The organism is Streptomyces sp. M41, from assembly GCF_043673425.1.
In the GTDB taxonomy this organism is placed as follows: domain Bacteria; phylum Actinomycetota; class Actinomycetes; order Streptomycetales; family Streptomycetaceae; genus Streptomyces.
The window spans coordinates 1-57,671 of the sequence record NZ_JBIMKE010000008.1 but is presented as its reverse complement, the minus strand read 5'-3'; the positions used below and the strand labels follow the sequence as shown (position 1 = coordinate 57,671).

Genomic DNA, 57,671 nt, shown 5'->3' with positions numbered 1-57,671 from the left:
GGACCGGCAGCGCCATGTTCCCGGGGTGCCCGGGCCCGCTGCTGGCCTGGTTCGACCGCCATGAACCCGCCTCCCTCGACGCCGCGGCCACCGCCCTGTACTGCAAGGACATGGTGTTCCGCCGGCTGACCGGGGCCCCGGCGACGACGGATGTCTCGGACGCGTCGATGCCGTTCCTCGACCCGCGCACCCGGCGCTACGACGACCGGGTCGTGGAGCTGCTGGGCCTCACGCACCGCCGCGGCCTGCTCCCGCCTGTCGGCGATCCGGTCGCGACGGCCGAGGCGCGCGAGGGGCTGCCGCCGGGGACGCGGCTCGCGAACGGTCCGTACGACCTGCCGTCCTGCGCGCTGGGCGCCGGGGTGACCGGCCCCGGCGACGGGCTGCTGATCGTCGGCACCTGCCTGGCCTGCCTGGTCGCCACGACCGACCTGGACCTGAAGGGTGAGCCGGCGGGCCTGTACATCTCCACCGACCGTCCCGGTCACTGGCTGCGCGCCATGCCCGCGATGGTCGGAACGGCGGCCCTGGACTGGGTGCTCACCACGACCGGCGTCCGTCACGAGGAGGTCGACGCCCTGCTCGCCGAGACGCCGCCCGGCGCGCACGGTGTCCGTGTCCTGCCGTACTTCGCCCCTTCGGGCGAGCGCGCCCCGTTCGTCGAGCCGCGGATGCGTGCCGAACTCACCGGTGTGTCCCTGGAGTCCACGAAGGCCGACCTGATCCGCGCCACCTGCGAGGGCATCGGCTACGCGGCCCGGCACTGCCTGGCGGCGGCGGGGCTCACCGGCTCCCTGGCCGTGTGCGGCGGCGGCACCCGCAGCCCCGCCTGGATGCGGCTGCTCGCCGACGTGCTGGGACGTCCGCTGCGGGTCGTCGAGGGTGAGGTGGGCGCGCGGGGCGCGGTGCTGGCGGCGGCGGAGCGGTTCGGGGTCGCCCTGGACGCGGCGGCCTGGACGGAGCCGACGGCCATCGTGGAGCCGGACGCGGCCCGGGCGGCGTACTACGCGGACGCCTACGAGGACCATCTGGCCCGGCTGGCTCAGGCGCGGCACACGGCCCGCGCGTGAACGACCCGACGACACAAGGGAGTCCAAGTCAAATGCACCTCAGACGTCGTTCCCTGCTGCTCGCGGCTGCCGCCGCCCCGGCGGCCACGGCCCTGCCCGCACAGCCCGCGCACGCGGCCGGGCAGGCCCCCAGCGGCCGGCGGCCGGTGGTCATCGGCCACCGCGGCGCCGCCGGCTGGCGCCCCGAACACACCGCGGTCTCCTACACGTACGCCGTGCAGACCGGCGCCGACTGGATCGAACCGGACCTCGTCCCGACGAAGGACCACGTCCTGGTCGTCCGGCACGAGAACGAGATCTCGCAGACGACCGATGTGGCCTCGCACCCGGAGTTCACGGACCGCCGTACGACGAAGACGGTGGACGGGCGGTCGGTCACCGGCTGGTTCACCGAGGACTTCACGCTGGCGGAGCTGAAGACGCTGCGCGCGGTGGAGCGGCTGCCGCTGGTCCGCAACCGCAACACCGTGTTCGACGGCCGCGAGGAGGTGCTCACCTTCCAGGAGGTGGTGGACCTGGCGCGGCGGCTGTCGAAGGAGTACGGCCGTACGATCGCCGTCTTCCCGGAGACCAAGCATCCGACGTACTTCCGCTCGATCGGGCTGCCGCTGGAGCCGAAGCTGGCGTCCGTGATCCGCCGCAACCGGCTCCGGGCGCGCGAATGCGTCGTGCAGTCCTTCGAGCCGACGTCGCTGAAGCGGATCGCGGCGGAGCGGCTGAGGGTGCCGCTGTGGCAGGCGCTGGGGACGACGGGCGGGCCCTACGACCTGGTCTCGGCGGGTGATCCGACGACGTACAAGGACATGATGGCCCCGGCGGGGCTGACGCGGATCGCCGAGTACGCGGACTGGATCGGGCCGGACAAGTCGTCGGTCGCCGCCACGTCCCTCGTCGCGGACGCGCATGCGGCGGGGCTGCGGATCGGGCCGTACACCTTCCGGGCGGAGAACCAGTTCCTGCCGGCTCACCTGCGGCGGGGTACCGGACCGAACGATTTCGGGGACGCGTTCGCGGAGTACGCGCTGTACTACCGGCTGGGGGTCGACGCGGTGGTGACCGACTTCCCCGATCTGGCGGTGATGGCGAGGAGAGGCTGATGGCGACGCGCACTCTGGACTGCCCGACCTGCGGCACCATGCAGGCGTTCCGGCTTCTCGACCCGGCCGAGAAGGCCGCGGTGCGGGAGAAGGAAGGACCCGGCTTCTATGTCGGCAACCTGTGGCGGTGCACGGCCAAGGGCTGCCTGACGTACTACCCCCAGTTCCACAAGGCCGGTCACGGCCGCCTCCCCGAGAGGTTCGCCGAGGAGGAGGCCGCCGCCGAGTAGCGCTCAGCCGTTAGAGGTCGTCTTCTCCCGTCGTTTCATTCGTGATGCGTGGTCGGTCCGATGGTGTCGGGTCGCGCCAGGAGATGGTGTTCTCGCCGGTGAGGCGGCGGGCCATGAGGTCGGTGATGGCGAAGTGGACCATGGCTTCGGAGCGGGCCGGGAGGATCTCGCAGTCGCGGGCCAAGCGGCGGTGCAGCATGAACCGTCCAGCGCTTCGGGTTCGGTATGAAACCCCTGCTACCTGGGGCGCGTTGGGCGATTTCGAGGTCGATGCGCTTGCCGTGATCAAGGAGCTCCTCGGCCACGCCCACATCGGCGTCACCGCCGGCGTCTACGCTCACGTCCGGCTCCGCCTCCAGCGAGACGCCATCGACGCCCTCGGCAACGCCCTCGGCCCGGGCGACGATGCCCCCGACGACCCACCCACCGCGGCCGTCGTCCGTTGACGTTGCCGTCAGCGTTGCCGTCAAAAGACCCTGAAGGCCCGCCGGAACCATTCCGGCGGGCCTTCAGTACGTCCTCAGGCAGATCAGATCCCAGCAGGGATCAGTCGACCCATCCCTGAATATTCGACCTGGACTCGATCGAGAAATAGCCCTCGACGTTCATCCTGGAGGCGGTCTTCCTTTCGTAATGCTCCGACGCGAGGTAGAGCAACCCCTCAGCCTCCTGAGCAAACGGCGCAACGAAGCGATCGAATCCGACACCAGAACTCAGGACATCGCCGTACGCCCTTTCTCCCGCCAAGATGCACGCACAGCGGGCATAAAGGAAGTGGTCGCTCGTCTGCGGGAGTTGCAAACCATTGGCAAGCACCACTGGCACCTCCGCCAGATCCCTCCTGTCGATCCGATAGAGCGACTCCCGAAGTCGCTCAACAAATCGAGCCAAGGCCTCGGGCGCCATCACGCTGAGCTGCCCGGAGATCCGTTCCAGGGCAGAGTCGATCTCGCTCTCATCTTGGACGGAGCTTGAGCCGATGACCTTCCAGAAATCAGTCACTTCGAGCCGCCCCTACCAGAGTCCGAGTTGTTCGAATTTTTCGGCATCTTGCCTTTGCTCCAAGATTTTCTTGCCCGGCGACGCAATGTCGTTCGACAGATCGACTCCCTGACCGCGCAGTTCCTCCATCCGGAGATGTTCAGCAACGAACAAATCATCATTCGTTCCGCAAACGTGCGTACAGGTCGCATCTCCGCGGCTCTTCAGGCGCCCACTGTCGATGTGATCCTGCAAGCGGTTATTGAAGTTCTTCGTCTTGCCGACATACGTCTTTCCGGGATTCAGCTGATCCTCAAACTCGTAAATCCCTTGATTCTTGTTGCAGTTATGCACAAGAACCGGCGTGGCCCCCGCCAGCACATAGTACGCGTGGATATCCGTGACGGTCAGATCGTGCGTGCGCTGCCGCTTGTCGAAGTGACGGTTGGCCGCGATCTCTGCCGTATCGCCGGACGGGGTACGCAACTTCATGCCGGGCTTAAGGTCGCCGGCCTTGATCCACGCCTGATGAGACACGACCCAGAAGGGATGGGTCGTGGTGGCGATCAGCGCCTGCTTCTTACCCGGGGCGGTCTTCACCGTGAGGTCGGAGAAGTGCTTGTCGTCCTCGGTGACGATCGTGCCCGCGACTTCCCGGACCGTGGTCTTGCGGGTTTTCGGGTCGGTTGTGACGACCTTGTCGCCGAGCTTGATCTTCTCGATCGGCTTGGCTGTGCCGTCGGAGAGCAGGACCTTGGTGCCGGGCAGGAAGCTGTGGCACTGCGGTTCCTCGGTTTTTTTCTTCTTCTTGAGGGCCTCCGCTGCCTTCTTTCTTGCGTCTGCCAGTTTGTCCGTCGCCTGGGCGAGGCCGGCTCTCGCCTTGCCGACGGCCTTGTTGGCCTTCCACAGGTCCCGGGCTCCGCCGATCAGGTCGCCGACCAGGCCGGTGACCCGCTTGGCGAGTCTGATGCCCTTGGCCCAGTTCCACGGCGCGCCGTACTTGGCGAGGATCTTGCCCGCCAGGCCGCCGGCGAAGCTGCCGGCGATGTTGAGCAGGGTCTCGCCGCAGGCTCCGACGTCACCGCTGGAGATGCAGTCGAGGGCTGCGTCCACGCCCAGGATGTCCCGGGCGATCTTGACCAGGGCCTTGCCGGCGGATTTGATCCGCTGCTTGGCGGAGGACTGCTGGGCCTGCGCGCCCGCCAGATTCGCGGCAGCCGCGCTGACCTCGGACTGATGGTCTACGACGGCGTCCGGTGTATAGCCGACAACCTGGCCTCCGTGGCACTCGACCCGTGGGTCCTCACAGGCCGCGTTCTTCAAACCAGTGGGATCGGCGTTGGTGACCGGCGAGTTGGTCGCGTACGCGTAGCCGTTGATCTGCTGTGGCTGGGTGTAGTCGATGAGCGGGTCGACCGAGATGAACTTTCCGATCACCGGGTCGTACTCGCGCGCCCCCAGGTGTGTCAGTCCGGTCGACGCGTCGATGGTGCCGCCGACATAGCCCTTCTCACCCGGCCAGGTGCCGGTCTTCTCCCCGCGCGCGACGCCGTAGGGGTCGAAGCGGCGCTGACTGATCGCGCCGGTCGCGGCATCGATGGCCACCTCGCCCGTGCCGTGGTGATCCGAGGCGACATAGGACAGCTTGGCCGCGGTGCGGACCGCGACCGACTGTCCGGCGAACTCGTAGTAGCGGGTGGCTTCCGTCTTGGTGCCGTCGGCCGACAGCTTCAGCTCGGTGCCGGGCAGGTAGACGGTGGTACCGGTTGGGTCCTTGCGGACGAGGCGGTTGCCGGAGGCGTCGTAGAGATAGCTGGTCTTCGAGCCGTTCGCCTCGGTGACCTCTCTGACCTTGCCGGTGTCGGTCCACGCCAGTGACTGGGCGTCGCCCCCGATGGTGCGCTTGGTGGTGTTGCCCGCGTCGTCGTACTCGTACGTCGACTGCTTGTCGCCGGTCGGGGTCTGCTCGGTGACCTTGGTGAGCTGGTGCGGGCCATCGCCCTGCGCTCCGGCGGTGCCGTACTCGTAGCTGCGGGTGATGTTCTTCGCAGTGTCGAGGCCGGTGTCGTGCAGCGTCTCCGTGGTGCGGTTGCCGAGGGCGTCGGTCTCGTACGACTTCCAGTACGGGGCCGGGCCGCCGAGCGAGTTCGATCCGGGCGCCGCGTCACAGGCGGTCGGTCCCGTGCCGTTCACCGGGGTGGTGGAGCCACGCGTGCCCGTGCCGCCCGCCGTTGTCTCCGTTGCCGCCGGGGTCCAGGCATCCGCGAGGCGCTGGCGGCTGTCGTAGGCAAAGCACTGCACGTCCGGCGAGGCCGAGTTCGCAGTGTCCGCGATGGACAGGACATTGCCCGCCAGGTCGTAGGAGTACGTGGAGTCCTTCGCCGGTGCGGTGGCGCCGTAGACATCGACGACCGAGCGGGTCAGCCGGTCGGTGCCGGTCTCGTAGCTGAAGGTCTGCCAGACCTTCTTGCCGCTGCCCGAGTACAGCTCCAGCTGCTGAAGCCGGCTGGTGCGCGAGTAGACGGTGTTCGTGACGTACGACGTGGAGCCCGTCATCGTCTTGGGGCGCTGGAGGGCGTCGTAGGTGTAGGTCAGCGCTTCCGACGGCAGGTCGCCGATGGCGGGCAGGCCGGTGCTCCGAAGGGTGCCGTCACGGTTGTAGCCGGCGGTGAAGACGTAGGTGCCGGCCAGGGAGCCCTGAGACGCCGGGACCTGGTAAGCCGTCTTCAGGGGGCGGTAGAACTCGTCCATCGACTGGACCGCGGTGGTGAAGAACTCCGTGGGCGAGATGTAGCTCACGTGACCATAGGCCTGGCCGAGCCAGCCCGCCTTGTCGTACTTCGTCTCCGACAGCTTCGTGCCAGTGGTGGGTTCACCCTGCCAGGTCGTCGCCACGCGGCCGAGGCTGTCGTAGACCGTGGAGAGCTTCTTGTTCCGGCCGTCGTACGCGGCGACCGGCCGGTCCAGCTCGTCGTACTCCGTGCGCGAGGTGCCCGCGTCCGGGTCGATCGACTTGGTTTTGCGACCCAGTTGGTCGTACTCGTGACGCCACACGTTGCCCTTGGCGTCGGTGACCGTCTCCAGCGAACCGCGGGTGGTGTACGTGTACTTCGTGACGTCGTACGGCACGCCTGCGCCCGGGGACGCGCCCCGGTAGTGGCGGAGCTCCGAGACGTTGCCCTGGCCGTCGGTGATCGTCGTCGTGGGCACGCCGCCGGTGGGCGGATTGACGTGGGTCAGCTCGCCGTCGTAGGTGGTCGTTGTGCGCCACTGCTCGGCGCCGCTGACCGCGAAGATCTGTGCCGTGGTGCGGCCCAGGCCGTCGTACTCCAGCAGGCTCTGCTGGCCGACCTGGCTGTTGCTCACCAGCAGCAGTTCGTCGGAGGGGGCGCCGGCGGCGTTGTATGTCGAGTTGGTCTTCTTGATGCTGCCGGTGCCGTTGTAGAACGTGTCGGCGACCATGCGGGTGCTGTCCGGGCCCTCGGTCTGGATCTGCCGGGGCCGCAGCAGGCTGTCGTAGAGCTGGTACTCGCTGCCGTATGAGCCGTCGTTCTCGATCTTCTCGGTCTTGATCGAGGTGACCTTGTCCTTACGGGCGTTGTAGGAGTACTTGATGCTCGGTGTCTGCGTCGACGCCCGGTCCGCCAGCCACACCGAGGTCAGGCGGCCCAGTGCGTCGTAAGCGAGGTCCGTCCGTCTGCCGTTTGGGTCCGTCTGCCCCTTGGACATGCCCCAGGCGGGGGCGTAGTCGGTGGTGGTGGCGTGGTTGAGGGCGTTGTGGACGACCGTCTTGGTCAGCAGGCCGTTGGTCTCCGTGTACGCCGTCTTCGTCAGGTTCTGCTTGGCGTCCTTCTGGGTCAGCGGGCGGCCGTAGCTGTCGTACGTCGTGGTGCCGGTGACCTGGTACGTCGCAGTGGTGCCGTTGTGCGACGTCAGGCGCTCGGTCTTCGTCGCGTCACCCTTGGTCGGCGCCGCGCCGTACGCACCGCCGTCGTAGGACGTGCGCTCGTCCGCCAGGACCTGCGTCTTGTAGTCCGGGGTGGCGGAGCACTTCACCGACAGCGACTCGCTGCGGGAGGGCAGCGACAGGATGTTCTGTGTGGTGTTGTCCGCGTACCAGGTGCGGGTGCAGGTGTCGTCCTTGGTGGTTGAGACGTCGCCCAGGTCGTCGACCTGGGTGACCCGGCCGCCCTTCGCGGTGTCGTAGGCCGTCGTGGACTTTGTCTCGCGCCAGGTGCCGTCGGACTTCAGCTCGAAGCCGCGGCCGGTCTGGGTGCGCACGATCGACGCGCGGGTGGTGCCCCAGCTGCGGGTCTGGGTGGCGGTGTAGTGCCGGTACGGAGTCGCGATGGTCTTCGAGACCAGCTTGTCGCCGTCGTAGGTCGCGGCCTCCAGCTGGTGGCCGGTGAACTCCTCGTCGTCCGTGTAAGTGGCGCCCGTGGAGTCCTTGACCGTCACCGAGCGGGTGCCGCCCGCCGGGTCCGCGTCGCCGTTCATGCCCCGCATGTAGCTGTAGTCGATGCGGGTGGTCTGCTTGTCGGCGGTGCCGCTGGTGACGGTGACCTTGCCGTAGCCCTGCCAGCCGCCCCAGGTGAGGTACTTGGCGTCGGTGATGCCGTCCGGCTTCGCCTTACGCCAGGCCGCGTCGCCCTCGTATCGGTAGCGGGTGACCATGCTGTCGCTGCCGCCGGTGCGGTCCGTCTCGATGACCGACGACACGACGTACTTGTGGAACCAGTCCGTGATCGGATCGGTGTAGCCCGGTGGGGCCCACTTCACCGGGTAGCAGCGCTTGGTCGACTCGCCCGGCTTGGGCAGTGCGTCCTTGGTGCAGTTGGACGCTGCGTAGGTGACGTCGAGCTGAGCGCCGGTCTCACCGAGGACCATCGACAGACGGAAACGGTGGAACGGCGCGATGTTGTCGCCGACCGCGTCGACACGGTTGGCCAGCTGCTCACCGACGAGGTCGACGGACGGCAGTTTCACCGCTGTACCGGCGCGGCCCTCGTGCTCGATCTTCGACAGCCACAGCGTCTTGGAGTCGTCGCCGTTGTCGGTGAACAGGTGCGTCAGGGTCCAGGCGTCCACGTCCTGGTAGGTCGTGGCGTCCTTGCGCATCTGCGTGACGATCGAATCGAGGCGCTTGGTCGTCCAGAACGTCTGGACCGGCGAGGTGCACTTGGTGTCGACCTTGCACTCCTGGTCGACCGGGACGTCCGGCCAGTGACCGGCGTTGGCCTTGGTGCGCTTGCTCACGGCGCAGTCGAAGTCGGCGGTGGGCAGGCAGCGCTCGGCGGTGTTGAAGGCGATCCGGGCGGGGGCCTTCGCCGCGTACACCTGACCGTCGCGCTGGCCGTAGTCGATCCGCTTGAGGTAGCCGCCGCGGTGGTACGCCGTGCCGTTGACGTCCGTCTTCCCGTTGAGCGCGTAGTAGTTGGTCTCGCGCCCGTAGAAGTAGGACATCACGTTGCCGTGCGTGTCCTTGACGTAGTCCAGGCTCCAACGCCAGGCCTGCTTGCAGTGGGCGCTGGTGAAGGTGGCGTTGTAGCAGGGCTCACCGGAGTCGTCGCCGAAAACCGGGGCGGTGAAGACCGAGTTGGTCTCCTCGTTGCCCGTGGCCCAGCCCGGCAGGCGGTTCTGGCCGAAGTAGTACTCGGTGCCGTCCGAGGTGGTGATGCGCCAGTACTCGCCGTCGTTGTCGCCGTTGGTGGCGCCGGTCAGCTTCTCGACCTTGCTGCCGTCGTCGGAGGACAGGTGCCACTTGCCGGTGGTGTCGTCCTTGACCAGCTCGCCGGCGCTGCCGTTGAGCATGACGGTCGCGTTGTCGAACGCCCAGCACTGCTCGCCGGAGTTGGTGTGACCGTCATCGGAGCAGGGCTTGTAGCGACGCTCGATGTAGCCGGGGTCGTAGGAGAAGCCCTCACCGATCCAGGAGCCCTGGTTGTTGGTGGCCGAGGTGCGGCCGTCCGCGGACTGGGAGGAGTAGCCGAGGCCCACAGTGGGGACCTGGCCGCCCGGAGTCGGGACGGAGCGCAGCGGGTAGTTCCAGTTGAACGCGCCGGAGGAGGTGGCGACGTTCCAGCCGGCCGACGGGGACAGGGCCGTCGCCTTGTAGGTGCCCTGCGCGCTGGACGGGCCTGCCGCCACCGCCAGCAGGGACGCCGTCGTGCCCGCCATCGTGGAAACGCCCTCAGCCGCGGCCGGGGCGGCCGTCACGTCCGCGGAGACCGTACCGGCGCGGACGTCGTTCACGGTGGGCAGCACCTTGGGCTGCTGCCGGCAGTCCTTGCTGCCGGGCGCGGCATACGCGGCGCATGCGGGCAACTGCACCAGGCGCAGCCGGGAGGCGTACGAACCGCCGAAGCCCTCGGCGAAGTCGGAGTAGTCGACGCTCAGGCGGACCTTGGCGGCCTTGTCGCCGCCGTCGGACCGCTCGACCCCGAGGAGGACGCCGGCACCGAGCTTCGCGGCGCGGGCCGGATCGAGGACGTCGACCTGCACCTCGCTCGGTGCCGCCTTGGCCGCCTTGGCACTCTTGGGCTTGACCACCTTCAGCGGCAGGCCGCCCGCTTCCGCGGTGGCCCCCAGCTTCACCTCGGCGCCGCCCCGCTTGGGCCATACTGCCCTGTCGAGGCCCTTGACCGCGGCCTTGCGGGCCGGGTCCGAGGGCCGGGACTTGGATTTGGCGTCGCGCCCCTTGGCGGGATCGCCGTCATCCTGGACGCCGGGGCGGCTGGTGCGGCCCCGGGCGTTCTCGTCGAGCGCCACTGCCTGGACGGTCGACGCGGACAGCGCCAGGGAAAGCCCCAGCACTGTCGCGACGACCGTCTGTCTCGGCATGCGGCGGCTCAGTGAGCGGCCACGAAACATGCGGTCGGATCCCCTTTCGGAGGAGAACGTCATGGATTGGAGGGGGAAGCGGCATGGGACGGGTGTGCCGGGCCCCCGAGGACCCGGCACACCGCAGAAAGTGACGGCCTGTCACATGTCGGGCACGGCCGTCAGTTCGGCCATCTGCTGCACCGCGACTCTGTCGGCGGCACCGCTGTAGACGCGGACCTCGTCCAGGGCCCCGGCGAAGTACTCGCTTGGCCCGCGCAGCGAACGGCCCACCTGCAGACTGCCAGTGGCGGGCCACAGGGTGTCGTCCTTGCCGTAGGCGCCGGCCGCGAGCTGGCCCTCGACATACAGCCGGATCGAATTGGCGAAGGCGTCGTAGACGACCGCCAGGTGCTGACCGGAGCCGACGGTGTCGGGCCGTTCCTGATCGTCGGTGAAGGTGACGACTTCGGCGGTCGCCGAGTCCGACTTCGCCACCGCCAGCTCCCACTGCCGGGTGGCAGCCTGGTAACGGACCTGGACACGGTTGGCGTTGGCACCCGGCAGGGACAGCACCGTCTGCGACTTGACCGGGTCCAGCGAGGTGAGCAGGGCGCGGGCAGAGATCGTGAAGCTGCCGCTGCCGGTCACCGGGGCGGTCGCGGTCGACGCATAGTCCCCCTCCCCGTCCAGCACCAGGTTGCCGTCGCCGACCAGGGGGGCGGTGGCAAACAGGTCGTCCGGATCGGGGCGGTAGATGGAGGCGTTGCCCACGAGAGTCAGCGCCTGACCGCCGCCGGTCTCGGCGGAGGCACCGCCGGCGGCAGCGTCGAGCTGCCAATAGCCCTTACGCACCGGCTTGATCGTCATCAACTCGGCGACCTGGGCCCCAGGCAGAACCCGGTCGAACACACGGACCTCGGCGAGGTCGCCGACGAAGTGGTCGCGATAGCCGCTCTTGGCCGTCGCACGACCGATCTGCAGTGGACCGTACGACTTCCAGGTCGAGCGCCGGCCGGCCGAGGCCTTGAGGTCCTTGTTGACGTAGAGCTGGAGCTGGGGGCCGCCGCTTCGCTGGGCGTCGTACACACCCGTCAGCAGCACCCACTGGTTTTTGACCACGGATATTCCGGAGGAGACGGCCTTCCACTCTCCGAGCGAGTCGACGTCGTTGACCGGGACGGCGAACTTCCAGGCCTGCGCCCCAGCGTCGTAGCCCAGGGTGAAGCCGGGCTCGCCGGTGCCGTTCTGGCTGATCACCGTCATGTTCCGGTCCAGGGCGGTGGGCCGCACCCAGGCGCTCACGCTGAAACTCTTGGAGGTGTCCAGCACCGTCTGGCTGGTGTCCAGCCAGGCATCGGCGCTGCCGTCGAGGCGGGCCGCCTTGTCGATCTTGCCGCCGGGGCCGTCCACGCCGAAGGTGACGGCCGTGCCGGCCGTGGCCGAGAACTCCCCGCTCTCGTCGTGCGCCTCGGTGTTGCCAACATCATCGGCGAGACTCCACTGGGCGACAACGGGCTTACCCTCGCTGACCAGGAAGTGATACGGGGTGCTGCTCGCGTGGTTGGCCTTGTCGACGGCGATCACCTCGAGCACGTGCCGTCCCGGCCGGGTCGGCATCCAGTCAACGGAGACCGAGCCGCCCGGCGTGGCCGGGGGGAGGTCCTTCAGCGCGGCACCGTCGAAGGAGTACCGGTACTTGACGACATCGGTGTCCGGGATGGTGTCGTTCGGGTTGGGCGAGAAGGTGAAGGTGCCGTAGGTGCCCACTCCGTCGTGGTACTCGGTCCCCGGCGGGTACTGCGGGGAGTTCACCAGCGGCTTGCCCGGCCAGCTCCCGTCGTAGGTGAACTCACAGCGCTGGGCGGTGTTGCCCTCCGAGCTCCAGGGTCCGTACGAGTCGTCGCCGTCGGTGGCCCGGGCGCTCCAGTAGATGACGGTGTTCTGCGGGATCGTCGACCTGACGGTGTGCTCGAACTTGGTGCCGGAAGTCGGCGACAGCCATTCCTTGGTCAGGTACGTGTAGGACTTGGCTGTGCCGTTCTCGGTCCACTCGACCTTGAACTGGACCTTGACCTTGTCGGTCTGGCCATTGCCGTGGTCGGGGTCGCTGGCGATGGCCTGCAGCTTCGGCGGCTTGTCGACGTATGCGCGGGTCGAACCCCAACGGCACAGGCCACCGGGGTCGGTGTACATGTCCGACGTCTTGATCTGCCGCGGCAGGGTGTTGTACTTGATCGACAGGTACGCGTTGCCGCAGATCCGCTTCCACTCGGCGAACCGGGACTCGTCGGCGGCGCGCAGGCCCAGCGTCATCGCGTTCCAGCCGCCCGCGGCTGCCGTCTTGATCTCGTTGGTCAGCTCGCCGCTCTTACCACTCTCGAAGTGCAGGTTGGCCTGACTGGAGCAGGAGGTCGGGGAGATCGCCTTGTCAACGGTCTGCAGGTGGTTCACCCAGTCGCCGGAGGTGTTGGACCAGTTGCTGGACGAAGTGAGCGAGTAGTCCTTGCCGCCGACCCGGTAAAGCCGGATGGGCTCGGCGGTCGGGGTGGCGCTGTAGATGTGCTCCACCCGGGCGGAGAAGGTCGCTCCGATGATCTGCTTCCCCTTGTAGTAGGAGAGCGGCATCGTGAACATCGTGCGGCGCACGCCGACGCCGTTGCAGGAGACCGGGTTGTAGTCGGTAGGGCACTTGCCTACGCCCGCGCTGCCCGAATACTTCCAGTCCTGTTCGCTGGGCATCCCGGACATGATGCCGGTCCAGGACGTGCGCGAGGTGGTGCGCTGGATCGGGTCGATGACAACCGGGAAGACGGTGTCCTCGCCGTTGAGGAGCCGCTGGTCGGGGAGCAGGCTCATCTTGTCCTTGCCGACCTCGACACCGAGCGGGGCGACTCGTCCACCGCCGCCCGGGCCTTCGAGCGCGGGCTCGGGGGCTGTCTCAGCCTGCGGGCCGGGCGTTGTGCTTTCGTCCGCACCGGCCACGGCGGAACTCAGAGCCTTGGATACGGCCTTGGGGCCCTGCGTGCGGGCTGCGGCCTCGGCCACGGCAGCCGAGTCCCACATCGCGGGTTCGCCCGCCTGGAAGACGGTGCCGCCGACGGCGGCGTCCTCGGCCACGATGGCGCCGGCGGTGTCCTCGGCGACCTTCAGGCCCTTGGTGGTCAGGCCCAGGTCGATCCTGTCCAGCCGCGGGTCGGCCGCCGCCTCGGGCGACTTGACGACCAGCAGATGCCCGAACCCGTCGGCCTCTGCTCGGACGGTGAGGTCCACACCGGGCAGGGCGTCGACGTAGGTGGCGGTGTCGCCCTTGACCTGCGGCGTAGGCAGCTTGCCGTACGGCCAGGTCAGGGCGAACTCGCGGCCTGCCCGATGCATCGTGACGAACGGCTCGGATGCCTTCCCGGCGGAGAAGCTCAGGTCGACGGTGGCGGCCTTCGGCCCCCAACTGCCGTCAGCCCGCTCCACCAGCGTCGCGTCGACGTCGACCCACTTGCCGTTGCGGACCGTGCGGACGGGCTCGGTGTACTCGCGAGCCGTGAAGGAGCCGTCAGGCTCGGCGAAGATCTCCCTGCGCTCGGTGCGCAGCCCGACGACCTCGGTTTTCTTGCCGCTTTCTTGGGCGACGGCGAGGGCCTGCTGCTCGGTCTGCATCGGCTGGTCGGCGGCCACCGGCGTCTGGGGCTGCGACGGCTGGTCTCCCTCGCCCGGGAGGACCGTCACGCCGGCCACCACCGCGCCGGTGACGGCCGCCGCCACGGCGGCACGAAACACCACGCCTCGGCGTATCGGTCTGTGTCTGTCTGCGGACACGGTTCTGCTCTCCAGTTGGTTCACGTCTGTCTCAGAGGGTCCGGCTCCCCGAAACGCTCGCTCCGGCAGGGCCATGCCAGGCACTTGACGGGTCGCCAGCGAGGTCGGCAGTGCTCAGGCATCGCCCCCGCGAGGACTGTCGCCCTCATCGGGTCGCATGTCCTCGCGGTCGTCGGGCACGGGAGGCCACGAGCACTGTGACGTTGTCAGCGGGTGGTGGTGCCGAAGGCGACGCCGCCGGCCGGAATGTCGCCCTCTCCGGGCTTGAAGGTCTGCGTCGGCGCACCGCCGGAAGCCACGTTCCAAGGGAAGCCGTAGACCGCCCGCCCTTCGGCCGGGCCGTAGGGCACACCCACGTACAGCAGCGAGGAAGTGCCGCTCAGGGCGAGGCCGGTGAGCATGCGCGGCGCCGGTGCGGACGGTACCCCGAATGCGGGGTCGATCGAGACGTCGGAGGCGCCGGGCGCGCCGACCAGCGGGACGATGTGGACGCCGCCCTCGTCCGGGAACTCCTCGGTCGTTTCCTCGCCGGGCACGCCGATCGCGAGCCTGGTGGTCGTGGCCGTGGAGGTCGTGTTCGGGGAGGTGTTGGCGGCTGCGAGGCGCTTGCCGAACAGGTCGCCGGCCTCACCCTCGCCGTCCACGTCCGCGGTGTTCTGACTGATCCAAGCAGTCTCACTGAAGGTGCCCCCGGCCGTGAGCCGGAAGACCTGGACGGCGCCCGCGTCGACGGTCGTCTTGCCGTCCTCGCCGGGAACACCGACCGCGAGCAGCGACTCGGTGGTGGAAGTTGCTCCGGAGGGCCGGTAGGGGACCATGGCGAGTGCCGTGCCGAACTGGTCGCCGACCTCCGCGTCCCCGTCGATCGCGTCCTGGTCCTGCCCGAGTCCGCCGAGCGGCTTCGGGTAGCCGGCGATCAGCGTGTGGCTGAACCAGGCCACGCCGCCGGCGAAGGTCGCGGTACCCAGCGCCTCGCCGGGTGTGCCGACCGCGAAGTGCGTCGGGCTCGCGGCGAGCGCGCTGCCGAAGCGGTCGTCCCGCTCCGCAATGCCGGCTACGGCACCGCCGGTTTCGGTGTCCTGGTTGATGCCGACGACCGTCTGTGCGGTGCCGCTCACGTAGTAGAAGGAGCCCGCGTCCTCGACAGTGCCGATCGACTCACCGGGGGCGCCGATCAGCAGGTACGGCGTGCCACCGGACGTCTTGCCTGCCGCGACTGCGAAGCCGACCCAGTCGTCGGATTCGGCGGTGCCGCCCAGCGGCTTGTCGCTGCCCTGGTAGATCTCCTTCACGGCCCGGCCGCCGGCGTTCAGCCCGTTCGTGGAACCGTAGATCACCTGCACGCCTCCGGCGTCGGACGCGGCGCCGATGTCCTCGTACGGGGAGCCGACCACCAGGTCGCTGCAGCCGTCGAGGTCGGCGTCGTATACGGCCAGCGCGTGGCTGTAGTGGTCGCCGGCCTCGGGCACGCCCGGTACCCCGTCCGTGGCCTGCGAGAGCGTGAGGGTGCCCTTGCCGCCGCCGTAGACGACATGCACCACCCCCGCCTTCTGCACGCCGTCGACACTCGCCTCAGGGTCGGCGATCGCCGTATCCCTGACGCCGTCGCCGTTGAAGTCCGAATCGATACCCGACGGGCACGCAACGGCAGCTGTGGCGGGTGTACCGCCGACGGTGCCCTCCCATGTCAGCAGTGCCCCCGCCAGAACAGTGGCAGCACCAAGCCGCCAGCCTTTCCCCACCCTTGACACGGACACCTCGTACATAAAGAGAAGCTAAGAAGGTCAAGCGATCATCCCTTTACGCAAAGCGCACACGCAATACACATCCCGTCACTTGCGAATATGACAAAGATCACAGCGCATGCCCATTTCACCCATAGGGCATGCATGGGATCGGCTCGACATACACCGCCCCGAACTGGCCCCACGGCAACGCCACTTGCCCGACCTGCGGCGTGGCGTCGCTCGTATCAGCAGATCCGACCTGGCTCAAACTGATCCTTCATCAAGTGGTCATTGAGCGGGCACAGGAAGGTCATGATATCTTCACACTCCTTTATGGCACCTTCCCTCGCAATCGACGCCCAACAGCATTCGATCGGCCAATTAAAGAGCCATCCAGAATACGGGGCGCGCCCGTTATTTCTTGGAGAGCGTGACGATGGCTATCCCGGCCGTTTCCGTAATTGTCGCCGCATACAATGCGATGCCTTATCTGACGCGTTGCATCACATCCGTCGCCGAGCAGACCATCGGGCAGGATGAGCTGGAGATCATCGTCGTCGACGACGGGTCAACCGACGAGACAGCCAGGGAACTTCACCGCTTGGCGGGCGTGTACCCAGGGTTGATCACCATTTTTGAGCAGCCGAACTCCGGCGGCCCCTCGGCACCTCGTAATGCCGGACTCGACCACGCACGCGGACGCTTCGTGTTCTTCCTGGACGCCGATGACTACCTGGGCCCGGAAGCCCTCGAACGCATGGTGGCCATGGCCGAGAAGAACGGCACCGACGTCGTGCTGGGCAAGATGGTAGGCGTCGGCGGACGCGAGGCCCCGGCCTCGATGTTCCGCCGTGACCAGCCGAAGACCGACGTGTTCTCCTCCCGCGTCTACTGGACACTCAACCCCATGAAGCTCTTCCGCCGGGAACTGCTGGAGCGTCACGCCCTGCGCTTCCCCGTGGACCTGTCCATCGGCGAGGACCAGCTGTTCGTCGGACCCGCCTACCTCCACGCGGCAGGCATCTCGGTACTGGCCTCCTACGACTGCCTGTACTGGGTACAGCGGGAGGACGAGGGCAACATCACCCTGCGCCCGGGCGGAACCGAGACCCGGCTGACCTTCCTGCCGCGCGTGGTCGACATGATCATGGAAAACGTGCCACCCGGCCCGGGACGCGACCACCTGGCACAACGACACCTCACCGTCGAGGTGCAGCAACTCCTCGACCACCTGGTGCACGAGCCCCGCCCCCAGCAGGAAAAGGCCCTCGCCCGCCTCGCCGACACCATCACCCCGCTCTGGCACGAGGGCCTCAACGACCGGCTCTCGGCGATGGCCCGCCTGCGGCTGCACCTCGTACGGCACCGGATGCTCGACGAACTCCTCGCACTCGCACGGTTCGAGCGAGAACTCGCCCGGAGCTCCGTGTCCACCCCGGTCCTCATCGACCGCGGCCGCGCCCTCGCCCGCTACCCCTTCCTTCGCGACCCCGACCGCGCCATCCCCGACACCTGCTACGACATCACAGCTCAACTCGGCGTACGCCACCGAATCGACCGTGCCGAACTACACGGCACCACGCTGCACCTCGCCGGACACGGCTACCTCCACCGCGTCGCCACCGAGGACGTCACCACAGAACTCGTCCTGCGCGAACGCGACTCCAAGGAGGAGTTCCGGCTGCCGGTCACACACACCGCGACGCCCCGACTCGGCGCCGATGAGGACAGCGGACACTACGCCTACGAGAAGGCCGGCTTCGAGGCAACCGTCGACATCACCACGGCCGCCGACGGCGGTCCTCTCCAAGACGGGCTGTGGGACATCTCCCTCGCCATCGGCGCCCGAGGCATCACCCGGGAAGTCCGCGTCGGCAGCAAGCGGGCCACCACCGTGTCGGGCAAAGCCGCCACACACGTCGTGAACACAACCGAGGGGCCACGGGCCGCCACCCTCTACACCACCCACCCACACGGCAACTTCACGCTCGACCTCGGCGAGCAAAAGCACCCCGTACTGCCCCACCTCAGCCTGGACGACACCGTCCGATGGGCCGCCGACGCCCCCACCGAGCTGGAGCTCACCGGCCGCTGCACCCTCGCCGGCCACCCCGAGGGCGCTCTCGCGGTAGCCGTCAGCAACGACCGGGGAGACAGCACCTCCTTCGTCGCCTCGACCACCGACGGCTCCTTCGTCGTACGCGTTCCCGTCACTGAACTCCCCGCCGGCATCTGGCATGGCGCACTACGGCTCGGCGACTGGGCACTACCTCTCCCGGCGCTCCCCAGCAACCTCACTGCCGCGAAGTGGCGCCGCCGCGCCCTGCCCTGGTACGCAAAGCCCGCCGTGAACGGCGAGAACGGCCTCGCCCTCCACGTCGCCAGGACCGACCTCGTCAAGGCAATGACTCGACGCAGCAAACCCCGACGGGGGGCAGCGGCCTGTTGACTCAGGAGAAAACGACCCCTTAGAGGTTGCTGAAGTCCGGCCCCTTCGTGCGGGTGCGCTTGATCTCGTAGAAGCCCGGCACGGAGGCCACGGCGAGGGTGCCGTCCCAGAGCTTGGCGGCGTCCTCGCCCTTGGGGGCCGGGGTGACGACCGGGCCGAAGAAGGCGATCTGCTCGCCGTCGGCGCCGGGCACGGCGATGACCGGGGTGCCGACCTCCTGGCCGACCTTCTCGATGCCCTCCTTGTGGGAGGCGCGCAGCTCGGCGTCGAACTCGAAGTCCTCCTGGTCGGCGTAGTCGATCAGGTCGGCGGGCAGGCCCACATCGGCGAGCGCGCCGGCGATCGCCTCGACGGTCGGGCCCTCGCCGTTGTTGTGGAAGCGGGTGCCGAGTGCGGTGTAGAGGGGTCCGAGGACGTCGTCGCCGTGCTTCTGCCAGGCGGCGGTCACCACGCGCACCGGCTTCCACGCCTGCTTGGCGAGCATCTCGCGATAGTCCGCGGGAAGTTCGTCCAGTTTGTCCTCATTCAGCACGGCCAGGCTCATGATGTGCCAGCGGACCTCGATGTCGCGGACCTTCTCCACCTCCAGCACCCAGCGGGAGGTCATCCAGGCCCAGGGGCACAGCGGGTCGAACCAGAAGTCGACGGGGGTCTTCTCCGACATGTCTCTCCTCATGAGGCAGGCGTGTGTCCGCGCAACGCCTGGGGAACGCCGCCGCCCGCCCTGTCATTCCCTGGTGCCGGACGGACAGGGCACATGGCAGGATCAGAAACCGTCCGTCCGCATACTGAACACCACCCGAGGGAGCGCCCCCGTGCCCGGTGAGAATCTGTCCCGCGACGAGGCCCGGGAGCGGGCCGCCCTGCTGTCCGTCGACGGGTACGACGTGTCCCTCGACGTACGGTCCGCCGTCGGCGACCGGGACCCCGAGAGCAAGGCCCCGCGCACCTTCCGCTCGGTCACCACGATCCGCTTCCGCTGCGCCGAACCCGGCGCCGGCAGCTTCGTCGATCTGATCGCGCCGAGCGTGACGGCCGTCTCCCTCAACGGCAAGGACCTGGACCCCAGCGAGGTCTTCGACGGCTCGCGGATCACCCTGGAGGACCTGGCCGCCGACAACGAGCTGGTGGTCGACGCCCAGTGCGCCTACTCCCGTACCGGCGAGGGTCTGCACCGCTTCGTCGACCCCGAGGACGGCGAGGTGTACCTGTACACCCAGTACGAACCGGCCGACTCCCGTCGGGTCTTCGCCAACTTCGAGCAGCCGGACCTCAAGGCCCCCTTCCGCTTCGAGGTGCGGGCGCCCGAGGAGTGGACGGTGTGGAGCAACGGCACGGGTGAACTCGTCGACGGGGTCTGGAAGTTCGCGGAGACCAAGCCGATCTCGACGTACATCACCTGTGTCGTGGCGGGCCCCTACCACTACGTCACGGACTCCTACGCCCGCACCTTCGCCGACGGCACAACGCTGGAGATCCCGCTCGGCGCGATGTGCCGCAAGGGCCTCGCGCCGTACTTCGACGCCGACGACGTCTTCCTGGTCACCAAGCAGGGCCTGGACTTCTTCCACGACCACTTCGACTACCCGTACCCCTTCGGCAAGTACGACCAGGCGTTCGTGCCCGAGTACAACCTCGGCGCGATGGAGAACCCGGGGCTGGTGACGTTCCGCGAGGAGTTCATCTTCCGCGGGAAGGTGACGCGGGCGGCGTACGAGGGCCGGGCCAACGTGGTGCTGCACGAGATGGCGCACATGTGGTTCGGCGACCTGGTCACCATGGAGTGGTGGGACGACCTGTGGCTGAAGGAGTCCTTCGCGGACTTCATGGGCGCGTTCTCACTGGTCGGCGCGACCCGCTTCAAGAACGGCTGGATCACCTTCGCCAACCGCCGCAAGGCGTGGGCGTACCGGGCCGACCAGCTGCCCTCCACGCATCCGATCACGGCCGACATCCACGACCTCCAGGACGCCAAGCTCAACTTCGACGGCATCACCTACGCCAAGGGCGCCTCCGTCCTGAAGCAGCTGGTGGCCTACGTCGGCCAGGACGCGTTCCTGGAGGGCGCGCGGCGCTACTTCAAGCGGCACGCGTACGGCAACACCCGCCTCGGCGATCTGCTGTCGGTGCTGGAGGAGACCAGTGGCCGGGACATGGGCACCTGGGCGCGGTCCTGGCTCCAGACGGCGGGCGTGAACTCGCTGACCCCGCAGGTGCTGCTGGACGCCGAGGGCCGTATCGACGAGCTGGCAGTGGTGCAGGAGGCGGCCGAGTCGCACCCCGAGCTGCGTCCGCACCGGGTCGCCGCGGGCCTGTACCGGCGGGGCGCGGACGGGGCGCTGGAGCGGTACGCGCGCGCCGAGGCGGACGTCGACGGGCCGCGCACGATCGTGACGGAGCTGGCGGGCGCGGACGCTCCGGAGCTGGTGCTGGTCAACGACGACGACCTGACGTTCTGCAAGACGCGCTTCGACGCGACGTCGCTGGCGACGCTGCGCTCCGCCCTCGGTACCATGACCGACCCGCTGGCCCGTGCGCTGTGCTGGTCGGCGCTGTGGAACATGACACGGGACGCGCTGCTGCCGGCGCGGGACTTCGTGGATCTGGTGCTGCGGTTCGCGGGCCGCGAGTCGGACATCGGCGTCCTGCAGATGCTGCACGCGTGGGCGAACTCCTCCCTGGTCCACTACACGGACCCCGCTTGGCGGCCGACGGGCGAACGACTGCTCGCCGAGGGCGCGTTGCGGGAACTGCGGGCCGCCGAGCCGGGCAGCGAGCAGCAGCTGGCCTGGGCGCGGTTCTTCGCGTCGACGGCCTCCGGCGAGCAGGACTTCTCGCTGCTGCGGGGCCTGCTGGAGGGCACGGAGAAGGTCGAGGGGCTGGCCGTCGACCAGGAGCTGCGCTGGACGTTCCTGGAGCCGCTGGCCGCGCACGGCGTCGCCGACGAGGCGATGCTGGCGGCCGAACTGGCCCGGGACGACACCGCTTCCGGCAAGCGCCACCAGGTGCGCGCTCTCGCCGCCCGGCCGTCGCAGGCGGTGAAGGCGCAGGCGTGGGCGCAGGTCGTGGAGTCGGACGCGCTGTCCAACGCCCTGGTGGAGGCGACCATCGCGGGCTTCACCCAGTCCTCGCAGCGGGAGCTGCTCGCGCCGTACACCGAGAAGTACTTCGCGGCGATCGAGCGGGTGTGGCAGGAGCGGTCGATCCAGATCGGCATGGACGTGGTCCGGGGCCTGTTCCCGGGGCTCCAGCAGTCGCAGGCCACGCTGGACGCGACGGACGCCTGGCTCGCGGCGCACGAGGAGGCGGCCCCGGCGCTGCGGCGGCTGGTGCTGGAGGCGCGGGACGATCTGGCGCGGGGGCTGCGGGGTCAGGCGTGCGACGCGGCGGCGTCAACGGACTAATACCTTTGGCCAACGGTCTAGGCCCTGCGTGACCGTTACGGAATTCAGGCAATAGCAGCCGTAACCCCTGGTCCCACCCGATCGGACCAGGGGTTTTCCATGCCTACTCGGCATCCGAACACCCGTCCTTTAGTGCCAGGTTGTCCGTATTAGTCGACGGGCGTGTAACAGCGGTTAAAGGCCGGATCAGGAGCGGGAACCTCCGGGTCATGAACCACAACACCCCGCTCTCCCCGCTGTCCCCCCGCCCCCTGCGTCACCTGTCCGAAGTCCGCCGCCGCGTCATGACCACCGCTCAGCTGAAGTCGCACGGCGTCGCGCCCGCCGAGATGAGCGAGCAGTGCCGCCCCGGCGGCCCCTGGCAGCAGATCCTCCCCGGCGTCTTCCTGCTCCACCCCGGCCCGCCGACCAGCGAGGAGCGCCTGCACGCGGTGCTCATGTACGCGGCGCGGGACCGCACGACCGGGGTACCGGCCCAGCCGAACGCGGGCGAGCCGCACGCCGCTCCCGGCTACGCCGAGGCGGTGATCACGGGCCTCGCGGCGCTGACCCTGCACGGCTTCTCGGCCACTCCCCCGCTGACCGCGCTGGACACGATCGACGTCCTGGTCCCCCGTATGCGCCGGCTGCGCTCCACGGGCTGCGTCCGCATCCTGCGCACCGCGGCGCTCCCCACGCCCCAGCAGGTGACGGGCCTCCCGGTGGTGCCGGTCCCGCGCGCCCTGGCCGACGCCGTCGCCGAACTGACGGACGCGGGCGCCGTACGCCGCCTGCTGACCGAGGCCGTGCGGGGCGGCCACTGCGAACCGGCCGCCGTCGTACGGGAGTTGAACCAGGCGAAGCTGCTGGCCCGCCCGCATGTGGTGGACGCGGTGGACTCCCTGCTCGCCGAGGGCCGCGCCATCGCCGAGGACCGGCTGTACGAGATGGTCCGCGAGCACGGCCTGCCCGACCCCGTCTGGAACGTCGACCTCCGCCTGCCCGGCGGCCCCCACCTCGGCGGCCTGGACGCCTACTGGCCCGACCAGGCGGTGGCGGTGGAGCTGGACACCCGGGCTCCGCGTCAGGACGAGGACGCGCTCTGGTCCGAGTACGTCCGTAAGCGGGAGCATCTGGAGCGGCTCGGCATCACGGTCGTGTACATCACCCCGAGGAAGCTGCGGGACTCGGTGGAGCAGCAGGCCGCGGTGGTGCGTACCGCCCTGATGGCGGCGGCGGACCGGGATCCGGCCGCGTATGTCGTGGTGCTGCCGCGGTAGTGACGACCGCGAGGCGCAGCATCAGGAGGGGAGAGGAGGGGCCGTCCGGGCCCTGGGTCGGACACGGCCCGGCACCGGGCGGCCCCTCCTCGTGCCGTCAGCTGAGGTCCGGCCCGGACGGCCCGCTCCGCCCGGTCGACGTCGCCTTCCCGCAGAACTCGGCCTCGACCACCGCGGCGGTGTCGCCCGCCCAGTCGCCGTTGAGGTTGAAGGCGAGGGAGTGGCGGCCGTCCTTCGTGGTGAGCGCCTCGGATATCGAGCCGTGGATGCCACCGCCGTGGCCCCAGACGGTGGTCCCGCAGCTCAGCTCGGTCTTCATCAGGCCGAGGCCGTAGCCGCTGGTCTCGTTCAAGGGGACCGTGGTGGTCATCTCGTTCAGCTGCTCGCGCGGGAGGAGCCGGCCGCGCAGGAGGGCCGTGTAGAAGCGGTTGAGATCCTTCGAGTCGGAGATCATCTCGCCGGCCGACCAGGCGATCGACGGATTGATCCTCGTGACGTCGTACGTCGGCCCTTCCGCCGTCTCGGCCAGCTTTGAGTAGGCGCGGCTGCTGGGCCGCGGCACCGTCACCCTGGTGCCGGGGACGGAGGTGGCCGTCAGGTGCAGCGGCTCGATGATGCGCTCACGGATCTCGGTGCCGTAGGAGCGGCCCGTGGCCTTCTCGATGACCATGCCGGCCACGATGTAGTTGGTGTTGGAGTAGTTCCAGGACGTCCCCGGCTCGAAGTCCGGCTTGTGGGTCATGGCGAGCGCGACCAGCTCCGCGGGCTTCTTGGTGTCGTAGCGGTGCTCGAAGAAGCCGTCCTTCAGGAAGTACGTGCGCCCGAAGTCGGCGTCCGCCGTGTAGTTGTAGATGCCGCTGGTGTGGTTGAGGAGCTGGCGCAGGGTGATACGGCCGCCGTCGTGGCCGTTGCCCTCGACCACACCCGGCAGCCAGTCCTCCACGGTGTCGTCCAGGGACAGCTCGCCCTCCGCCTCCAGCTGGAGCAGCACGGTGGCGACGAAGGTCTTGGTGATGCTCCCGACGCGGTAACGGTCGTCCGCCGAACGCGGCTTGCCCGATTTCAGATCGCCGACCCCCGCCGTCGCCGACCAGGTGCCGTGCCGGTCCTTCGCGGTCGCCGTCACCCCGGGGGCGCCGGCCTCGACCGCCGCCGCCATGGCCTTGCGGGTCGCGTCATGGCCGGCCCCGGCGGGCGCCGCCGCCAGCGCGGGCGCGGCGAGGGCCACGGACAGCGCGACCGCCGTCGCCGCCACCAGGGCCGTGCGTTGGGTACGTACGCTCATGATTCTCTCCCCGTTCTGTCCGCTCGCGTCGAGCGTGGTCGGGGGGAGAGACGGTGCGGATGCGACGAAGGTTGAACAGGGATATAGCAGTTGAGCGAGTTTCGGCCAGACGCCGTGCGTCCGGTCCGCGGGTCGGGTGGGGAAGGTCAGCCCTTCTTCAGCACGAGTTCCGTGTTGCGGTCCCGTCGGTCGCCCGCCAGCGTGGTGCGGGCTCCGGGGGCGTTGAGGGAGAGCTCGCGGTAGAGGGCGGCCAGGCCCGTCTGGGAGTGGTCGGTGAAGCTCGTGCGGTGCGGGGCCGAGGACTCGATCAGGGTGGTGAACAGGGAGAGCGTGCCGTCCTTGTTGTCCACCACCTCGATGATCCGGGCGAGCTGGGGGAAGTCGACGTGGGAGGCGGTGGAGATCTCCCAGAAGGAGCCGCCGGCGCCGGAGTGCGCCGTGATGACGTTCTTGTGGATGTGGCCGTTCACCCAGGCGAGGACGTTGCGGTGGTTGCCGAGCAGCGAGAGGACCTCGGCGCCGCCGACGCGCCGCTCGTTCGGCCGGGCCGGGTCACGGCGGAGGTTGCGCATCGTCTTGCTGGTGTGATGGCTGAAGACGATCGCGTACGAGTCCTTGTTGTCGCGCAGCGTCCGCTCCAGCCAACCGAACTGCGCCGCCCCGAGGGACCCTTCGTAGTGCCCGCCCGGGTCGGTGGTGTCGAGGCTGATGCCGATGACGTCGTCGGCGATGCGGAAGCTGTAGTACTGGGTGCCGGCGGCGAGGTTGGCCGTGGAGTAGCCGTGTCCGACGGGGCCGTGGCCGCGGAAGGCCGGGTCCAGGTGGGCCCGCAGATAGTCCCCGGGCGTGAACGGCGCCCGGCTCTCGTCCGGGGTGACCGAGCGCATCGAGCGGGCGTGGGCCTTGAGGAAGTCCTTGAAGACCGTGCCTCGCGGGTCCTTGTCCTGTTTCAGGGAGTCCTGGAGCTTCTTGGCGTCCGACGCCGACGCGGTCATCAGTTTCTTGCCGCCGACGGCCAGGTCGGTCAGATAGGAGTCGCCGTGCGAGGCATAGGTGCCGAGCGGCATCGTGTCGTGGTTGCCGACCGTCGAGTACCAGGGGATGTTCAGACCGGGGCTGCGCAGTTCGCGGATCGCGGCGGCGAGGTAGCCCTCGATGTGCGGGAAGCCGAGCTGTTTGTCGGCGTCGCGGACGCTGTCGTCGGCCTGCCAGTAGAGCTTGAGTCCGCTGTTCTGGACGCCCTCGTAGTGCCGCGGGTCACCGGTGTTCGGGGTGATCCGGCCGCCGCTCATCACCGTCAGGAACCATTCCAGCTCGGACTTGGCGTTGTTGTCGGTGTTGTCGCCGGTGGTCATGGCGAAGTGCAGCGGGGCGCCGGTGACGGGGCCGCCGCGCAGCGCGTTGATCCGCTCGACGAGCGCCACCGCGCCCGGCACGGTCAGTGCCTCCTGCGGACGCCAGGCGTGTTGGTCCGTCGCGCGCAGATACTCGAGCCGGAGCGGGTGCTGGGCGTCGATCACATGCAGATCGGTGAGCTGGACGAAGGCGGCGAGCGCCGTGCGCCGGTTCGCGCGGCCCGCCTTCGGTGCGGCCAGGTCCTCGCGGACGATGCGCCGCCAGCCGGGGCCGTCACCGAGGCGCCGGTAGCCGGAGCCGCCCGTCGGGGTGGCGACGTTCGCGAGGGTCGTGCCCCGGGTGTAGGGCGCGAGCGCGGCCGGAAGCCGGCGGGGGGCCGCGGCGGCGTTGTCCGCTGCGGCTGCGGCGGCGTTCGCGGTGCCTGCCGCGGGCGCCGTACCCGTGGCCGTGGCGGCCTGGCTGTCGGTGGGCCGCAGGGCGTGGCCGACGCCGGCGGAGAGGGCCACCGCTCCGGTGGCGGCGAGCAGGGTGCGGCGGTGGACCCCCAGCGCGGAGCTGGCGACAGAGCGTATGCGCGACATGCGCGATCTCCCCGAGTGCGAACGCGTCGGCAGTGGTCGCGGGCTTTCGCTGCCGCGAACGGCCCGCTCACTGGGGATCGTTGGCACCGGGGATGACCTGCGCATGAACGGGACCGCAACGGGCAGCGCAGATCACCGTACGTGGATCTTGGACTACCTTCCGCGTCCACGGCCGCTCCTCGAACGGCCGGGACGCGGTCACTCCCCGTTCACCTTCCGGGGTAGTGAAGCTATCTGCCGGCGCCCTGGATCCGCCCCGTGGCCGGCCGCTCGCGCCACAGCGCCAGGCCCTTGTCGACCATGGAGACGCGGTTCAGGGCGAGCACCTCGTCCAGGGCGTGCCAGGCCGCCATGTCGGTGGAGCCGTCGACTTCGTTGCACAGCTCGCCGCCGGTGATCCGGGCCTCGTAGACGAGCCGTACGCCGTGGTGGTCGACGCTGCCGCCGGGGTCGTCCGGGAAGACGCGGTGGGAGGAGTCGATGCCGAGCAGGCCGGTCGGTTCGACGAGGTAGCCGGTCTCCTCCTCCACCTCCCGCACGACCGTGTCGTAGGGATCCTCGCCGTGCTCCATGCCGCCGCCCGGGAGCACCCACTCGAAGCCACCGCCGGGGGCCGGGGACCGGGCGAGAAGGATGTGTCCGTCAGATACGCAAATGGCGTAGGCCGCCACCCTCAACTTCTTCCGCACATGGGGACGTTAGTCGCCAGGACTCGCGGGGGCAGGCGAATTATCTGCCCTTGCAGCCGACTTGTCCGTGTTTCTCACCCTCTTGTGCGGATTGCACAGCGGGTTTCCCCCACCCCTCCATTTCGATTGGGTCAACTCTTCCCAAACATCCTTCCCTTGCATAAAGCTGTGCGGTCGTCCGGGATCGCATTCCGGACGACCCATGCTCCTTTACCAACAAGGGATGCCGATGACCCACACCCAGCGCGATCCGAAGCCGGGCCCGAGACGCGCGGCCGTCCGCACGGCCATGGCCGCCGGTCTCGTCGCCGCGCTCGCCGCGGCCGGGCCGATACCCATGGCCCTCGCCGCGGACCCGGTGCCCGCGGCGGCGGACCCGAGCGTGAAATCCGCGCACGACAAGCTCGGTTCGGACGACGCCGACCTGCTCGCCGAGGCCAAGGCCGACGGCGACAAGAACGTCACGATGATGATCGCGACCGCGCCCGGCCAGACCGAGAAGGTCGCCGGCCAGCTGGACGCGGTCGGCTCTGTGGGCCGCACCTACGACAAGCTCGGCTACGTCCGGGCCACCGTCCCCACCGGCAAGGCCGACGCGGCCATCGCCGCCGCCACGAAGCTCTCCTCGGTGCACGGCATCGACCTGCGCGAGGAGATACCCCTGGACGACCCGGCCGTCGACACCAAGAAGTCGACGGCCGCCAAGACGTCGTACGCCGGCCCCGGCAAGAAGACGCCGGCCGAGAACCCGTACAACCCGTCCTTCGAGACGGGCTCCGTCGACTTCGTGAAGAAGAACCCGAAGGCGGACGGCCGCGGCATCACCATCGGCATCCTCGACAGCGGTGTGGACCTCGGGCACCCGGCGCTCCAGAAGACCACCACCGGGGAACGCAAGATCGTCGACTGGGTCACCGCCACCGACCCGATAGTCGACAACGACCGGACCTGGCGCCCGATGGTGACCTCCGTCTCCGGCCCCACCTTCACCTACGGCGGCAGGACTTGGGCGGCGCCCGCGGGCTCGTACCAGGTGAGCACCTTCCTGGAGTCGTACACCACCGGCGGTGACGCGGCGGGCGACGCCAACCGCGACGGCGACAAGACCGACTCCTGGGGCGTCCTGTACGACGCCGCGAACGGCACGGTCCGGGTCGACCTCAACAACAACTTCGACTTCGGTGACGACACCCCGATGAAGCCGTACAAGGACGGCTACCAGATCGGGTACTTCGGCACCGACGACCCGGCCACCGATGTCGCCGAGCGCCAGCCGTTCGTCGTGCAGATCCGCAAGGACGTGCCGATGGACCCGCTGGGCGGCGACTGGGTCGGCCAGAAGCGCGACTTCGTCAACATCGGCGTCATCGAGTCCGAGCACGGCACGCACGTCGCCGGCATCACCGCCGCCAACGGCCTGTTCGGCGGGAAGATGAACGGCCAGGCCCCCGGCGCCAAGCTCGTCGCCGCCCGCGCCTGCACCTGGACCGGCGGCTGCACCAACGTCGCGCTCACCGAGGGCATGATCGACCTCGTCGTCAACCGCGGCGTCGACATCGTCAACATGTCCATCGGCGGCCTCCCGGCGCTGAACGACGGCAACAACGCCCGCTCGGAGCTGTACACCCGCCTGATCGACACCTACGGCGTCCAGCTGGTGCTGTCGGCCGGCAACTCCGGCCCCGGCGCCAACACCATCGGCGACCCCGCCCTGTCCAGCAAGGTCATCTCGGTCGGCGCGTCCGTCTCCAAGGAGACCTGGGCCGCCAACTACGGCTCGGCCGTGGAGAAGAAGTACGCGATGATGCCGTTCTCCTCGCGCGGCCCGCGTGAGGACGGCGGCTTCACCCCGACCCTGGTCGCCCCGGGCGCCGCGATCAACACCATCCAGACCTGGCTGCCCGGCGCCCCGGTCGCCGAGGCGGGCTACACCCTCCCGGCCGGCTACGGCATGCTCCAGGGCACCTCGATGGCGGCCCCGCAGGCGGCAGGCGCGTCCGCGCTGCTGCTGAGCGCCGCGAAGCAGAAGGGCATCGACCTCACCCCGGCGAAGCTGCGCACCGCGCTGACCTCGACCGCCGACCACATCAAGGGTGTGCAGGCGTACGAGGAGGGGGTCGGCCTCATCAACGTCCCGGACGCCTGGGACGCCATCCGTGACGGTGCCACCGCCCACGAGTACTCGGTGAAGGCGCCGGTCGACACCGCGATCGACCAGTTCCTGAAGACACCGGGCTTCGGCACCGGCGTCTACGACCGCGAGGGCGGCCTGAAGGCCGGGCAGAAGAAGACGTACGACGTGACCATCACGCGTACGTCCGGCGCGGACAAGGCCATCCGGCACGAGCTGCACCTGGAGAACAACACCGGGCGCACCTTCCGGATCGTCGGCTCCGACGAGATCAAGCTCGGTCTGAACAAGCCGGTCACGGTCCAGGTCGCCGCCAAGTCGTCCTCGGCCGGCATCAAGAGCGCGATCCTGGAGGTCGACGACCCGCGCACCGAGGGCATCGACACGCAGGTCCTCAACACCGTCGTCGTCTCCGAGCCGCTCGAGTACAGCTACTCGGCGTCCGGTTCGGTGCAGCGCAACAGCACCAAGTCGTACTTCGTGACCGTCCCCGAGGGCGCGAAGGCGCTTCAGGTCGCGATCGGCGGGCTGAAGGACAAGAGCCAGACCCGGTTCATCGCCATCCACCCCTACGGCGTCCCGTCCGACAGCACCGGCACCCCGTACTGCTACAACAACTACCTCGACGGCAACGGCTGCAAGCCGGACGTGCGTGCCTACGCCGACCCGCAACCCGGCGTCTGGGAGATCGAGGTCGAGTCGCGCCGTACGTCGCCGCTGCTCGACAACCCGTACAAGCTGGACGTCACCGTCCTCGGCGCGGCCTTCGACCCGGAGACCGTGACCGTCCCCGAGGCCAAGGTCGGCACGCCGGCCGCCGCCTCCTGGAAGGTGACCAACAACTACGCCGCGATCGACGGCAAGCTGGCCGGCGGCCCGCTCGGCTCGTCGAAGACGGCGCGTCCGACGATCGCCCAGGGCGCCACGCAGACCACCACGGTCGAGGTCCCCGAGGGCGCCACGTCGCTGGACGTGTCCATCGGCAACGTCTCCGACGCGGCCGCCGACCTCGACCTGGCCGTCTACGACGCGGCCGGCACCGAGGTCGGCAGCTCCGCCGACGGTGACTCGGAGGAGGCCGTCTCCATCGCGAAGCCGGCCGCCGGGAAGTACACCATCGAGGTTGTCGGCTACGCGGTGCCGGCCGGTTCGACGGCGTACGACTACCTGGACGTGTTCTTCTCCGCCGCGCTCGGGACCGTCACGGTCGACGAGTCGGCTGCGGTGAAGCTCGGCACGGGCGAGACGACTTCCGTCTCCGGCAGCGTCACCGCGCTCGCCGCCGCCCCGGAGGGCCGTGAGTTCTTCGGCCAGGTCCGCCTGCTCGACGCGCGCGGCACGGTCGCGGGCACGGGCAACGTGAAGATCGAGAAGGTCACCCCGTAGTCGCTCCGACACGGCGGTGAGGGCGGGCGTCCGGTGGGCGCCCGCCCTTCCTCATGCGCAGGTCCTCGTGCTCAGGTCCTCATGTGCAGGTCCTCATGAGCAGGTGGCCCCTCGGGACTCGGCCAGCGAGGTCTTCAGCCAGGCCCGCTCCAGCGCGACCTGCTCCTCGCCGACGGCCCAGTGGTCGGGTGCGGTCGCGTCCTTCGGGATGCCGAACAGCACGCGGTCGCCCTCGGCGATGTCACCGGTGTCCGCCGCGTCCACGACATAACTGACGTCGGTCGGGCGCGGCTCGTCCCCCTTGTAGTAGACGGTCACGTGCACGCCGACGCGCACCAGCCCCGGATCGTCCAGGGGTTCGGCCGAGGTGACGTCACCCTCGGCGACGACGACGGCGCAGGCCAGGTAGTCCGGGCTGCCGAAGGCGGTGCGCTCGTCGGCCTGGGACTTGGCCGCGTCGTTGCTGCCCCCGGCGTCGAGGGCATCGCCTCCGCCCTGTGCCACGAGCCAGCCCATACCGGCGACCACGGATGCCGCGGCGGCCACCGCGAGGCTGCCGTACGCGAGCCGCAGGGTCCGGCGGCGAGCCCGCGCGGGGCGGGCCGGGGCCGGCTGCGGCGCGGGCGGCGGTGCCGCGAGGGCGTCGCCGATGACGACCAGCTGCTCCCGCAGCAGCGTCACGTCGGCGGTGGCCGCCCGGTGCTCGGCCATGAACGCGGCGTCCGCGCGGGCCTCGTCGGGCAGCGGTTCGCCGGTGATCGCCGCCAGCAGCGCGTCGGCGCCGCCCCCGCCCTCGTATCCGTCGTAGCCGTTGTATTCGTCGTGACCGTTGTCCTCGTCGTGGCCGTCCCGGCCTGTGTTCTCGGCGGTCATGTCACACCACCTCGTCCTCGTGCAGGCGGGCGCGCAGGGCCCGTACCGCCGTGTGCAGCCGGCTCTTGACCGTGCCCTCGGGGATGCCGAGCTCCTCGGCGATCCCGCGCACCGGCAGGTCGGCGTAGAAACGCAGGACGACGACCTGACGCTGGGCGTCGGGCAGGTCGTCCAGGCCCTGGGCGACCGCGAGGGAGAGCACGCTGGTGTCCTCGCCAGAGGGGGTCGCGGGCTCGCGCAGGGAGGCGAGCCGCTCGCCGAGCCGCTCCTGGCGCTTCTTCGCCCGGTGCCAGTCCATGGCGAGGTTGGAGGCGACGACCGCCGCCCAGGCGGACACGTCCCGCGGCGCCTCGCGACCGCTCGCGGCCCGCTCCAGCAGCCGCAGACGGACCTGCTGCACCCCGTCCGGCAGGTCCGTCTGCGGCACTCCGCCGAGCGCGAGCACCGCCCGCACCCGACGCTCCTGGGCCGCGTCCAGCGGATCGTCCAGTACGTCCTGGACGGCACCGCCCCCCTGGCCGCGGCGGGCCTTTCTGCGCAGCACAGCCACCCCTCCCCTCGCCGTGTTGTGACTGTGACGCCCGGACGGTCCAGAACGTTCGATGGAATTTCCCAGGACTTCTCATCGCTGCACAGAGGTGTACGTCACACCGCCGCGTAGCCCGGTGGCGGTCGGGCAGGTGAGCTTGCGGTGCGGGGCCGCCGTCGGACCAATTTCTCCAGCCCGGACCGGGTGGGAGCCGCAGATGCGGAACCTGGACCAGGGCCCGGCGCGTCCCGCCGGTTGAAGATCCAGGTCAAACAATTGGACAGGCGGGCCGCGGCGCACCGCATGATGGAAACGCCTCGGCCATGCCGCAGGCACGGACAAGCCACGTAGAAGGAGTCACCGTGAGGGTCGGAATCGTCGGAGCCACCGGACAGGTCGGCACGGTCATGCGCAGGATCCTCACGGAACGCGACTTCCCGGTCACCGAGCTGCGCCTGTTCGCCTCCGCCCGCTCGGCGGGGACGGTCCTGGACGGCGTGACCGTGGAGGACGCGACGACGGCCGACTACAGCGGCCTGGACATCGTGCTGTTCTCCGCGGGCGGCTCCACCTCCAAGGCCCTCGCGCCGAAGGTCGCCGCCCAGGGCGCCGTGGTGATCGACAACTCCTCGGCCTGGCGCCGTGACCCCGAGGTCCCGCTGGTCGTCTCCGAGGTGAACCCGCACGCGATCGCCGACCGCCCCAAGGGCATCATCGCCAACCCGAACTGCACGACGATGGCCGCGATGCCGGTGCTGCGTCCGCTGCACGCCGAGGCCGGCCTCCAGGCCCTGGTCGTGGCCACCTACCAGGCGGTGTCGGGTTCGGGTCTCGCGGGCGTCGACGAGCTGTTCGAGCAGGTCAAGAAGGTCGGCGACGACGCGCCCAAGCTGACGCACGACGGTTCGGCGGCCGAGTTCCCCGCGCCGAACAAGTACGTCGCCCCGATCGCGTACAACGTCCTGCCGATGGCCGGCTCCATCGTCGACGACGGTCTGCACGAGACCGACGAGGAGCAGAAGCTCCGCCACGAGTCCCGCAAGATCCTGGAGATCCCCGAGCTGAAGGTCTCCGGCACCTGTGTGCGCGTCCCGGTCTTCTCCGGGCACTCCCTCCAGATCAACGCCCGCTTCGCCCGCCCGATCGATGTGGAGCGCGCCAAGGAACTGCTGGCCGGCGCCCCCGGCGTGGCCCTCTCCGACGTCCCGACCCCGCTCCAGGCCGCCGGCCAGGACCCGTCGTACGTCGGCCGCATCCGCTCCGACGAGACGGTCGAGCACGGTCTCGCGCTGTTCGTCTCCAACGACAACCTCCGCAAGGGCGCGGCGCTGAACGCCGTGCAGATCGCGGAGCTGGTGGCGGCCGAGCTGAAGGGCTGACACCCGTACGGACGAGGTAAGGGGCGCCCCGGGTGGGGCGCCCCTTTGCGCACCTCACGCCCACTGCGGTAACGCCCATCGCGCTCCGTGCAGCTCCCATGGAAGGATGGCGCAACCCACACATATCGAGGAGATGACCGCGTGCCTGGCACAAACCTGACTCGCGACGAGGCGCAGCAGCGGGCGAAGCTGCTCACCGTTGACTCGTATGAGATCGATCTCGACCTCTCCGGCGCGCAGGAGGGCGGCACCTACCGGTCCGTGACCACGGTGCGCTTCGATGTCGCGGAAAACGGCGCCGACTCCTTCATCGACCTGGTGGCACCGGCCGTCCACGAGGTGACTCTCAACGGCGATCCGCTCGACGCGGACGAGGTCTTCAAGGACTCCCGGATCGCGCTGCCCGGTCTGCTCCAGGGCCGCAACGTCCTGCGTGTCGTCGCCGACTGCGCGTACACCAACACGGGCGAGGGTCTGCACCGTTTCGTCGACCCGGTCGACCAGCAGGCGTACCTGTACACCCAGTTCGAGGTCCCGGACGCCCGCCGCGTCTTCGCGTCGTTCGAGCAGCCCGACCTGAAGGCGACCTTCCAGTTCACCGTGAAGGCCCCCGAGGGCTGGACGGTCATTTCCAACTCGCCCACGCCGGAGCCCACGGACAACGTCTGGTCGTTCGAGCCGACGCCGCGCATCTCGACGTACATCACGGCCCTCGTCGTCGGCCCGTACCACTCGGTGCACAGCGTCTACGAGAAGGATGGCCAGTCCGTCCCGCTCGGCATCTACTGCCGGCCCTCGCTCGCGGAGTACCTCGACTCGGACGCGATCTTCGAGGTCACCCGGCAGGGCTTCGAGTGGTTCCAGGAGAAGTTCGACTTCCCGTACCCGTTCGAGAAGTACGACCAGCTGTTCGTGCCGGAGTTCAACGCGGGCGCGATGGAGAACGCGGGCGCGGTGACCATCCGCGACCAGTACGTCTTCCGGTCCAAAGTGACGAGCGCGGCGTACGAGACGCGTGCCGAGACCATCCTGCACGAGCTGGCCCACATGTGGTTCGGCGACCTGGTCACCATGGAGTGGTGGAACGACCTGTGGCTGAACGAGTCGTTCGCCACCTACACCTCCATCGCCTGCCAGGCGGCCCACCCCGAGTCGCGCTGGCCGCAGTCCTGGACCACCTTCGCCAACTCCATGAAGACCTGGGCGTACCGGCAGGACCAGCTGCCGTCCACGCACCCGATCATGGCCGAGATCGGCGACCTGGACGACGTGCTCGTCAACTTCGACGGCATCACGTACGCCAAGGGCGCCTCCGTCCTCAAGCAGCTCGTCGCCTATGTGGGCGAGGACGAGTTCTTCCGGGGCGTCCAGGCGTACTTCAAGCGCCACGCCTTCGGCAACACGCGGCTGTCCGACCTGCTGGGCGCGCTGGAGGAGACCTCCGGCCGTGACCTGAAGGCATGGTCGAAGAAGTGGCTGGAGACGGCGGGGATCAACGTTCTGCGCCCCGAGATCGAGACGGACGCCGACGGTGTGATCACGTCGTTCGGGATCCGCCAGGAGGCCCCGGCGCTGCCGGCCGGCGCAAAGGGCGAGCCGACGCTGCGTCCGCACCGGATCGCGGTCGGCCTGTACAACCTCGACGAGCAGTCGGGCAAGCTGCTGCGCGAGGAGCGCGTCGAGCTGGACGTGGACGGTGCGCTGACGGCCGTCGAGCAGCTGGTCGGCAAGCGCCGCCCGGACGTGGTCCTCCTCAACGACGACGACCTGTCGTACGCGAAGGTCCGCCTGGACGAGGAGTCGCTGGCGTTCGTCACCGAGCACCTCGGCGACTTCGACGCCTCCCTCCCGCGGGCCCTGTGCTGGGCGTCGTCCTGGGACATGACACGCGACGGAGAGCTCGCCACCCGCGACTATCTCTCGCTGGTGCTGTCGGGCATCGGCAAGGAGTCCGACATCGGCGTCGTGCAGTCGCTGCAGCGCCAGGTGAAGCTGGCGATCGAGCTGTACGCCGCCCCGGCCGCCCGCGAGGCGCTGCTGACCCGTTGGACCGACGCCACGCTGGCCCATCTGCGTGCCGCCGAGGCGGGCAGCGACCACCAGCTGGCGTGGGCGCGGGCGTTCGCGGCGACGGCCCGTACGCCGGAGCAGCTGGACCTGCTGGAGGCGCTGCTGGACGGCTCGCTGACGGTCGAGGGCCTGGCCGTCGACACGGAGCTGCGGTGGGCGTTCGTGCAGCGGCTGGCGGCGGTGGGCCGCTTCGACGAGGCGGAGATCGCCGGCGAGTACGAGCGGGACAGGACGGCGGCCGGTGAGCGGCACGCCGCCACGGCCCGGGCGGCCCGCCCGACCGCCGAGGCCAAGGCCGAGGCCTGGTCGTCGGTCATCGACTCCGACAAGCTGCCCAACGCCCTTCAGGAAGCGGTGATCGGCGGCTTCGTCCAGACCGACCAGCGTGAGCTCCTCGCGCCCTACACGGACCGGTACTTCGAGGTGGTCAAGGGCGTCTGGGACGCCCGCTCGCACGAGATCGCCCAGCAGATCGCGGTCGGTCTGTACCCGACCCTCCAGGTCTCCGAGGACACCCTGGCCAAGACGGACACCTGGCTGACCTCGGCCGAGCCGAACGCGGCCCTGCGCCGCCTCATCTCGGAGTCCCGGGCAGGCGTGGAACGGGCCCTGAAGGCCCAGGCGGCCGACGCGGCGGCAGGGCAGTAGCAGGCAGCAGCCCCAGCCGCACGCCCCAGGGGGGCGCCCGGGAATGGCTCCGGGCGCCCCCTGGTTGGTATCCGCCGCGGGGATGCGGGAAGGGGGGCATCCGCGGGGATGCGGGGCGGGGGCCTCCGCGGCCATGCGGTGCGGGGGCCGAGCGGGGCGAGGAGGCCGGCATCGAGGTGCTCAAGCCCGTCAGGCGCATCCACGGCCATGCGGGGCGCGGGGCATCCACTGCGATGCGGGGCGCGGGGTATCCACGGCCATGCGGAGTGCGGGACGTCCACGGCCATGCGGAGTGCGGGACGTCCACGGCCATGCGGAGTGCGGGACATCCGCAGCCATGCGGAGTGCGGGTGGCAGCGCCGGGCCAGCCACCTGGGCTGGGGGCAGCCACCCGGGCTGGGGGCAGCCGCGTCGCTGGTCGGTCGGCTGAAGTGCGGCTCGGGTCCCCTTGAGGCCCGCCCCGGGTCACCCCCGAGCCGGTCCCGCAGCGGCCGTCTCCAGAGCCGACAGCACCCTTCCCACCGCAGTCCCCGCCTCGCTGCCCCTGCGCACGGCTGCCACCACATGCCGTACCGGCCGGTCCGCGTCCAGTTCCCGCATGGCCGCCCCGCCCCTGGCCACCGCGGCCATCCGGGGCACCAACGCCACCCCCATCCCCGCCTCCACCATCGCCAGAATCGCCGTCCACCCGGCCGCCGAATGCCCCTGCCGGGGGCTGAACCCGGCCGCCTCGCAGGCCCCCCGCGTGATGTCCGACCACGGCCCGCTCCCCCCGAAGATCCAGTCCTCCCCGGCGAGATCGGCCAGCCGCACCTCCTCGGCGTTCGCCAGCCGGTGCTCCCGAGGCAGCGCGACATCCAGCGGATCCGCCGCCAACGGCACCCGCGTGAAGCGGCCGTCCCCCACGGTCGGCGCCTGCGCGGCGAGCGACAGCGCGAGGTCGACCTCGCCGGCGGCCAGCAACTCGTACGCCTCCCCCGCCTCGGCCTCCCGCACCCGCACCACCACCCCGGGTGCCGCCGCCCGCAGCTCCCGCACGGCCGGCACGACCAGTGCGGGCACCGCCGTGGAGAAGGCCGCGACCCGCACCTCCCCCACGTCGCCGCGCACATACGCGGCCAACTCCGCGTCTGCCCGCTCCAGTTGCTCGAACACCGCCTCGGCGTGCCGCAGCACCAGCCGCGCCGCGTCCGTCAGTCGCACCCGCCGCCCGTGCGCCTCCAACAGCGGCACCCCGACCTGCTTGGCCAGGTTGGTCAGCTGCTGCGACACGGCCGACGGCGTCATCCGCAGTGCCTCGGCCGTCGCCGTCACGGTCCCCCGCTCCCGCAGCGTCCGAAGGATCTGAAGCTTGCGGATGTCCCACTCGGTCATGGCCCGCAACCTACGTCACCGCCGCCCCGACGCCCCCAGGACGACCCCGCCGAGGATCAGCGCCATGCACACCGCCTGTGTCCCGCCGGTCGCCTCACCGAGCAACGCCCAGGAGAGCAGGGCCACGCACACCGGCTGGAGGTAGTAGACGAGCCCCGCGCGACTCGGTCCGACCAGCGCGATCGCCCGGTTCCAGGCGAAGAAGGCGACCGCCGACGAGACGACCCCGACATAGAGGATCGGCAGGACCGTCCCGGCCGTCGGCTCGAAGCCGCCCTGCACCGCCAGCGACACCCCGTGCACCGGCAGCAGCAGGACCGTGCCCAGCAGAAAGGTCGTGAACAGGAAGGCCGTACCCCCCAGTTCCGCGGGCTTGCGCCGCAACAGGCCGCTGTAGGAGGCGAAACAGCAGGCCGCCGCCACCATCCACAGGTCCCCCGCCGCGAAACGGGCCCCGCCCGGCCCTTCCGCCATCAGCAGGACGACCCCCGCACAGGCCGTCAGCAGCCCCACCACCCGGCGCCCGCCGAGCCGTACGCCCGCGGCTCGCTCGAACAGGGCCATCAGGACCGGTGAAGCAGCCATGATCATGCCCATGTTGGCGGCGGGTGTGGTCAGCCCGGCCTGGTTGACGAGGGTGTTGTAGGCGGCGACGCCGAGCAGCGAGGCGAGGAGCACGAAGCCGAAGTGACGGCGGATCGACGCCCGTTGCCGCCATGCCTGGCGCGCTCCGAACGGCGCCACCGCGACCAACGCCACCACCCACCTCCAGAACGCGTGCTGCACCGGCGGCACGCTGTCGTGCAGCGCGCGGGAGGTGACGAAGCTGCCGGACCAGACGACGGTGGCGAGGGCGGCGAGCAGGAAGCCGACCGCCGCCCCCTTCGGGAGAGACGGGCGGGCGGCTGCCCGGGTGTCGTCGGAACGTGACTTCGAGGTGGCTGTCCTGGAGAGGACGACGGTCACGGAGATCCTTTCGCTGGTCGGAGACTGGCCGGAGGCTGGTCGGAGATCGGACTCGATCTACCGTCGCAGTGCCCCACCTGTCACGTCCATCGAATCTTTTCGACGACTCTCTTCAGTAGAAGTGAACGAACCGCGGCGGCTCGCGCCGGGTCGGCCGGGCGTCGCCCGACCCGCACCGCCACCACCCGCCCGGAGTTGCCCCGCGACCGTCGCCCCGAACGCCAGCGCCATGCCCACCAGTTGCAGCGCGGTCAGCGCCTGGCCCAGGGCCGCCCAGCCGACGACCGCGGCGGTCAGCGGGGACAGCGGACCGAGGAAGGTGACCTGGGTGGCGCTGAGCCGGCCGATGCCGCGGAACCACAGCCAGTACGCCACCGCCGTGTTCGCCACCGCCAGGTAGAGGTAGCCGCCGATCGACTCGCCGTCCAGCGCGGGCGGGGCACCCTCGACCAGCAGGGCGAGGGGCGCGATCAGCAGACCGCCCGCGGTGAGCTGCCAGCCGGTGAGGGCGAGCGGACCGATGCCGTCCGGGCGCCCCCATCGCTTGGTCAGGACGGTGCCGGTGGACATGGCCGCGGTGGCGGCGAGCGCCGCCAGCAGCCCGACGGCATCCAGCGCGCCCGCCGCTTTCAGCACGACCAGGCTGACGCCGAACGCCGCCACGACCCCGGTCAGCACCGTCCGGATCGTGGGCCGTTGCCCCAGCAGCAGCGCCGCCAGGCCAACGACGAACAGCGGGCCGACCGAGCCGACCACGGCCGCCATGCCGCCCGGCAGCCGGTACGCGGAGAGGAAGAGAAGCGGGAAGAAGGCGCCGATGTTCAAAGCGCCCAGCACCGCCGACTTCCACCACCAGGCGCCGCGCGGCAGCACCCGGGCGAGGGCGAGCAGCAGCAGACCGGCGGGCAGGGCGCGCATCAGCCCCGTGAACAGGGGGCGGTCGGCCGGCAGGAACTCGGTGGTGACGGCGTAGGTCGTGCCCCAGGAGACGGGGGCGAGGGCGGTGAGGAGTATGAGGCGTGCGCGGTTGGCGGCCATGGGCTGCGCCCTTCGACGGATCCCGGAACGGCGGACGACCGAATCGGTCAGTAGAAAGTAGCTTAGCTGTAAGCAACTTGCCGTCAAGCCACTTTCTTGCGGCCGACCGTCCCGCGGCCGATACTCGACCCATGAGCGCACAACCGCCCCGACGCGAGGACGCCGTCGACGCGATCATCGACCAGTGGGCGCGGGTCCGCCCCGACCTCGACACGACCGCGATGGAGGTCTTCGGCCGGATCTACCGCCTCACCCACGCGGTGGGCGGCCGGATGGACACGGCTTACGCCCGGTTCGGCATCTCGCGCGGCGAGTTCGACGTACTGGCGACGCTGCGCCGGTCCGACGCGCCGTACACGCTCCCGCCGCGCGAGCTCTCGGCGACACTGATGCTCACGACAGGCGGCATGACCGGCCGCCTCGACAAGCTGGAGCGAGCGGGGCTGCTGCGCCGCTCCCCCGACCCGCACGACCGCCGGGGCCTCCAAGTCACCCTCACCGAGGAGGGGTTGGCCCTCGTCGACGAGGCCGTCACCGCCGGACTCGCCGTCCAGACGGAGGTACTGTCGGCCCTGAACGACGAACAGGCCGGCCAACTGGCCGACCTGCTGAGGGAGTTGCTCGCGGGGACGCACGAGTCTCGGTGAGTGGCGGTCGTGAGGGCTGCCCGGGAGGGTTGGCCGGGCGGGTTGGCTGGAGGCACCTCGGCGCCCGCGCGACTCACCCCAGGTGGGCGGTGACCGCCCCTTCCACCATCGCCGCGTCCGCGTCGTCCGCCGCCCAGGCCACGTACCCGTCGGGCCGCACGAGCACGGTCGTACGCCGCCCGCTCGCCCAGCGTTCCACGGTCAGCCGACCGCGGCGGGCGCCCTGCCCGTCGTACGCCGTCGAAGTCCCGTACGCCGTCGGAGCCCCCGGGGCCCTCGAAGCCTCCCGAGCCGGCCGAGCCGCCGGCTCGATCAGTACGAACCGTCCGCCGCGCAGCGCCTCATGGAGGCGACCGCTCTCCAGGGCCACGTCGGGGACACGGGTGCCGACCAGCGGATGGGAGCCGCGCGGGGCGTCGTACGAGTAGCCGATGCCCGAGATCTGGGCGAGGGCCTTCGCCCGGGCGGGACGGGCGGCATGGAGAAAGGCGGTGACGACTGCTCGCACGGCACGCAGCGCCGGACTCTGCGCGCGGGCCAGCCTGACCAGCCCGCCACTGCTGCGCAGCACGGCCTTGCCGACGGGATGACGCTCGGCCTGGTAGGTGTCCAGCAACCCGTCGGGCGCCCACCCCTGGACGGCCGCGGCGAGCTTCCAGCCGAGGTTGGCGGCGTCCTGGAGACCGGTGTTCATGCCCTGACCGCCGGCCGGTGAGTGCACATGCGCGGCGTCACCGGCGAGGAAGACGCGCCCGACCCGGTACTCGGGCACCTGCCGTTCGTCGCTGTGGAAACGGGAGAGCCAACGGGCCTCGCACATGCCGTAGTCGGTGCCCAGGGCGCGGCGGGTGACCTCCTTGACCTCGTCCAGGTCGAGCGGGGCATCGTCGGGGGTCTCGTTACGGCGGTTCCACCCCATGACGCGGTACCAGCCGTCCCCGAAGGACGCGATCATCGCGAACGCGTCGCCGGCGCCGTCGACCGTGAGCACGCTGTCCGGCCGCTCGGTGAGACGGACGTCCGCCAGGAACAGGGAACGGATGACGGAGACGCCGGGGAACGGCAGACCGAGCGCCCGGCGTACGGCACTGCGGTGGCCGTCCGCGCCGACGACATAGACCGCGCGACGGCCCACGACCGCCCCGTCCGCGCCGCGGATGTCGAGATCGACCCCGCTGCCGTCCTGCCGCAGCCCGACCACCTCGCTCTCGAAGAGGAACTCCACGCCCGCCTCGCGCGCCCGCTCCTCCAGCAGCCGCTCCACCTCGTACTGCGGGGTGATCAGCAGGAACGGGAAGCGGGACGGCAGCGTGCCCAGGTCCAGGGCGAGGCGACGGAACAGCCGCAGCTCGGTGATGGTGCTGCCGGTGGCGATCAGTCGTTCGGCGAGCCCGCGGGCGTCGAGCTGCTCCAGGGTGCGGGCGTGCACTCCGAAGGCGCGGGAGAGATTGCTGATCTCTCGGGGCCGCCTCTCGACGAGGGTGACGGGGACGCCGGCGGCGGCGAGGTCCCCGGCCAGGAGCAGGCCGGTGGGACCGGAGCCGACGACGATGACGGGGTGGGTGGTGCTGACGGTGCCGGTACTTGCGTCGGTGCCGATCTCGGTGCCGGTCATGGCGGCCTCCTCTGGCTGTCCACACTCGTTGGTCAACGCATGTCGGCCGACGCACGTTGACCGACGCACGTTGACCGTCGCGTGTTGGCCAACCTGTGTTGGCCAACGTTTGTTGACAAGCGTAGGTCGCCCCCACGGTCACGTCAACACATGTTGGCCAACTAGCGTTGACCCACACATGTTGACCCACGCATGTTGACCCACACACGTTGGCCTACGATCGTCGGCATGACCGAGAGCACGCCCCCCGCCCCGCGCCCCACTCCGCCCCGCCGCTCCGACGCGACCCGCACCGCCATCCTCGAGGCGGCCCGCGAACGCTTCGCCGCGGACGGTTACGAGCGCGCCACCATCCGCGCCATCGCCAAGGACGCGAACATCGATCCGTCGATGGTGATGCGCTACTACGGCAACAAGGAGGGCCTGTTCGCGGCGGCGGTCGCCATCGATCTGCGGCTGCCGGATCCGGCGTCGCTGACCCGGCAGGACGCCGGCCGGGCGCTCGTGAGCCACTTCCTGGCCATGTGGGAGGAGAACGAGGTGCTCACGGCGCTGCTCAGGGTCGGCGTGACCAACCAGGCCGGGGCCGAACGCATGCGGGGCATCTTCGGGGACCAGTTGCTACCGCTCGCCCGCCGGGTCTGCCCCGACCCCGAGCAGGCCCCGGCGCGGGCCGCGCTGGTGTCGTCACAGCTGCTGGGGCTGGCGCTCACACGCTATGTGCTGCGGTTCGAGCCCGCGGCGGCGCTGCCTCCCGAGGAGGTAGTGGCCTGGCTGGCACCCACGGTGCAGCGGTATCTGACGGCGCCGTATCCGGCGTGAGCGAGCCCGGCGGGCCGCCCGTGGACATGCCGAAGGCGCCGGCCTCGTCTCCACGTACGGCGGGGATGCGCGTACGTACGACGGGGTCGGCGCCCTCGGGAAAGTGCGCTGCGGACTCGAAGAGCCTCGCGTCAGACCTTGGCGTCGGCCTGGGCCTTGGTCCGGATGTTGGAGCTGGTCGTGTCCTTCTGCTTGTGCGACCGGTCCAGGACCATGACCAGGCCCGCGATGACCGCGAAGAGCACGGTGGGGGCCAGGACGAACTGGGTCACCGTCTCCATCACGCTCAGACCCTGACCGGGGTCGTCGCCGTCGTCACGCGTGAGCGCGAGCGCGGGGGACGACATGAGCAGCATCATCAGCGTCGTACCGGCAGCCAGGGCGCCGGCGCGCAGGGCGTTCTTCTTGTCCACGATCCCAAAAGTACAGAACCCCGCGAGGGGCCGCGCGCCCGGGGTCCCGTATGAACCGCCGCACGTCGGTCGACCCACTCGCCACACGCCCGGCACACCGCCGCTCGCCCCGCCCGGCCCGAGCCTGGCACACCGCCGGCCACCCCACCGGACCCACGCCCGGCACACGCCCGACCCACGCCCCGCACACCGCCCCTCACCCCCGCCGGGCCGCCCCGTCCCGCAGCACCTCCACCAGTCCCCGGACCCGGGGCGAAGCCGCGAGGTCCTCCAGTGTCACCGGCTTTCCTTCCGCGTCCGCGATCGGCAGGCGCCAGTTCGGATACTGGTCCCAGGTGCCCGGCAGATTCTGCGGCCGGCGGTCGCCCACTCCGTCCGGGAGCCAGACTCCGACCATGCGGGCCGGTGTGCGCAGCAGGAAGCGGTGGACGGCCTGGATCTCGGACTCCTCCTCCGAGGCGCCGTGGCCGCCGCCCGTGCCCCGCAGCAGCCCCAGCCGGGACAGCACCTCCAGCCACTCGCCCGTGTCCGCGGCGGCCTCCGCCCGCTCCTGCTCCACCGGACGGGTCAACAGCCCCAGGCCGTCCCGGAGTTCGACGTGTTCGCCGGTGAGGCGAGCGGCGGTCGGCGGCAGGTCGTGGGTGGTGGCGGTGGCCAGGCAGTCGGCCCGCCACGACTCCGGCGGCAGCGGGCGCCCGCTGCCCTCCCAGTCCCGCTCGAACCACAGCACCGAGGTGCCCAGCACCCCCCGTGCCCGCAGCGCCTCCCGCACCCCCGGCTCCACCGTGCCGAGGTCCTCCCCGATCACCACGGCCCCCGCGCGGGACGCCTCCAGTACCAGGATCGCGAGCATGGCCTCGGCGTCGTAGCGGACGTACGTCCCCTGTGTCGGCGCGTGCCCCTGTGGTACCCACCACAGCCGGAACAGCCCCATGACATGGTCGATGCGCAGCGCGCCGGCCGAGCGAAACAGCGCTCGCAGCAGCCTGCGGTACGGCGCGTACCCCGACTCGGCCAGCCGGTCCGGGCGCCACGGCGGCAGGCCCCAGTCCTGGCCGCGGGCGTTGAAGGCGTCCGGCGGTGCCCCGACCGACATCCCGGCCGCGAAGTACTCCTGCTGGGCCCAGGCGTCGGCGCCCCCGGGATGCACCCCGACCGCCAGGTCGTGCACGATCCCGACGGGCATGCCCGCCTCCCGCGCGATCCGCTGGGCGGCGGTCAGCTGGCTGTCGGTGAGCCAGGCCAGCCGGCAGTGGAAGTCGACGCGGTCCATCAACTCCCGTCGCGCGCGGGCCGTTTCGGGTGAACGGGGATCCCGCAGCCCGCGCGGCCACCGCTGCCAGTCGGAGCCGTGCACCTCGGCCAGCGCGCACCAGGTGGCGTGGTCCTCCAGCGCCTCTCCCTCGTGCACCAGGAAGTCGGCGTACTCGGCCTGCCGCCCCGGCCCGAGCGGCACCTCGCGCAGCAGTTCCAGCGCCTCCCGCTTGGCGGCCCACACCGCGTCCCGGTCGATCAACGCGCCCTTCTCCAGCACCGCTTCCCGCAGCCGCGCGCCCCGCTCCAGCAACGTCCGCACTCGCTCGCGGTCGTCGACGTGGGCGAATTCGGGCACGTTCTCGACCCGAAGATGCACGGGGTCGGGGAAGCGGCGTGAGGAGGGGCGGTAGGGGGAAGGGTCGGTCGGGGTTCCGGGCACGGCCGCGTGCAGGGGGTTGACCTGCACGAATCCGGCGCCGAGCGTCCGGCCGGCCCAGGCGGCGAGCTCGGCGAGATCACCGAGGTCGCCCATGCCCCAGGAGCGGCGGGAGAGAAGGGAGTACAGCTGGACGAGGAGGCCGTACGAACGTCCGGGCGGCGTGGGCAGACCGGCGGGGGCGACGACCAGATGACTGGTCGCGGTACGGCCGTCGGGGGCGGTGGCCGTCAAGCGGTGGACGCCGGGCGGGAGTTGGCCGAGGGCGGGGTGGATCTCGCCGTCCTCGGTCTCGACGCTCAGCTGGGTTCCGGGGGGCAGCGCGACCGGCAGGCGGGGTTCGGTGCCGGTCCAGCACACGACGGTCGGCGGCAGCAGCCGTTCCCGCGTCTGCCGTTCCCTTGCGGCGAGCGCGGCTGTGACGGCGGCGGGTGTGCTCGCGTCGACGTCGAGGGCCGCCAGGGCGAGGGTGAGGGCGGTGGCGGAGGCGGTGACCGTGCGGTCGGCGGACGGCTGGTAGGAGGTGGCGACGCCGTGCAGCTCGGCGAGCCGGGACAGATCGTCGCAGGGGAGGTCCCCGGGGCCCCGCGGATCACCGGGACCATCGAGGGACTCCTCGGGCGGCCCGGGCTCCCCGGGCTCTTCGGCTGATTCTTCGGCCGACCGCTGTGCTGTCATCTACGGCCTCGTGGCATCCATGTCCATACCGGTGTCCATACCCATGTCCATGCCCATGTCCCAGGTTGCCGCCTCACTCGTCAGTGGCGCGGCGTCCGCGAGCGGCGGCTCACTGGTGAGCGGCTCGGCGTCGGGCAGGGGTGGCTCGCTGGTGAGGGGGGCTTCGAAGCAGGCGCCCTCGGCGCTGAAGACGCAGGCGTGCATCTCCGGCTCGAAGGGCGCCTCAGGTTTGGACAGGGCCGGTGCTGTGGCCACGGGTGTCTCCTTCTGTCGTACGGCTTGCGGGTTACGGCACCCCCTACCCAGCGGGCGCGACGGCAGACGTATCAATAGGAGTCACGTGCCCCTCCTCACATTCCGCGCCGCCGCTCACCCTTCTTACCTGCCCTCCTCGCACGCCTGTCTTCCCTTCTTCCCCTCCCGCTATTCACTCAGTACATGTACTCAGTACATAATGATCGCCATGAGCATCCGTCACATCCTGTTGGGGCTGCTCGCCGCAGGGCCGAGCCATGGCTACGACCTCAAGCGACGCCACGACGAACGTTTCCCGCAGGCCCGTCCGCTGGCCTACGGGCAGGTCTACACGACCTTGCAGCGACTGGTCCGCGACGGCCTGGCCGAGATCGAGGGCACCGATTCGGACGGCGGCCCGGAGCGGACCATGTACCGCTCCACGAAGGACGGGGCGCGCGAGCTGACGGCCTGGGCCGGACAGATCGCGCCGCCCGCGCCGTTCGTGACGAACGAGATCTTCGCCAAGGTCGTCGTCTCGATCCTGGCCGGCGGCGACCCGGAGACATACCTGCGCGCCCAGCGCACCGCCCACATGGAGCGGATGCGCGAGCTCACGGCGCTCAAGACCGGCCGGAACGCGGATCTCGCGACGGTGCTCTCGGCCGACTACGCCCTCAACCACCTCGACGCCGACCTCCGTTGGATGACGACCACGGCGGCCCGGCTCATCACCCTGACCGCGGAGGTCGACGCAGTATGAGCAACAAGGGGGAGGCCGCGGTGCCGCTGCTGGCGGCCCGTGACCTCGTCAAGGCACACGGCAGGACCGAGGCCCTGCGCGGCGCCTCCGTCGAGCTGAGCGCGGGCGAGATCCTCGCCGTCACCGGCGCGAGTGGCAGTGGGAAATCCACGCTGCTGCACTGTCTGGCCGGGATCGTCCGCCCGGACGCCGGCTCGGTGACCTACGCCGGGGAGCGGCTCGATCAGCTGGCCGAGAAGCGGCTGAGCGAGCTGCGTCGTACGGAGTTCGGCGTGGTCTTCCAGTTCGGGCAGCTGATCCCCGAGCTGACGGCCGTCGACAACGTCGCCCTGCCGCTGCTGCTCGCCGGTACCCGTCGTCCGCAGGCTCAGGCACGGGCCGGTGAGTGGCTGGAGCGGTTCGGGGTGCGCGGGCAGGCGGAACTGCGGCCCGGCGAGCTGAGCGGCGGTCAGGCCCAGCGGGTGGCGCTGGCCAGGGCCCTGGTCACCGGTCCGAAGGTCGTCTTCGCCGACGAGCCGACGGGCGCGCTGGACACGCTGGCGAGCGAGCAGGTGATGACGGCTCTGGTGCACACGGCCCGTGAGGCCGGCACGGCGGTACTGCTGATCACGCACGACGCGCAGGTGGCGGCGTACGCCGACCGGGAGGCGCGGCTGGCCGACGGGAGCGTCACGCCGCAGGAGGTGACGGCATGAGAGCCGACTTCCGGCTGGCCTGGCTGCTCACCCGGGGCTCGGACCGGCGCGAGTGGTGGCGGGTGGCGCTCACGGCGCTCGGAGCGTCGTTCGCCACCGGAATCGCGCTGGTGATCGCCACGGTCGCCTCGATGGACGGGCAGGCTTCGGTCTCCTTCGGCTCCGGACTGCTCAACACCGCGAGCGACCGGCGCAGCGTGATCATGGCGCTGGTGATGCTGTTGGCCCCGGTGCTCGGCTTCCTGGGGCAGTGCGCGCGCGTGGGGGCCGTGCACCGCGACCGGCGCCTGGCCACGCTGCGCCTCGCCGGTGCCACGGCCGCGCAGGTCCGGCGGATCTCGGCACTCGAAGCGGGACTGGCCTGTCTGATCGGCTCGCTCCTGGCCACCGTCCCCTACGTCCTCGTCCTGCTGCGCGTGTGGCGGCACCCCGAACCCCTGGCATGGCCGGGCATCACCCTGGTGGCCGTCGCGGTCCCGGCGCTCGGCGCGGCCGTGAGTGCCCTGTCGCTGCGCCGGGTGGTGGCCTCGCCGCTGGGCTGGGTGCGCCGGATACCGCCGACGCGGGGCCCGGGGCGGGCCTTCCGGACGGTGACCGTGCTGCTGCTGGTGATGGCGCTGGGCGTGAGCCTGACCATGTACTTCGGCAATCCGGTCGAGTTCGCCCTCGGGCCACTGACGGTGCTCGCCCTGAGTCTGCTGACCGGTGTCTCGGCCGTGTGGCTGGCGGGCTGGTCGGCACGGCGGATCGGCGGTGCGCTCGCCGCCCGCGCCCAGCGCCCCGCGCTGCTGATCGCGGCGGAACGCCTGCGCGACGACCCCTGGGCGGCGGCCCGTACACATGCCGCCGTGCTGCTGGTGACGGTGGTGGGCACGGCCTTCGTCGGCATCCGCCAGACCCTGCTGTACCTCGTCTCGGACACCGACGATCTCGCGGCGAACAGGGCCTACTACGTCACCGGCCTCGATCTCTCCGGCGCCGCGATCGGCGTAGCCCTGGCGCTGACCCTGTCGGCACTGGCCGTGAGCACCGCCGAGGCCCTCGCCACCCGGCGCCGGGGGCTGGCGGCGCAGGCCGCGGCGGGCATACCGCAGAGCGTGCTCGGCCGGGCGCTGCTCCTGGAGACCGCGCTGCCGCTCGCACCGGCGGTCCTGCTGGCGGGAGTCGGCGGAACGGCGATCCACATCGGCTGGGCCGCGGCGGTCGAGGACGCCACCGGCCCCGTACCCCTGGTGCCGGCCCTGGTCCCGGTGGCGGTGTACGCCGCCTGTCTGCTGGCCGCGGCCACGTCGCTGCCGCTGCTGCGGCGGTCGGTACGGCCGGCGGAACTGCGGTACGCGTGACCGTCCGGGCCGCATGAACGTCCGGCCCCGGGGGCACGGGGGACCCTCGGGGCCGGACACCGCGTACGTGCCGTACGCCAGGTATGCGAAGACCCGGATCCTCAGGCGGAAATGCCGTCGATCCGGGCCATGGCGTCGTCCGCGCCGAACGGCTGCAAATACGGCAGCCAGCGCGGGTCCCTATGCCCGGTGCCGATGATGCGCCAGGCGAGGCCAGTGGGTGGGGCGGGTTTGTGGCGTAGCCGCCAGCCGATCTCGAACAGGTGTCGGTCGGCCTTCACGTGGTTGCAGCGGCGGCAGGACGCCACCACGTTGTCCCAGACGTGCTTGCCCCCGCGGCTGCGCGGGATGACGTGGTCGACGCTGGTTGCGACGCCACCGCAGTACATGCACCGGCCCCCGTCGCGCGCGAAGAGCGCCCTGCGGGTAAGAGGAACGGGCCCCCGATAGGGAACCCGGACGAAACACTTGAGCCGGACCACGCTGGGTGCGGGGACTGTGACGGTTGCGCTGTGCAGATAGGCGCCGGACTCCTCGAGGCATACGGCCTTGTTCTCGAGGACGAGGACGAGCGCGCGGCGGAGCGGTACGACGCCGAGTGGCTCGTACGACGCGTTGAGGACCAGGACATGCGGCACGGATGCCTCCTTGGGCGTCGGCGGCGCGTGGCTCGCGCCGGGACGATCTGTAGTCAGTCTCCCCTCTTGCCTGGTGAAAGCGCCACCATGTCCCGGTAACGGGCTGGGAGTGTTTTCGACCACATCCGATTCATCCCCAGGACGACGAACGCGTCATCCCACCAGTTCATCCCCAGGTGGGCACGGTTCCTCCCTCGAACATGACGACGATCCACACACGATGCCCCGATAGTGTGGTGGCCCTGCCCCGCCGGTGACCTTTTCGTGACCTTGATCGACCTTGACCATCTGCCGGAGGGGCGGGCCGCTGCACTGGAGGTACCTGCCGTGTCCTTGTCCGCCCTGTTGACCGCCGGTCCGACGCCGTCGCCGTCCCCCTCACCGACGCAGAGCCCGGCGGTTCCCACGATCCAGGACGCCCACGACAGCGCGACCCAGGCCGCCAGCTGGGTCGAGCAGAACTGGTCGACCTGGCTCGCGATCGGCCTCAAGGTCCTGCTGATCCTGGTGATCGCGGCGGTACTGAGAGTGGCGATCCGGCGGGCGATCACCAAGCTCATAGACCGGATGAACCGCACCGTGCAGGCGGTGGACGGCACGGCCATCGGCGGCCTGCTGGTCAACGTCGAGCGCCGCCGTCAGCGCTCCCAGGCGATCGGCTCGGTGCTGCGCTCGGTCGCCAGCTTCGTGATCATGGGCACGGCCGCCCTGATGATCCTGTCCGCGTTCCAGATCAACCTGGCCCCGCTGCTGGCCTCGGCCGGTGTCGCGGGTGTGGCCATCGGTTTCGGCGCCCGCAACCTCGTGACGGACTTCCTCTCCGGCGTCTTCATGATCCTCGAGGACCAGTACGGCGTCGGCGACACCATCGACGCGGGCGTCGCCTCCGGTGAGGTCATCGAGGTCGGCCTGCGCGTGACCAAGCTGCGCGGCGACAACGGCGAGATCTGGTACGTCCGCAACGGCGAGGTCAAGCGCATCGGCAACCTCTCGCAGGGCTGGGCGACGGCCGCCGTGGACGTCACCGTGCGCTCCTCCGAGGACCTGGAGAAGGTCAAGGCCACCATCGACGACGTCGCCGAGCGGATGAGCAAGGAGGAGCCCTGGAACGAGCTCCTGTGGGGCCCGATCGAGGTGCTCGGCCTGGACAGCGTGCTGCTGGACTCCATGGTGGTGCGGGTGTCGGCCAAGACGATGCCCGGCAAGTCCCTGACGGTCGAACGCGAACTGCGCTGGCGCATCAAGCGCGCCTTCGACGCCGCCGACATCCCGATCGTCGGTCGCGCCGTCATCGCGGTCGAAGAGGACGCGGCGGACCCGACCGCGGGCATGGCGGCCCCCTCGGCGTACGCCAGCGCCACCTCCCCGCAGTCCCTGGCGGCGACACCGCTGGCGCCGCCGAGCGTGACGAAGTAGGCGACGCGGGCAGGCGGATCCGTATCCGTATCCGTACGTCCGGGCCCCCGGGGCGCGTCGCTCAGTCGACCCAGCCACGCCACCGGGGCCGCGGTGGCTCGCACCGGCCTTCGGCGACCGCCTTCTCGTAGCCCCGCCGGACGATCTCGTCCAGCGCGGGTCCTGACTCGGGGATGCCGCCGCCGGTGATGCGGGAGTAGGCGATCACGCACTCGCCGTGCGGCACGGGCCGGGTCGCCCAGTGCACGAAGAACCCTCCCGCGAGAAGCACGGCGAGTGCGGCGAGGGCCGCGAGCGCGGCGAGGGCGGGTAACGGACGGCGGGCACGCGGCATTCGCGCAGCCTAGCCGCGAGGGCGGCACACGGAACCGGACCGGGCGTCTTGACGACCCCTTCCTCCTGGGCCTACCTTACTCGACAAGCGATAGGAAAGTTTCCTAACAATGCTCGTTCGAGGTACCCCGGATGGACGTACCGCACGAGCCGCTGAGAAGCTGGTCAGCCGAGAGGCAGGTGTCGACCCCATGGCAGGAACCGCCGGTACGCCGGGCACTCCGCGCGTCCTGCGCGCCATGAACGACCGCGCCGCCCTGGATCTCCTCCTGGACCACGGCCCCCTGTCCCGCACGCGGATCGGCAAGCTCACCGGCCTGTCCAAGCCCACCGCCTCCCAGCTGCTGGCCCGCCTGGAGGCCGCCGGCCTCGTCCTGGCCACCGGCACGACGGAGGGCCGCCCCGGCCCCAATGCCCAGCTGTACGAGGTCAACCCGGCCGCCGCGTACGCCGCGGGGCTGGACGTCACCCCCGAACGCATCCTCGCCGCCGTCGCCGACGTCACCGGCCGCACGGTGGGGTCGTACGAACTGCCCACCCCCGGCAGGCGCCCGGCCCAGCCCGTCGTCCGGCAGGTCACCGACGCCCTCGACGGCGCCGTCAAGGCGGCCGGCCTCGCCCGCGACGACGTCCACCGGCTCGTCATCGGCACCCCCGGCGCCTTCGACCCGAACACGGGCCGACTGCGCTACGCCTCCCACCTCCCCGGCTGGCACACCCCGGCGCTGCTCGACGACCTCGCCGCCGCCCTGCCGATGCCGGTCGAGTACGAGAACGACGTCAACCTCGTGGCGGTGGCGGAACAACGGCTCGGAGCGGCCCGCGGCCACGAGGACTTCGTGCTGCTGTGGAACGAGGGCGGCCTCGGCGCGTCCCTCGTCCTCGGCGGGCGTCTGCACCGCGGCTGGACCGGCGGCGCCGGCGAGGTAGGTTTCCTGCCGGTTCCGGGCGCCCCCCTGGTCCGCCAGGTGACCAAAGCCAACAGTGGTGGCTACCAGGAGCTGGCAGGCTCCCAGGCCATCCCCCGGCTGGCGCGTGAGCTCGGCATGACGAACATCCCGTCGGGGTCGCACGCCGAGGCCGCCGCCGCCCTCGTCCAGCGGGCCGCCACGGAGGACACCGTTCTGCACCGGCTGCTCCTGGAGACGTACGCGACTCGGCTGGCCACCGGTCTCGCCTCGCTGGTCTCCGTCCTGGACCCCGAGCTGGTCGTCCTCAGCGGCGCCTCCCTCACCTCAGGCGGCGACGTACTGCGCGACCTGGTCCAGGCCGAGCTGGAGGAGCTGGCCGCGTCCCGGCCCCGGCTCGTCGTCGGCGACGTCCGTGAACATCCCGTGCTGCGGGGCGCGTTGGAGAGCGCGCTCGCGACCACCCGCGACGAGGTCTTCGACACCTCGCGCTGACGCCGCACACCCCTCCCCGCCGACCGCACCCGCGCCACCCCGCCTTCCCTCACCCACCCCGTCCCGCCCTTGGGAGACCTCGCCATGCCCGAAAAGTCCCTGAAAGCCCCAAATGCACTGCCCCGCAGGACAGCCGCCGCCCTCGCCGCCTCCGCCTCCCTGGCCCTCCTCGCCACGGCCTGTACCGGCCAGTCGGAGTCCGGTGCCACGGACGACCCCGACGCCAGGTCGACGATCACCTTCTGGCACGGCTGGAGCGCGCCCGCCGAGGTCAAGGCGATCCAGGCGAACGTCGACCGCTTCGAGAAGGCACACCCGAACATCACGGTGAAGGTCGTCGGCAACATCAACGACGACAAGCTCAACCAGGCGCTGCGCGCGGGCGGTTCGAACGGGCCGGACGTGGTGTCGTCGTTCACGACCTCCAACATCGGCAAGTTCTGTTCGTCCGGCGCGTTCCTCGACCTGCAGCCGTTCATCGAGAAGTCGAAGCTCGACCTCGACAAGCTGATCCCGAAGCCGATGCTGGACTACACCCAGTTCGAGGGCACCCGCTGCGCCCTGCCCCTCCTGGGCGATGCCTACGGCCTCTACTACAACAAGGACGCCTTCGAGAAGGCGGGCATCGAGTCCCCGCCGAAGACCTGGTCGGAGTTCGCGAAGGTCGCCGCGAAGCTCACTGTCAACAAGGGTGACAGTTACGAGCAGCTCGGCTTCATGCCGACGTACCACGGCTACGAGACGGTCGTGGATCACTACATGTCCCAGTGGGACCACGCCTACTTCGACAAGGACGGCAAGTCCAACGTCGCCAAGGACCCGGCTTTCGCCGAGATGTTCAGGTACCAGAAGAAGCTCATCGACGACCTCGGCGGTTTCACCAAGCTGGAGAAGTACCGCAGCACCTTCGGTGACGAGTGGGGCGCCAAGCACCCCTTCCACACGGGCCAGGTGGCCATGCAGCTCGACGGTGAATGGCGCCTGGGCATGGCCCGGCAGGCCGGTGTCGACTTCGAGATCGGCACCGCCCCGATGCCCGTCGCCGACGACGAAGCCGACGAGTACGGCAAGGGCTTCCTCTCCGGCACGATCATCGGTATCGCCCCGCAGAGCGAGAAGCAGAACGCGGCCTGGGAACTGGTGAAGTACCTGACGACCGACACCGGGGCCGTCGTCTCCTTCGCCAACGCCATCCACAACGTGCCCTCCACGTTCGCCGCCCTGAAGTCGCCCGACCTGAAGCTGGACCCCGGCTTCAGAACGTTCCTGGACATCGCCCGGAACGAGCACTCGAACACGCCCCCGGCCTCCGTCAACGGCTCGACGTACCAGACGACCCTTCAGGACTTCGGCTACCAGTACGAGTCCGGCAAGGTGCAGGACCTCAAAGCCGGTCTGGAGAAGACCGCGAAGCAGATCGACACCGACATCGAGCAGGCGAAGTAGCAGCGTCGATGTCCACGCACACTCTCCGCGCGAAGCGCCGCCGGTCGGCGCTTCGAACGGTGGCCTTCCTGTCACCGTGGCTCATCGGTTTCGGCGTCTTCTTCGCCTACCCCCTGGTGTCCACCGTGTACTTCTCCCTGATGAAGTACGACGGCTTCGGCACACCGGCGTTCCGCGGCCTGGACAACTGGGCGTATGTCTTCGACGACTACCCGATGTTCTGGCCGGCGCTGCGCAACACAGTGTGGCTGGTCCTGGTGATGGTGACCTGCCGGGTGGTGTTCGGCCTCGGCATCGGCCTCCTCATCACCAAGATCAAGACCGGCGCGGGCGTCTTCCGCACCCTGTTCTACCTGCCGTATCTGGCACCCCCGGTCGCCGCGACGCTGGCCTTCGTCTTCCTCCTCAACCCCGGTACCGGCCCCGTCAATTCGGTTCTGGACAGCCTGGGCCTGCCGACGCCCGGCTGGTTCACGGACCCCACCTGGTCCAAGCCGGCCCTCACCGCGCTGGCGCTGTGGGGCGTGGGCGACCTCATGGTCATCTTCATGGCGGCCCTGCTGGACGTACCGAAGGAGCAGTACGAGGCGGCGGAGCTGGACGGCACGTCGGCCTGGCAGCGGTTCCGCTACGTCACCCTGCCCAACATCTCGCCGATCGTGATGTTCGCCGTGGTCACAGGCGTGATCCAGACGATGCAGTACTACACGCAGCCGCTGGTCGCCGGAAAGGTCGCCTCCGGGATCATCGGCGGCTCCGGCCAGCAGTTCGAGCCGGGATACCCGGACAAGTCCACGCTCACCCTCCCCCAACTCGTCTACAACCTCGGCTTCCAGCGCTTCGACTACGGCTCGGCCTGCGTGGTCGCGCTCGTCCTGTTCGCCCTCGCCATGGCCTTCACCGCGCTGCTGATGCGGCGCCGGGGCGGACTGATCCAGGCAGGTGAATGACCATGACCCAAGTACTGGACAGGCCGGTCGACGTGAGCGGGTCGGCGGTCGCCGAGCGCACGGCCCGCCGCAGGACCCTCCTGGAGTGGATCGCGATCCACTCCCTCGGCGTCGCGGCGGCGCTGTTCTTCACCCTGCCGTTCGTGTTCGTCGCCCTGACCTCGCTGATGAGCGACCAGCAGGCCCTCACCCGTGACCTGGTTCCGGACACCTGGGAATGGGGCAACTACACCAAGGTCTTCGACACCCCGGGCTTCCTGACCTGGTGGAGGAACACCCTGATCTACGCGGGTCTGGGCACCGTCCTCACCGTCGTGTCCTCCGTGCCGGTGGCATACGCGCTGGCCAAGTTCCGCTTCCGCGGCCGGAACCTCTCCCTGATGCTGGTCATCTCGATGATGATGCTGCCGCCCCAGGTGGTCATCATCCCGATGTACCTGTTCTGGGCGAAGCAACTGGACCTCACCGGCACCCTCTGGCCGCTGATCATCCCGATGGCGTTCGGCGACGCCTTCTCGATCTTCCTGCTGCGCCAGTTCCTGCTGACGATCCCGGACGAGTACCTGGACGCGGCCAGGGTGGACGGCTGCGGCGAACTGCGCACCCTGATCCGCGTGGTCCTCCCCATGGCGAAGCCGGGCATAGCCGCGGTGGCCCTCTTCCAGTTCTTCTACGCCTGGAACGACTACTTCGGCCCCCAGATCTACGCGTCCGAGAACCCGGGCGCCTGGACGCTCTCCTACGGCCTGGAGTCGTTCAAGGGCGCCCACCACACCGACTGGAACCTCACCATGGCCGCCACGGTCCTGGTCATGGCCCCCGTGATCCTCGTGTTCTTCTTCGCCCAGAAGGCGTTCGTCGAGGGCGTCACGCTCACCGGAGTAAAGGGTTGAACCACATATGCAGCATCTCCCCGGCGGACAGCGCCTGGACTCCCGGCCGATGATCACCGTCCCCCGCACCGGGAAGCGAGGCATCCCGCAGTGAAACTCACCGTGGTCGGCGGAGGGTCGACCTACACCCCCGAACTCATCGACGGCTTCGCCCGCCTCCGCGACACCCTGCCCCTGACGGAACTGGTCCTGATGGACCCGGCGGCGGACCGCCTTCAGCTGCTGGGCCCGCTGGCCCGCCGTATCCTCGCCCGCCAGGGCCACGGCGCCACCGTCACCACCACGACGGACCTCGACACTGCGGTGGACGGCGCGGACGCGGTCCTGCTCCAACTCCGCGTCGGCGGCCAGGCGGCCCGCGAGCAGGACGAGACCTGGCCCCTGGAGTGCGGCTGCGTCGGCCAGGAGACCACGGGCGCCGGCGGCCTGGCGAAGGCGCTGCGCACGGTCCCGATCGTCCTCGACATCGCCGACCGCGTCCGCCGCACCAACCCCACCGCCTGGATCATCGACTTCACCAACCCGGTCGGCATCGTGACCCGGGCACTGCTCCAGGAGGGCCACAAGGCGGTCGGCCTGTGCAATGTGGCGATCGGCTTCCAGCGCAAGTTCGCGGCGCTGCTGGACCTGGCCCCCGCCGACATCCACCTGGACCACGTGGGCCTCAACCACCTCACCTGGGAGACCGGCGTACGCCTGGGCGGCCCCGAGGGCGAGGACGTCCTACCCAGGCTCCTGTCCGACCACGGCGACACGATCGCTGCGGACCTGCACCTCCCCCGCCCCCTCCTCGACCGCCTGGGCGTGGTCCCTTCCTACTACCTGCGCTACTACTACGCCCACGACGAGGTGGTCCATGAGCTGCGCACCAAACCGTCCCGCGCCGCGGAAGTGGCGGAAATGGAAAGAAAGTTGCTCACCCTCTACGCCGACCCGACCCTCGACGAAAAGCCGGAGCTGCTCTCGAAGAGGGGCGGCGCCTATTACTCCGAGGCGGCAGTGGACCTGGCAGCCGCCCTGCTCAACGGCGCCGGCAGCCCCTACCAGGTCGTCAACACCCACAACAGAGGCACATTGCCCTTCCTCCCCGACGACGCGGTGATCGAGGTACAAGCAGCGGTGAACCAGAAGGGCCCCAAGCCCCTCCCCCTACCGTCCCCGCCGCCCCTCTACGCGGGCCTGATGGCCCAGGTGACCGCCTACGAGGACCTGGCCCTCGAAGCGGCCCTGCACGGCGGGCGCACCCGGGTCTTCCAGGCCCTGCTCTCCCACCCCCTGATCGGCCAGTACGCGTACGCGGAGCACCTCACCGACCAGCTGATCGCACACAACCGGGAGCACCTCCCGTGGGCATGACCGCACGAGTCCTCGCCGTGGACGCGGGCAACAGCAAGACGGACGTGGCGGTGGTGGCAGCCGACGGCACGGTCCTCGCCACCGCCCGCACCGGCGGTTTCCGCCCGCCGGCGGTCGGCGTGGAAGCGGCGATGGACACCCTCGCCACGGCCGTCGAACAGGCCTTCGTCACAGCGGGCGTCACCTCCGCCGACCACGTCTCGGCATGCCTGGCCAACGCCGACCTCCCGGTCGAAGAGGAAGCCCTCGCGGCTGCCCTGCACGCGCGCGCGTGGGGCACCACAGTCGAGGTCCGCAACGACACGTTCGCCATCCTCCGCGCGGGCGTGACACAGCCCCGGGGCGTGGCCGTGGTCTGCGGCGCCGGCATCAACTGCGTGGGCATGCGCCCCGACGGCCGTACGGCCCGATTCCCCGCGCTGGGCCGTATCTCCGGCGACTGGGGCGGCGGCTGGGGCCTGGCCGAGGAGGCCCTGTGGCACGCGGCCCGAGCCGAGGACGGCAGAGGATCACCCACGGCCCTGAGCCGTACCCTCCCCGCCCACTTCGCCCTCCCCACCATGTACGCCCTGATCGAGGCCCTCCACCTCGAACACATCGCCCCCGCCCGCCGCCACGAACTGACCCCGGTCCTCTTCACCACGGCCGAGTCCGGCGACCCGATCGCCCGCGACATCGTGACCCGCCTGGCCGACGAGGTGGTCACGATGGCCACGGTCGCCCTGACCCGCCTGGACCTGTTGGAGGAGGAAACCCCCGTACTCCTGGGCGGCAGCGTCCTGGCCGCCCGCCACCCCCAACTGACGGACACGATCCACGACTTCCTCACCACCCGCGCCCCCAAGGCGGCACCGAAGGTGGTCACGCAAAGCCCGGTACTGGGCGCGGCGTTGCTGGGCCTGGACACACTGGGAGCACCGCCGCGGGCCCATGAGCGCCTGCGCCGACATTTCGAGACGTGAGTTGCTGCAGGGCGAGCGGGCAGCCGCAGGCGTACCCGCTGCCGGGGGGACCCACGGCGGGTCAGCCGCGTACGGCGGCGAGCAGCCCCCGCCGGCGCGCACCCCGTACGGCGGGGCAGCCGCGTACGGCGGGAAGGGGCCGGGGTGGGGGGTGTCCGCCCGCAGCGGCCGGCGTCAAGAAACAGCACTGCCCATCAAGGCCCAACCGCCGGACCGA

Annotated in this window: 42 protein-coding genes (1 of these 42 running past the window's edge); 22 read left to right on the top strand and 20 right to left on the bottom strand. The window is 70.2% G+C overall.

Annotation, left to right across the window (positions count from 1 at the left end):
* The 3 genes in view from ACHBTE_RS13410 to ACHBTE_RS13400 are tightly spaced (at most 32 nt apart) and all read left to right on the top strand, a layout consistent with a single transcriptional unit that may run on beyond the window.
* Positions 1-1,070 carry the 3' portion of an FGGY family carbohydrate kinase gene (locus ACHBTE_RS13410; protein WP_394723987.1) on the top strand. Its footprint begins 352 nt before the window's first position, so only the last 1,070 of its 1,422 coding nucleotides appear in the window; the start codon falls outside the window, past its left edge; its stop codon occupies positions 1,068-1,070.
* A 32-nt stretch (positions 1,071-1,102) separates the two neighbouring features.
* The gene (locus ACHBTE_RS13405; protein WP_394723986.1) at positions 1,103-2,167 is read left to right on the top strand and encodes a glycerophosphodiester phosphodiesterase family protein; all 1,065 of its coding nucleotides are present in this window, start codon (positions 1,103-1,105) and stop codon (positions 2,165-2,167) included.
* Positions 2,167-2,397 carry a hypothetical protein gene (locus ACHBTE_RS13400; protein ID WP_394723985.1) on the top strand — a complete coding sequence of 77 codons (231 nt, stop codon included), beginning with the start codon at positions 2,167-2,169 and terminating at the stop codon, positions 2,395-2,397. Before ACHBTE_RS13405 ends, ACHBTE_RS13400 begins: the two co-directional genes overlap by 1 nt.
* A 10-nt stretch (positions 2,398-2,407) precedes the next feature.
* Here ACHBTE_RS13400 and ACHBTE_RS13395 read toward each other — a convergent pair whose 3' ends face one another.
* The gene (locus ACHBTE_RS13395) at positions 2,408-2,596 is read right to left on the bottom strand and encodes a hypothetical protein (protein WP_394723984.1); all 189 of its coding nucleotides are present in this window, start codon (positions 2,594-2,596) and stop codon (positions 2,408-2,410) included.
* Between the two features lie 52 nt (positions 2,597-2,648).
* Between ACHBTE_RS13395 and ACHBTE_RS13390 the strand changes: the two genes are divergently transcribed.
* Positions 2,649-2,843, top strand: coding sequence for an integrase (locus tag ACHBTE_RS13390; protein ID WP_394723983.1), 195 nt, complete (start codon positions 2,649-2,651; stop codon positions 2,841-2,843).
* A 100-nt stretch (positions 2,844-2,943) separates the two neighbouring features.
* On the opposite strand, the gene ACHBTE_RS13385 is transcribed toward ACHBTE_RS13390, so the two are convergent.
* The 4 genes from ACHBTE_RS13385 to ACHBTE_RS13370 all read right to left on the bottom strand — a co-directional run bounded on the left by ACHBTE_RS13385 (position 2,944) and on the right by ACHBTE_RS13370 (position 15,566).
* Positions 2,944-3,399 (bottom strand): DUF4240 domain-containing protein, encoded by a 456-nt coding sequence (locus ACHBTE_RS13385; RefSeq protein WP_394723982.1) that lies wholly within the window; start codon positions 3,397-3,399, stop codon positions 2,944-2,946.
* A gap of 12 nt (positions 3,400-3,411) precedes the next feature.
* Complete coding sequence (locus ACHBTE_RS13380; protein WP_394723981.1) at positions 3,412-10,218, bottom strand: polymorphic toxin-type HINT domain-containing protein; 6,807 nt, start codon at positions 10,216-10,218, stop codon at positions 3,412-3,414.
* A gap of 141 nt (positions 10,219-10,359) precedes the next feature.
* Positions 10,360-13,974, bottom strand: a complete 3,615-nt coding sequence (locus ACHBTE_RS13375) for a LamG domain-containing protein (RefSeq protein WP_394723980.1) — start codon at positions 13,972-13,974, stop codon at positions 10,360-10,362.
* 242 nt (positions 13,975-14,216) lie between these two features.
* Positions 14,217-15,566 (bottom strand): VCBS repeat-containing protein, encoded by a 1,350-nt coding sequence (locus ACHBTE_RS13370; RefSeq protein WP_394723979.1) that lies wholly within the window; start codon positions 15,564-15,566, stop codon positions 14,217-14,219.
* Between the two features lie 607 nt (positions 15,567-16,173).
* Here ACHBTE_RS13370 and ACHBTE_RS13365 point away from each other — a divergent pair.
* The gene (locus ACHBTE_RS13365; RefSeq protein ID WP_394723978.1) at positions 16,174-18,186 is read left to right on the top strand and encodes a glycosyltransferase; all 2,013 of its coding nucleotides are present in this window, start codon (positions 16,174-16,176) and stop codon (positions 18,184-18,186) included.
* A gap of 19 nt (positions 18,187-18,205) precedes the next feature.
* On the opposite strand, the gene ACHBTE_RS13360 is transcribed toward ACHBTE_RS13365, so the two are convergent.
* Positions 18,206-18,850 carry a DsbA family protein gene (locus tag ACHBTE_RS13360; RefSeq protein ID WP_394723977.1) on the bottom strand — a complete coding sequence of 215 codons (645 nt, stop codon included), beginning with the start codon at positions 18,848-18,850 and terminating at the stop codon, positions 18,206-18,208.
* A gap of 151 nt (positions 18,851-19,001) precedes the next feature.
* Between ACHBTE_RS13360 and pepN (ACHBTE_RS13355) the strand changes: the two genes are divergently transcribed.
* Together pepN (ACHBTE_RS13355) and ACHBTE_RS13350 are read left to right on the top strand one after the other, a co-directional pair.
* Positions 19,002-21,590 (top strand): aminopeptidase N, encoded by a 2,589-nt coding sequence (gene pepN, locus ACHBTE_RS13355; protein ID WP_394723976.1) that lies wholly within the window; start codon positions 19,002-19,004, stop codon positions 21,588-21,590.
* Positions 21,591-21,799: 209 nt separating this feature from the next.
* The gene (locus tag ACHBTE_RS13350; protein ID WP_394723975.1) at positions 21,800-22,849 is read left to right on the top strand and encodes a hypothetical protein; all 1,050 of its coding nucleotides are present in this window, start codon (positions 21,800-21,802) and stop codon (positions 22,847-22,849) included.
* Between the two features lie 97 nt (positions 22,850-22,946).
* Here ACHBTE_RS13350 and ACHBTE_RS13345 read toward each other — a convergent pair whose 3' ends face one another.
* The 3 genes from ACHBTE_RS13345 to ACHBTE_RS13335 all read right to left on the bottom strand — a co-directional run bounded on the left by ACHBTE_RS13345 (position 22,947) and on the right by ACHBTE_RS13335 (position 26,760).
* Positions 22,947-24,134, bottom strand: coding sequence for a serine hydrolase domain-containing protein (locus tag ACHBTE_RS13345; protein WP_394723974.1), 1,188 nt, complete (start codon positions 24,132-24,134; stop codon positions 22,947-22,949).
* A 146-nt stretch (positions 24,135-24,280) separates the two neighbouring features.
* A complete protein-coding gene (locus ACHBTE_RS13340; protein ID WP_394723973.1) occupies positions 24,281-26,071 on the bottom strand; it encodes a TIGR03767 family metallophosphoesterase in 1,791 nt (596 codons plus the stop codon).
* A 230-nt stretch (positions 26,072-26,301) separates the two neighbouring features.
* Positions 26,302-26,760: an NUDIX hydrolase gene (locus ACHBTE_RS13335; protein ID WP_394723972.1), complete on the bottom strand. Its 459-nt coding sequence runs from the start codon at positions 26,758-26,760 to the stop codon at positions 26,302-26,304.
* A 229-nt stretch (positions 26,761-26,989) separates the two neighbouring features.
* Here ACHBTE_RS13335 and ACHBTE_RS13330 point away from each other — a divergent pair, with 229 nt between their 5' ends.
* Positions 26,990-30,277, top strand: a complete 3,288-nt coding sequence (locus ACHBTE_RS13330) for a S8 family serine peptidase (protein ID WP_394723971.1) — start codon at positions 26,990-26,992, stop codon at positions 30,275-30,277.
* Between the two features lie 93 nt (positions 30,278-30,370).
* On the opposite strand, the gene ACHBTE_RS13325 is transcribed toward ACHBTE_RS13330, so the two are convergent.
* Complete coding sequence (locus tag ACHBTE_RS13325; protein WP_394723970.1) at positions 30,371-31,150, bottom strand: hypothetical protein; 780 nt, start codon at positions 31,148-31,150, stop codon at positions 30,371-30,373.
* Position 31,151: 1 nt separating this feature from the next.
* Positions 31,152-31,694 (bottom strand): RNA polymerase sigma factor, encoded by a 543-nt coding sequence (locus tag ACHBTE_RS13320; protein WP_394723969.1) that lies wholly within the window; start codon positions 31,692-31,694, stop codon positions 31,152-31,154.
* 347 nt (positions 31,695-32,041) lie between these two features.
* Between ACHBTE_RS13320 and ACHBTE_RS13315 the strand changes: the two genes are divergently transcribed.
* Positions 32,042-33,058: an aspartate-semialdehyde dehydrogenase gene (locus ACHBTE_RS13315; RefSeq protein WP_394723968.1), complete on the top strand. Its 1,017-nt coding sequence runs from the start codon at positions 32,042-32,044 to the stop codon at positions 33,056-33,058.
* Positions 33,059-33,199: 141 nt separating this feature from the next.
* Positions 33,200-35,776 (top strand): aminopeptidase N, encoded by a 2,577-nt coding sequence (gene pepN, locus ACHBTE_RS13310; protein ID WP_394723967.1) that lies wholly within the window; start codon positions 33,200-33,202, stop codon positions 35,774-35,776.
* Between the two features lie 465 nt (positions 35,777-36,241).
* On the opposite strand, the gene ACHBTE_RS13305 is transcribed toward pepN (ACHBTE_RS13310), so the two are convergent.
* From ACHBTE_RS13305 to ACHBTE_RS13295, 3 genes are read right to left on the bottom strand one after another with little or no spacing between them, the layout of a single operon-like run.
* A complete protein-coding gene (locus ACHBTE_RS13305; protein WP_394723966.1) occupies positions 36,242-37,150 on the bottom strand; it encodes a LysR family transcriptional regulator in 909 nt (302 codons plus the stop codon).
* 15 nt (positions 37,151-37,165) lie between these two features.
* The gene (locus tag ACHBTE_RS13300) at positions 37,166-38,116 is read right to left on the bottom strand and encodes a DMT family transporter (protein WP_394723965.1); all 951 of its coding nucleotides are present in this window, start codon (positions 38,114-38,116) and stop codon (positions 37,166-37,168) included.
* A 57-nt stretch (positions 38,117-38,173) separates the two neighbouring features.
* Positions 38,174-39,154, bottom strand: a complete 981-nt coding sequence (locus tag ACHBTE_RS13295; protein WP_394723964.1) for an EamA family transporter — start codon at positions 39,152-39,154, stop codon at positions 38,174-38,176.
* A 131-nt stretch (positions 39,155-39,285) separates the two neighbouring features.
* Here ACHBTE_RS13295 and ACHBTE_RS13290 point away from each other — a divergent pair, with 131 nt between their 5' ends.
* The gene (locus ACHBTE_RS13290) at positions 39,286-39,801 is read left to right on the top strand and encodes a MarR family winged helix-turn-helix transcriptional regulator (RefSeq protein ID WP_394723963.1); all 516 of its coding nucleotides are present in this window, start codon (positions 39,286-39,288) and stop codon (positions 39,799-39,801) included.
* Positions 39,802-39,874: 73 nt separating this feature from the next.
* Here the strand turns inward: ACHBTE_RS13290 and ACHBTE_RS13285 are convergent, their stop codons facing one another.
* Positions 39,875-41,416 carry an FAD-dependent monooxygenase gene (locus tag ACHBTE_RS13285; protein WP_394723962.1) on the bottom strand — a complete coding sequence of 514 codons (1,542 nt, stop codon included), beginning with the start codon at positions 41,414-41,416 and terminating at the stop codon, positions 39,875-39,877.
* A gap of 228 nt (positions 41,417-41,644) precedes the next feature.
* Here ACHBTE_RS13285 and ACHBTE_RS13280 point away from each other — a divergent pair, with 228 nt between their 5' ends.
* A complete protein-coding gene (locus ACHBTE_RS13280; protein ID WP_394723961.1) occupies positions 41,645-42,238 on the top strand; it encodes a TetR family transcriptional regulator in 594 nt (197 codons plus the stop codon).
* Positions 42,239-42,369: 131 nt separating this feature from the next.
* Here ACHBTE_RS13280 and ACHBTE_RS13275 read toward each other — a convergent pair whose 3' ends face one another.
* From ACHBTE_RS13275 to ACHBTE_RS13265, 3 genes are all read right to left on the bottom strand, one after another.
* On the bottom strand, positions 42,370-42,651 hold the full coding sequence (locus tag ACHBTE_RS13275) for a hypothetical protein (protein ID WP_394723960.1): 282 nt from the start codon (positions 42,649-42,651) through the stop codon (positions 42,370-42,372).
* Positions 42,652-42,847: 196 nt separating this feature from the next.
* Positions 42,848-45,022: a 4-alpha-glucanotransferase gene (malQ, locus tag ACHBTE_RS13270; RefSeq protein WP_394723959.1), complete on the bottom strand. Its 2,175-nt coding sequence runs from the start codon at positions 45,020-45,022 to the stop codon at positions 42,848-42,850.
* A complete protein-coding gene (locus ACHBTE_RS13265) occupies positions 45,023-45,226 on the bottom strand; it encodes a hypothetical protein (RefSeq protein WP_394724167.1) in 204 nt (67 codons plus the stop codon).
* Positions 45,227-45,485: 259 nt separating this feature from the next.
* Between ACHBTE_RS13265 and ACHBTE_RS13260 the strand changes: the two genes are divergently transcribed.
* Genes ACHBTE_RS13260 through ACHBTE_RS13250 form a run of 3 tightly spaced genes read left to right on the top strand, consistent with a single transcriptional unit; the run spans position 45,486 to position 48,057 of the window.
* Positions 45,486-46,019, top strand: a complete 534-nt coding sequence (locus ACHBTE_RS13260) for a PadR family transcriptional regulator (RefSeq protein WP_394723958.1) — start codon at positions 45,486-45,488, stop codon at positions 46,017-46,019.
* Positions 46,016-46,714 (top strand): ABC transporter ATP-binding protein, encoded by a 699-nt coding sequence (locus tag ACHBTE_RS13255; protein ID WP_394723957.1) that lies wholly within the window; start codon positions 46,016-46,018, stop codon positions 46,712-46,714. Before ACHBTE_RS13260 ends, ACHBTE_RS13255 begins: the two co-directional genes overlap by 4 nt.
* On the top strand, positions 46,711-48,057 hold the full coding sequence (locus tag ACHBTE_RS13250; protein WP_394723956.1) for an ABC transporter permease: 1,347 nt from the start codon (positions 46,711-46,713) through the stop codon (positions 48,055-48,057). Before ACHBTE_RS13255 ends, ACHBTE_RS13250 begins: the two co-directional genes overlap by 4 nt.
* Before the next feature lie 101 nt (positions 48,058-48,158).
* Here ACHBTE_RS13250 and ACHBTE_RS13245 read toward each other — a convergent pair whose 3' ends face one another.
* Positions 48,159-48,695, bottom strand: a complete 537-nt coding sequence (locus tag ACHBTE_RS13245) for an HNH endonuclease (protein WP_394723955.1) — start codon at positions 48,693-48,695, stop codon at positions 48,159-48,161.
* A gap of 327 nt (positions 48,696-49,022) precedes the next feature.
* Between ACHBTE_RS13245 and ACHBTE_RS13240 the strand changes: the two genes are divergently transcribed.
* Positions 49,023-50,111 (top strand): mechanosensitive ion channel family protein, encoded by a 1,089-nt coding sequence (locus ACHBTE_RS13240; protein ID WP_394723954.1) that lies wholly within the window; start codon positions 49,023-49,025, stop codon positions 50,109-50,111.
* Between the two features lie 61 nt (positions 50,112-50,172).
* On the opposite strand, the gene ACHBTE_RS13235 is transcribed toward ACHBTE_RS13240, so the two are convergent.
* Positions 50,173-50,445: a hypothetical protein gene (locus ACHBTE_RS13235; RefSeq protein WP_394723953.1), complete on the bottom strand. Its 273-nt coding sequence runs from the start codon at positions 50,443-50,445 to the stop codon at positions 50,173-50,175.
* Between the two features lie 190 nt (positions 50,446-50,635).
* Between ACHBTE_RS13235 and ACHBTE_RS13230 the strand changes: the two genes are divergently transcribed.
* The 6 genes from ACHBTE_RS13230 to ACHBTE_RS13205 all read left to right on the top strand — a co-directional run bounded on the left by ACHBTE_RS13230 (position 50,636) and on the right by ACHBTE_RS13205 (position 57,454).
* Positions 50,636-51,847, top strand: a complete 1,212-nt coding sequence (locus ACHBTE_RS13230; RefSeq protein WP_394723952.1) for an ROK family transcriptional regulator — start codon at positions 50,636-50,638, stop codon at positions 51,845-51,847.
* 84 nt (positions 51,848-51,931) lie between these two features.
* Entirely contained in the window at positions 51,932-53,293 is a 1,362-nt protein-coding gene (locus tag ACHBTE_RS13225; RefSeq protein WP_394723951.1) for an ABC transporter substrate-binding protein, read from the top strand.
* Between the two features lie 8 nt (positions 53,294-53,301).
* Complete coding sequence (locus tag ACHBTE_RS13220; protein WP_394723950.1) at positions 53,302-54,243, top strand: carbohydrate ABC transporter permease; 942 nt, start codon at positions 53,302-53,304, stop codon at positions 54,241-54,243.
* Between the two features lie 2 nt (positions 54,244-54,245).
* Positions 54,246-55,136, top strand: coding sequence for a carbohydrate ABC transporter permease (locus ACHBTE_RS13215; protein ID WP_394723949.1), 891 nt, complete (start codon positions 54,246-54,248; stop codon positions 55,134-55,136).
* 90 nt (positions 55,137-55,226) lie between these two features.
* Positions 55,227-56,492: a 6-phospho-beta-glucosidase gene (locus ACHBTE_RS13210; protein ID WP_394723948.1), complete on the top strand. Its 1,266-nt coding sequence runs from the start codon at positions 55,227-55,229 to the stop codon at positions 56,490-56,492.
* Positions 56,489-57,454 (top strand): N-acetylglucosamine kinase, encoded by a 966-nt coding sequence (locus ACHBTE_RS13205; RefSeq protein ID WP_394723947.1) that lies wholly within the window; start codon positions 56,489-56,491, stop codon positions 57,452-57,454. The genes ACHBTE_RS13210 and ACHBTE_RS13205 overlap by 4 nt, the downstream gene beginning before the upstream one ends.
* Positions 57,455-57,671: the final 217 nt, after the last annotated feature.

What these genes read in the sequence shown, in the direction of transcription:
- ACHBTE_RS13405 (WP_394723986.1), top strand. Translation starts at nt 1,103, where the DNA reads ATGCACCTCAGACGTCGTTCCCTGCTGCTCGCGGCTGCCGCCGCCCCG.
- ACHBTE_RS13400 (WP_394723985.1), top strand. Translation starts at nt 2,167, where the DNA reads ATGGCGACGCGCACTCTGGACTGCCCGACCTGCGGCACCATGCAGGCG.
- ACHBTE_RS13395 (WP_394723984.1), bottom strand. Translation starts at nt 2,596, where the DNA reads ATGCTGCACCGCCGCTTGGCCCGCGACTGCGAGATCCTCCCGGCCCGC.
- ACHBTE_RS13380 (WP_394723981.1), bottom strand. Translation starts at nt 10,218, where the DNA reads ATGCCGAGACAGACGGTCGTCGCGACAGTGCTGGGGCTTTCCCTGGCG.
- ACHBTE_RS13365 (WP_394723978.1), top strand. Translation starts at nt 16,174, where the DNA reads ATGGCTATCCCGGCCGTTTCCGTAATTGTCGCCGCATACAATGCGATG.
- ACHBTE_RS13360 (WP_394723977.1), bottom strand. Translation starts at nt 18,850, where the DNA reads ATGTCGGAGAAGACCCCCGTCGACTTCTGGTTCGACCCGCTGTGCCCC.
- ACHBTE_RS13350 (WP_394723975.1), top strand. Translation starts at nt 21,800, where the DNA reads ATGAACCACAACACCCCGCTCTCCCCGCTGTCCCCCCGCCCCCTGCGT.
- ACHBTE_RS13345 (WP_394723974.1), bottom strand. Translation starts at nt 24,134, where the DNA reads ATGAGCGTACGTACCCAACGCACGGCCCTGGTGGCGGCGACGGCGGTC.
- ACHBTE_RS13340 (WP_394723973.1), bottom strand. Translation starts at nt 26,071, where the DNA reads ATGTCGCGCATACGCTCTGTCGCCAGCTCCGCGCTGGGGGTCCACCGC.
- ACHBTE_RS13330 (WP_394723971.1), top strand. Translation starts at nt 26,990, where the DNA reads ATGACCCACACCCAGCGCGATCCGAAGCCGGGCCCGAGACGCGCGGCC.
- ACHBTE_RS13325 (WP_394723970.1), bottom strand. Translation starts at nt 31,150, where the DNA reads ATGACCGCCGAGAACACAGGCCGGGACGGCCACGACGAGGACAACGGT.
- ACHBTE_RS13305 (WP_394723966.1), bottom strand. Translation starts at nt 37,150, where the DNA reads ATGACCGAGTGGGACATCCGCAAGCTTCAGATCCTTCGGACGCTGCGG.
- ACHBTE_RS13295 (WP_394723964.1), bottom strand. Translation starts at nt 39,154, where the DNA reads ATGGCCGCCAACCGCGCACGCCTCATACTCCTCACCGCCCTCGCCCCC.
- ACHBTE_RS13290 (WP_394723963.1), top strand. Translation starts at nt 39,286, where the DNA reads ATGAGCGCACAACCGCCCCGACGCGAGGACGCCGTCGACGCGATCATC.
- ACHBTE_RS13285 (WP_394723962.1), bottom strand. Translation starts at nt 41,416, where the DNA reads ATGACCGGCACCGAGATCGGCACCGACGCAAGTACCGGCACCGTCAGC.
- ACHBTE_RS13280 (WP_394723961.1), top strand. Translation starts at nt 41,645, where the DNA reads ATGACCGAGAGCACGCCCCCCGCCCCGCGCCCCACTCCGCCCCGCCGC.
- malQ (WP_394723959.1), bottom strand. Translation starts at nt 45,022, where the DNA reads ATGACAGCACAGCGGTCGGCCGAAGAATCAGCCGAAGAGCCCGGGGAG.
- ACHBTE_RS13265 (WP_394724167.1), bottom strand. Translation starts at nt 45,226, where the DNA reads ATGCACGCCTGCGTCTTCAGCGCCGAGGGCGCCTGCTTCGAAGCCCCC.
- ACHBTE_RS13260 (WP_394723958.1), top strand. Translation starts at nt 45,486, where the DNA reads ATGAGCATCCGTCACATCCTGTTGGGGCTGCTCGCCGCAGGGCCGAGC.
- ACHBTE_RS13255 (WP_394723957.1), top strand. Translation starts at nt 46,016, where the DNA reads ATGAGCAACAAGGGGGAGGCCGCGGTGCCGCTGCTGGCGGCCCGTGAC.
- ACHBTE_RS13250 (WP_394723956.1), top strand. Translation starts at nt 46,711, where the DNA reads ATGAGAGCCGACTTCCGGCTGGCCTGGCTGCTCACCCGGGGCTCGGAC.
- ACHBTE_RS13235 (WP_394723953.1), bottom strand. Translation starts at nt 50,445, where the DNA reads ATGCCGCGTGCCCGCCGTCCGTTACCCGCCCTCGCCGCGCTCGCGGCC.
- ACHBTE_RS13230 (WP_394723952.1), top strand. Translation starts at nt 50,636, where the DNA reads ATGGCAGGAACCGCCGGTACGCCGGGCACTCCGCGCGTCCTGCGCGCC.
- ACHBTE_RS13225 (WP_394723951.1), top strand. Translation starts at nt 51,932, where the DNA reads ATGCCCGAAAAGTCCCTGAAAGCCCCAAATGCACTGCCCCGCAGGACA.
- ACHBTE_RS13220 (WP_394723950.1), top strand. Translation starts at nt 53,302, where the DNA reads ATGTCCACGCACACTCTCCGCGCGAAGCGCCGCCGGTCGGCGCTTCGA.
- ACHBTE_RS13215 (WP_394723949.1), top strand. Translation starts at nt 54,246, where the DNA reads ATGACCCAAGTACTGGACAGGCCGGTCGACGTGAGCGGGTCGGCGGTC.
- ACHBTE_RS13205 (WP_394723947.1), top strand. Translation starts at nt 56,489, where the DNA reads ATGACCGCACGAGTCCTCGCCGTGGACGCGGGCAACAGCAAGACGGAC.